Source organism: Streptosporangium pseudovulgare, assembly GCF_014648055.1.
Classification (GTDB): domain Bacteria; phylum Actinomycetota; class Actinomycetes; order Streptosporangiales; family Streptosporangiaceae; genus Streptosporangium; species Streptosporangium pseudovulgare.
In genome coordinates, this window is sequence record NZ_BMQJ01000006.1 from 57672 (window position 1) to 112888 (window position 55217).

General features: G+C 71.3%; 56 protein-coding genes, 2 tRNA genes and 1 other RNA gene (1 of these 59 only partly in view). 33 read left to right on the forward strand and 26 right to left on the reverse strand.

The annotated features are described in order from the left end of the window. Positions 1-763, forward strand: partial view of a glycosyltransferase family 87 protein gene (locus IEZ10_RS13815; protein ID WP_189246904.1) — the 3' portion only. Its footprint begins 581 nt before the window's first position; 763 of the gene's 1344 nt are visible here — the last part of the coding sequence; its start codon lies beyond the left edge, outside the window; the stop codon is at positions 761-763. Next, positions 744-1970, forward strand: a complete 1227-nt coding sequence (locus IEZ10_RS13820; RefSeq protein WP_229811242.1) for a mannosyltransferase family protein — start codon at positions 744-746, stop codon at positions 1968-1970. The genes IEZ10_RS13815 and IEZ10_RS13820 overlap by 20 nt, the downstream gene beginning before the upstream one ends. A gap of 168 nt (positions 1971-2138) precedes the next feature. Here the strand turns inward: IEZ10_RS13820 and IEZ10_RS13825 are convergent, their stop codons facing one another. Beyond that, positions 2139-2897, reverse strand: coding sequence for a deoxyribonuclease IV (locus IEZ10_RS13825; protein WP_189246905.1), 759 nt, complete (start codon positions 2895-2897; stop codon positions 2139-2141). A gap of 118 nt (positions 2898-3015) precedes the next feature. Between IEZ10_RS13825 and IEZ10_RS13830 the strand changes: the two genes are divergently transcribed. Then, a complete protein-coding gene (locus IEZ10_RS13830) occupies positions 3016-3198 on the forward strand; it encodes a hypothetical protein (protein WP_179821683.1) in 183 nt (60 codons plus the stop codon). A 59-nt stretch (positions 3199-3257) separates the two neighbouring features. On the opposite strand, the gene IEZ10_RS13835 is transcribed toward IEZ10_RS13830, so the two are convergent. Next, the gene (locus IEZ10_RS13835) at positions 3258-3569 is read right to left on the reverse strand and encodes a hypothetical protein (protein WP_229811243.1); all 312 of its coding nucleotides are present in this window, start codon (positions 3567-3569) and stop codon (positions 3258-3260) included. 246 nt (positions 3570-3815) lie between these two features. Between IEZ10_RS13835 and rpsF the strand changes: the two genes are divergently transcribed. The 7 genes from rpsF (at position 3816) to IEZ10_RS13870 (ending at position 8432) form a co-directional block, all read left to right on the forward strand. Then, positions 3816-4106 carry a 30S ribosomal protein S6 gene (rpsF, locus tag IEZ10_RS13840; RefSeq protein ID WP_189246906.1) on the forward strand — a complete coding sequence of 97 codons (291 nt, stop codon included), beginning with the start codon at positions 3816-3818 and terminating at the stop codon, positions 4104-4106. A gap of 75 nt (positions 4107-4181) precedes the next feature. Further along, entirely contained in the window at positions 4182-4739 is a 558-nt protein-coding gene (locus IEZ10_RS13845; RefSeq protein WP_189246907.1) for a single-stranded DNA-binding protein, read from the forward strand. A 153-nt stretch (positions 4740-4892) separates the two neighbouring features. Then, positions 4893-5129, forward strand: a complete 237-nt coding sequence (gene rpsR, locus IEZ10_RS13850; protein WP_012895699.1) for a 30S ribosomal protein S18 — start codon at positions 4893-4895, stop codon at positions 5127-5129. Positions 5130-5142: 13 nt separating this feature from the next. Continuing rightward, entirely contained in the window at positions 5143-5589 is a 447-nt protein-coding gene (gene rplI / locus IEZ10_RS13855; RefSeq protein ID WP_189246908.1) for a 50S ribosomal protein L9, read from the forward strand. A 170-nt stretch (positions 5590-5759) separates the two neighbouring features. Beyond that, entirely contained in the window at positions 5760-6635 is an 876-nt protein-coding gene (locus IEZ10_RS13860) for an ABC transporter substrate-binding protein (protein ID WP_189246909.1), read from the forward strand. Then, the gene (locus tag IEZ10_RS13865; RefSeq protein ID WP_229811244.1) at positions 6632-7615 is read left to right on the forward strand and encodes an amino acid ABC transporter permease; all 984 of its coding nucleotides are present in this window, start codon (positions 6632-6634) and stop codon (positions 7613-7615) included. Before IEZ10_RS13860 ends, IEZ10_RS13865 begins: the two co-directional genes overlap by 4 nt. A 73-nt stretch (positions 7616-7688) precedes the next feature. Beyond that, positions 7689-8432, forward strand: a complete 744-nt coding sequence (locus tag IEZ10_RS13870) for an amino acid ABC transporter ATP-binding protein (RefSeq protein ID WP_308426267.1) — start codon at positions 7689-7691, stop codon at positions 8430-8432. Between the two features lie 38 nt (positions 8433-8470). Here the strand turns inward: IEZ10_RS13870 and IEZ10_RS13875 are convergent, their stop codons facing one another. Continuing rightward, complete coding sequence (locus IEZ10_RS13875) at positions 8471-9781, reverse strand: MATE family efflux transporter (protein ID WP_189246910.1); 1311 nt, start codon at positions 9779-9781, stop codon at positions 8471-8473. Positions 9782-10107: 326 nt separating this feature from the next. Here IEZ10_RS13875 and IEZ10_RS13880 point away from each other — a divergent pair, with 326 nt between their 5' ends. The 3 genes from IEZ10_RS13880 (at position 10108) to IEZ10_RS13890 (ending at position 15900) form a co-directional block, all read left to right on the forward strand. Beyond that, positions 10108-14244 (forward strand): replicative DNA helicase, encoded by a 4137-nt coding sequence (locus IEZ10_RS13880; RefSeq protein WP_189246911.1) that lies wholly within the window; start codon positions 10108-10110, stop codon positions 14242-14244. Between the two features lie 219 nt (positions 14245-14463). Then, positions 14464-15042 carry a TetR/AcrR family transcriptional regulator gene (locus IEZ10_RS13885; RefSeq protein ID WP_189246912.1) on the forward strand — a complete coding sequence of 193 codons (579 nt, stop codon included), beginning with the start codon at positions 14464-14466 and terminating at the stop codon, positions 15040-15042. A gap of 75 nt (positions 15043-15117) precedes the next feature. Then, a complete protein-coding gene (locus IEZ10_RS13890; protein ID WP_189246913.1) occupies positions 15118-15900 on the forward strand; it encodes an oxidoreductase in 783 nt (260 codons plus the stop codon). Positions 15901-16060: 160 nt separating this feature from the next. On the opposite strand, the gene IEZ10_RS13895 is transcribed toward IEZ10_RS13890, so the two are convergent. From IEZ10_RS13895 to IEZ10_RS13925, 7 genes are all read right to left on the reverse strand, one after another. Then, positions 16061-16945, reverse strand: coding sequence for a pentapeptide repeat-containing protein (locus IEZ10_RS13895; protein ID WP_229811292.1), 885 nt, complete (start codon positions 16943-16945; stop codon positions 16061-16063). Positions 16946-17194: 249 nt separating this feature from the next. Continuing rightward, positions 17195-18793, reverse strand: a complete 1599-nt coding sequence (locus IEZ10_RS13900; protein ID WP_189246915.1) for an ABC-F family ATP-binding cassette domain-containing protein — start codon at positions 18791-18793, stop codon at positions 17195-17197. A 236-nt stretch (positions 18794-19029) separates the two neighbouring features. Further along, a complete protein-coding gene (locus IEZ10_RS13905) occupies positions 19030-19536 on the reverse strand; it encodes an anthrone oxygenase family protein (RefSeq protein ID WP_189246916.1) in 507 nt (168 codons plus the stop codon). Positions 19537-19684: 148 nt separating this feature from the next. Beyond that, positions 19685-20506 (reverse strand): NAD(P)H-binding protein, encoded by an 822-nt coding sequence (locus IEZ10_RS13910; protein ID WP_229811245.1) that lies wholly within the window; start codon positions 20504-20506, stop codon positions 19685-19687. Between the two features lie 319 nt (positions 20507-20825). Continuing rightward, positions 20826-21668, reverse strand: coding sequence for a hypothetical protein (locus IEZ10_RS13915; protein WP_189246918.1), 843 nt, complete (start codon positions 21666-21668; stop codon positions 20826-20828). A 72-nt stretch (positions 21669-21740) separates the two neighbouring features. After that, on the reverse strand, positions 21741-22775 hold the full coding sequence (locus IEZ10_RS13920; protein WP_189246919.1) for a CU044_5270 family protein: 1035 nt from the start codon (positions 22773-22775) through the stop codon (positions 21741-21743). Continuing rightward, a complete protein-coding gene (locus IEZ10_RS13925; protein WP_189246920.1) occupies positions 22768-23334 on the reverse strand; it encodes an RNA polymerase sigma factor in 567 nt (188 codons plus the stop codon). The genes IEZ10_RS13920 and IEZ10_RS13925 overlap by 8 nt, the downstream gene beginning before the upstream one ends. A 361-nt stretch (positions 23335-23695) precedes the next feature. On the opposite strand from IEZ10_RS13925, the gene IEZ10_RS13930 reads away from it, so the two are divergent. Then, positions 23696-24688: an AraC family transcriptional regulator gene (locus IEZ10_RS13930; protein ID WP_189246921.1), complete on the forward strand. Its 993-nt coding sequence runs from the start codon at positions 23696-23698 to the stop codon at positions 24686-24688. Here IEZ10_RS13930 and IEZ10_RS13935 read toward each other — a convergent pair. Further along, on the reverse strand, positions 24669-25427 hold the full coding sequence (locus IEZ10_RS13935; protein WP_189246922.1) for a phosphodiesterase: 759 nt from the start codon (positions 25425-25427) through the stop codon (positions 24669-24671). The genes IEZ10_RS13930 and IEZ10_RS13935 overlap by 20 nt on opposite strands. 193 nt (positions 25428-25620) lie before the next feature. Further along, on the reverse strand, positions 25621-26076 hold the full coding sequence (locus IEZ10_RS13940) for an Lrp/AsnC family transcriptional regulator (protein ID WP_229811246.1): 456 nt from the start codon (positions 26074-26076) through the stop codon (positions 25621-25623). A 101-nt stretch (positions 26077-26177) separates the two neighbouring features. Here IEZ10_RS13940 and IEZ10_RS13945 point away from each other — a divergent pair, with 101 nt between their 5' ends. After that, positions 26178-27119 (forward strand): SMP-30/gluconolactonase/LRE family protein, encoded by a 942-nt coding sequence (locus IEZ10_RS13945; RefSeq protein ID WP_189246923.1) that lies wholly within the window; start codon positions 26178-26180, stop codon positions 27117-27119. A 92-nt stretch (positions 27120-27211) separates the two neighbouring features. On the opposite strand, the gene IEZ10_RS13950 is transcribed toward IEZ10_RS13945, so the two are convergent. Further along, complete coding sequence (locus tag IEZ10_RS13950; RefSeq protein WP_189246924.1) at positions 27212-27946, reverse strand: ABC transporter permease; 735 nt, start codon at positions 27944-27946, stop codon at positions 27212-27214. Further along, positions 27943-28842, reverse strand: coding sequence for an ABC transporter ATP-binding protein (locus IEZ10_RS13955; RefSeq protein WP_189246925.1), 900 nt, complete (start codon positions 28840-28842; stop codon positions 27943-27945). The genes IEZ10_RS13950 and IEZ10_RS13955 overlap by 4 nt, the downstream gene beginning before the upstream one ends. 132 nt (positions 28843-28974) lie before the next feature. Between IEZ10_RS13955 and IEZ10_RS13960 the strand changes: the two genes are divergently transcribed. From IEZ10_RS13960 to dnaN, 3 genes are all read left to right on the forward strand, one after another. Beyond that, entirely contained in the window at positions 28975-30498 is a 1524-nt protein-coding gene (locus tag IEZ10_RS13960; RefSeq protein ID WP_189246926.1) for a sensor histidine kinase, read from the forward strand. Next, the gene (locus IEZ10_RS13965) at positions 30495-31157 is read left to right on the forward strand and encodes a response regulator transcription factor (protein ID WP_189246927.1); all 663 of its coding nucleotides are present in this window, start codon (positions 30495-30497) and stop codon (positions 31155-31157) included. Before IEZ10_RS13960 ends, IEZ10_RS13965 begins: the two co-directional genes overlap by 4 nt. Before the next feature lie 194 nt (positions 31158-31351). Beyond that, entirely contained in the window at positions 31352-32449 is a 1098-nt protein-coding gene (dnaN, locus tag IEZ10_RS13970) for a DNA polymerase III subunit beta (protein WP_189246928.1), read from the forward strand. Positions 32450-32572: 123 nt separating this feature from the next. Here the strand turns inward: dnaN and IEZ10_RS13975 are convergent, their stop codons facing one another. The 6 genes from IEZ10_RS13975 to upp form a co-directional block, all read right to left on the reverse strand. Beyond that, positions 32573-33262, reverse strand: a complete 690-nt coding sequence (locus IEZ10_RS13975) for a FadR/GntR family transcriptional regulator (RefSeq protein ID WP_189246929.1) — start codon at positions 33260-33262, stop codon at positions 32573-32575. A 107-nt stretch (positions 33263-33369) separates the two neighbouring features. Next, positions 33370-34728 (reverse strand): helix-turn-helix domain-containing protein, encoded by a 1359-nt coding sequence (locus tag IEZ10_RS13980; protein ID WP_189246930.1) that lies wholly within the window; start codon positions 34726-34728, stop codon positions 33370-33372. A 131-nt stretch (positions 34729-34859) separates the two neighbouring features. Beyond that, the gene (locus IEZ10_RS13985; protein WP_179821735.1) at positions 34860-35387 is read right to left on the reverse strand and encodes a PH domain-containing protein; all 528 of its coding nucleotides are present in this window, start codon (positions 35385-35387) and stop codon (positions 34860-34862) included. Continuing rightward, positions 35384-35542 (reverse strand): hypothetical protein, encoded by a 159-nt coding sequence (locus tag IEZ10_RS13990; protein ID WP_179821737.1) that lies wholly within the window; start codon positions 35540-35542, stop codon positions 35384-35386. The genes IEZ10_RS13985 and IEZ10_RS13990 overlap by 4 nt, the downstream gene beginning before the upstream one ends. 139 nt (positions 35543-35681) lie before the next feature. After that, the gene (locus tag IEZ10_RS13995; protein WP_189246931.1) at positions 35682-35912 is read right to left on the reverse strand and encodes a hypothetical protein; all 231 of its coding nucleotides are present in this window, start codon (positions 35910-35912) and stop codon (positions 35682-35684) included. A 137-nt stretch (positions 35913-36049) separates the two neighbouring features. Then, the gene (gene upp / locus IEZ10_RS14000; RefSeq protein ID WP_189246932.1) at positions 36050-36688 is read right to left on the reverse strand and encodes a uracil phosphoribosyltransferase; all 639 of its coding nucleotides are present in this window, start codon (positions 36686-36688) and stop codon (positions 36050-36052) included. Between the two features lie 170 nt (positions 36689-36858). Between upp and IEZ10_RS14005 the strand changes: the two genes are divergently transcribed. The 4 genes from IEZ10_RS14005 (at position 36859) to IEZ10_RS14020 (ending at position 38502) form a co-directional block, all read left to right on the forward strand. Then, entirely contained in the window at positions 36859-37368 is a 510-nt protein-coding gene (locus IEZ10_RS14005) for a tRNA adenosine deaminase-associated protein (protein ID WP_179821743.1), read from the forward strand. 16 nt (positions 37369-37384) lie between these two features. Further along, positions 37385-37876, forward strand: a complete 492-nt coding sequence (locus IEZ10_RS14010) for a tRNA adenosine deaminase-associated protein (protein WP_189246933.1) — start codon at positions 37385-37387, stop codon at positions 37874-37876. Positions 37877-37944: 68 nt separating this feature from the next. Next, positions 37945-38388 (forward strand): tRNA adenosine(34) deaminase TadA, encoded by a 444-nt coding sequence (gene tadA / locus IEZ10_RS14015; RefSeq protein ID WP_179823329.1) that lies wholly within the window; start codon positions 37945-37947, stop codon positions 38386-38388. A 24-nt stretch (positions 38389-38412) separates the two neighbouring features. Further along, positions 38413-38502, forward strand: a tRNA-Ser gene (locus IEZ10_RS14020). A gap of 81 nt (positions 38503-38583) precedes the next feature. Here IEZ10_RS14020 and IEZ10_RS14025 read toward each other — a convergent pair. From IEZ10_RS14025 to IEZ10_RS14035, 3 genes are all read right to left on the reverse strand, one after another. Beyond that, entirely contained in the window at positions 38584-38883 is a 300-nt protein-coding gene (locus IEZ10_RS14025; protein ID WP_189246935.1) for a type II toxin-antitoxin system VapB family antitoxin, read from the reverse strand. An 80-nt stretch (positions 38884-38963) separates the two neighbouring features. Continuing rightward, positions 38964-39821 carry a KPN_02809 family neutral zinc metallopeptidase gene (ypfJ, locus tag IEZ10_RS14030; RefSeq protein WP_189246936.1) on the reverse strand — a complete coding sequence of 286 codons (858 nt, stop codon included), beginning with the start codon at positions 39819-39821 and terminating at the stop codon, positions 38964-38966. A 285-nt stretch (positions 39822-40106) separates the two neighbouring features. Then, positions 40107-40192 (reverse strand) — tRNA-Ser (locus IEZ10_RS14035). An 82-nt stretch (positions 40193-40274) separates the two neighbouring features. On the opposite strand from IEZ10_RS14035, the gene ffs reads away from it, so the two are divergent. The 7 genes from ffs to IEZ10_RS14070 all read left to right on the forward strand — a co-directional run bounded on the left by ffs (position 40275) and on the right by IEZ10_RS14070 (position 46907). Further along, positions 40275-40370, forward strand: an RNA gene (ffs, locus tag IEZ10_RS14040) — signal recognition particle sRNA small type. Positions 40371-40402: 32 nt separating this feature from the next. Beyond that, on the forward strand, positions 40403-42610 hold the full coding sequence (locus tag IEZ10_RS14045) for a DNA polymerase III subunit gamma and tau (protein WP_189246937.1): 2208 nt from the start codon (positions 40403-40405) through the stop codon (positions 42608-42610). 387 nt (positions 42611-42997) lie between these two features. Further along, entirely contained in the window at positions 42998-43351 is a 354-nt protein-coding gene (locus IEZ10_RS14050; protein WP_179823331.1) for a YbaB/EbfC family nucleoid-associated protein, read from the forward strand. A gap of 3 nt (positions 43352-43354) precedes the next feature. Beyond that, positions 43355-43954 (forward strand): recombination mediator RecR, encoded by a 600-nt coding sequence (recR, locus tag IEZ10_RS14055; RefSeq protein ID WP_179821753.1) that lies wholly within the window; start codon positions 43355-43357, stop codon positions 43952-43954. Then, positions 43947-44477 (forward strand): DUF5063 domain-containing protein, encoded by a 531-nt coding sequence (locus tag IEZ10_RS14060; protein ID WP_189246938.1) that lies wholly within the window; start codon positions 43947-43949, stop codon positions 44475-44477. Before recR ends, IEZ10_RS14060 begins: the two co-directional genes overlap by 8 nt. A gap of 91 nt (positions 44478-44568) precedes the next feature. Then, positions 44569-45843, forward strand: a complete 1275-nt coding sequence (locus IEZ10_RS14065; protein WP_189246939.1) for an aspartate kinase — start codon at positions 44569-44571, stop codon at positions 45841-45843. Beyond that, positions 45840-46907, forward strand: coding sequence for an aspartate-semialdehyde dehydrogenase (locus IEZ10_RS14070; RefSeq protein ID WP_189246940.1), 1068 nt, complete (start codon positions 45840-45842; stop codon positions 46905-46907). The genes IEZ10_RS14065 and IEZ10_RS14070 overlap by 4 nt, the downstream gene beginning before the upstream one ends. A 251-nt stretch (positions 46908-47158) precedes the next feature. On the opposite strand, the gene IEZ10_RS14075 is transcribed toward IEZ10_RS14070, so the two are convergent. After that, positions 47159-47764, reverse strand: coding sequence for a hypothetical protein (locus IEZ10_RS14075; RefSeq protein ID WP_189246941.1), 606 nt, complete (start codon positions 47762-47764; stop codon positions 47159-47161). Between the two features lie 1089 nt (positions 47765-48853). On the opposite strand from IEZ10_RS14075, the gene IEZ10_RS14080 reads away from it, so the two are divergent. Both IEZ10_RS14080 and IEZ10_RS14085 read left to right on the forward strand, forming a co-directional pair. Next, positions 48854-49528: a TetR/AcrR family transcriptional regulator gene (locus IEZ10_RS14080; RefSeq protein ID WP_189246942.1), complete on the forward strand. Its 675-nt coding sequence runs from the start codon at positions 48854-48856 to the stop codon at positions 49526-49528. 247 nt (positions 49529-49775) lie between these two features. Continuing rightward, a complete protein-coding gene (locus IEZ10_RS14085) occupies positions 49776-50549 on the forward strand; it encodes a bestrophin-like domain (RefSeq protein WP_189246943.1) in 774 nt (257 codons plus the stop codon). 80 nt (positions 50550-50629) lie between these two features. Here IEZ10_RS14085 and IEZ10_RS14090 read toward each other — a convergent pair whose 3' ends face one another. After that, positions 50630-51595, reverse strand: a complete 966-nt coding sequence (locus IEZ10_RS14090) for a hypothetical protein (RefSeq protein ID WP_189246944.1) — start codon at positions 51593-51595, stop codon at positions 50630-50632. Between the two features lie 171 nt (positions 51596-51766). Between IEZ10_RS14090 and IEZ10_RS14095 the strand changes: the two genes are divergently transcribed. Continuing rightward, complete coding sequence (locus tag IEZ10_RS14095; protein WP_189247141.1) at positions 51767-52735, forward strand: LLM class F420-dependent oxidoreductase; 969 nt, start codon at positions 51767-51769, stop codon at positions 52733-52735. 201 nt (positions 52736-52936) lie between these two features. Then, complete coding sequence (locus IEZ10_RS14100; protein ID WP_189246945.1) at positions 52937-53311, forward strand: YkvA family protein; 375 nt, start codon at positions 52937-52939, stop codon at positions 53309-53311. Between the two features lie 151 nt (positions 53312-53462). Here the strand turns inward: IEZ10_RS14100 and IEZ10_RS14105 are convergent, their stop codons facing one another. After that, a complete protein-coding gene (locus tag IEZ10_RS14105; RefSeq protein WP_189246946.1) occupies positions 53463-54659 on the reverse strand; it encodes an amidohydrolase family protein in 1197 nt (398 codons plus the stop codon). Positions 54660-55217 lie beyond the last annotated feature (558 nt).

Below are 55217 nucleotides of genomic sequence, written 5' to 3' on the forward strand. Positions count from 1 at the left end.
CCCGCTGATGTTCCTCGGGCCGCTGTTCCTGCTGACCTGGCGCACCGGCCGGTGGAAGGAGTTCGGCCAGGCCGTCGCCGGCGCGGCAGGGAGCTGGCTCGTCGTCAACGTGCCGATCATGCTCCTGGCCTTCGACGGCTGGAAGCGGTTCTACGTCTTCAGCCAGGAGCGCCCCGCCGACTGGGGGTCGGTCTGGTACTTCTTCTCTCAGAAGCAGTGGCCGCTGCTGGGCGACCCCGACCGGGTCGACAGCCTGGGCGTCGTCACGCTGGCCCTGCTCTGCCTGGGCATCGCGCTGCTCGCGCTGGCCGCGCCGACCAGGCCCCGGCTGATGCAGCTCTGCTTCCTGGCGCTGGCCGCGTTCATGCTGACCAACAAGGTGTGGTCGCCGCAGTACGTGCTCTGGCTGATCCCCTTCGCGGTGCTGGCCCGGCCGAACTGGAAGCCGCTCGCACTGTGGATGGCCGCCGAGTGCTGGTACTTCTTCGCGATCTGGCTCTATCTCGTCGCCCTCCAGCCGGGCAACGCCGACCTCGGCATCGCCGGCGACACCTACTTCACCGCGGTGTGGGGCCGGGCGATCGCCATCGTGGTCATGATGGCCTTCGTGGTCCGTGACATCCTGCGGCCGGAGAAGGACGTGATCCGCCGGGGCGGCGTCGACGACCCGTCCGGAGGCGTCTTCGACGAGGCCCCCGACCGGTTCCGCCTCGGCGGCTCCCCCGGCTTCGTGCTCCCCGACCATGACCCCGCGCGCGCCTGAACCCGGGCCGGGGCAGGAGTCCCCCGGCGGCGCCGGCGAGCCCGGTGCGGGCGGGCCGGTCGAGGCCGCCGTCGCGCGGCGGACCGTGACGCCGCCGGCGCCGCCGGTGCCGCACGACACGCGCAAGGAGGCGCTGCTGCTCTGGCTGAGCTCCCGGCTGGGAGTCGTCGTCCTCTCCCTCGCCGCGGGGGCCGGGGCCGTGTCGCAGGTGGCGACCGTGCCGTTCCTGGACCGCTGGCGCCACTGGGACGCGCAACTGCTCATCACCATCGCCGAGCACGGGTACGGCGGCGACCCCGCGGCCAAGCCCGACGCGGGACTGCCCGCGTTCTTCCCGGGGATGCCGCTGGCGCTGCGGCTGGTGCGGCCCCTGGTCGGCGACTGGACGCTCGCGGGGCTGCTGATCTCCCTGGCCGCGGGAGCCGTCGCCGTGGTGGCGCTGGCCCGGCTGGCGGAGTTCGAGGGGCCGCCGGGGACCGGATGGCGCGCCGTACTGGCGCTGCTGCTGTGGCCGATGTCGGTCTTCCTGTTCGTCGGCTACAGCGAGGCGCTGTTCCTGGCCTTCGCGCTCCCGGCCTGGCTGGCGGCGCGCCGGGGCCGATGGCCGCTGGCCGCCGCCCTCGCCGCCGGCGCCTCCTGCGTGCGGATCACCGGCCTGTTCCTGGCGCTCGCGCTGGTGGTGGAGTTCTTCACCCGCCGACACCCGGTACGGCAGGCGGCCTGGCTCGCGGTGCCGTTCGTCCCGCTGGGACTGTACTCGGCCTACCACTACGCCCGCACCGGCGACTGGCTGGCCTGGAAGCACGCCCAGGAGGCCGGCTGGGGCCGCCAGCTGGTGTGGCCCTGGCAGTCGCTGGCCACGACGTGGAACTCCGCGATGGGCGACGGGCAGTTCGCGTGGGCGTTCCGGATGGAGATCGCCGGGGCGGTCGTCGGCGTCGGGCTCGTGCTGTTGCTGCTGTACCTGCGCCGGTGGAGCGAGTTCGTCTACGTGGGACTCCAGGTGGGCGCCCTGGTCTGCTCCGCCTTCTACCTGTCGATCCCGCGGTCCGCGCTGCTGTGGTGGCCGCTCTTCCTGATCGTCGCGAGGGCGAGTGCCACGGGGCCGCCCTGGCGGCGGGGGATCATCGCCGTCTACGCGCTGGTGGCGGGGCCGCTCATGGTGCTCAACACGCTGAGTTTCATGCAGGGCGCCTGGGTGGGGTGACCCCCTTTACCCAATTTCGGCGGTGGGTAATCCAGAAAAGTTATCCACAGGCTGTGGACGGAAGTCGCCCGGGACACTTCGGGGCCGGCCCGGGACCCTTCGCGGAGCCGGGTCCGCGAAGGGTCCGAGCCGCCCCCAGGGACTCCAGGGCCTCCTGGAGCCGCCGTCCTAGAGCCTCTTCCTGAGAAGGGCGATGTCCTCGGCCTGGCCGGCGGCCGGGGTCTCCACGATGATCGGCGCGTTGGCGCTCCGGCACACGTCCAGGATGAGCTCGGTGTCGATCCGGCCCGCGCCGAGGTTGGCGTGGCGGTCGGCGCCCGACCCGGCGGCGTCCCGCGAGTCGTTGCAGTGGATCAGGTCGATCCGGCCGGTGATCGCCCTGATCCGGTCGACCACGTCGGCCAGGTCCTCGCCGGCGGCGTGCGCGTGGCAGGTGTCCAGGCAGAAGCCCACGTCGAAGCCGTCGAGGGCCTCCCACAGCCGGGCGATGCGGTCCAGCCGCCGCGCCATCGCGTTGTCGCCGCCCGCGGTGTTCTCGATGAGCACCGGGACCTCGTGCTCCTCCAGGCGCTCGAACACCTTGCGCCAGTTGTCGAAGCCCTTCTGCGGGTCGTCGCCGGCCGTCACGTGCCCGCCGTGGACGATCAGACCCTTGGCCCCCAGCTCCGCGGCGGCCGCGAGGTGCGCGCTCAGCAGTTTGCGGCTGGGGATGCGGATGCGGTTGTTCACCGTGGCCACATTGATCACATAGGGGGCGTGGACGTAGACGTCGATCCCCGAGTCCCTGATCTCGCGGGTCTTCTCCTCGATGACCGGGCCCTTCCAGCCCTGCGGGTCACCGAGGAAGAACTGCACGGCCTCGGCGTCGCACGCCCTGGCGTGGGCGAGCGGGTCGTCCGAGGCGACATGGGCTCCGATACGCGGCATGTGTTCGAGCCTAACCGTTTCAAGACCCCGCGTACGGGCAGTCGGACGGCGCGCCCCCACGCGCTCCCGGCGTGCCCCCCACACCCGCCTCCCCGGCGGGCCGACGCGAGGAGTCGAGATGGCCTACCGCAGCAGAGGGATCGGCCTGATCGGGCTGATCTACATCCTCATCGGCCTCTACGTGGCCTGGGTCCACGACTACATCACCCCGGCGCTGCTGAAGGACGTCGCCAAGGCGCTGCTGGCGGTCCTCCTGTGGTTCCTCGTCCTGCTGGGCGTGGACCTGCGGCTCGGCGGCTGACTCCTCCCGGCGGACCCACGGCCTTCGGGATCACGCCTTCGGGATCACGGTCTTCGGGATCACGGGTAGAAGCCGCCGTGGTAGACGCCGAAGGCCAGGCCGACGAACGAGGCGACGATGCCGACGATGTTCAGCGAGCGCTCCGCCGTGGTCGCCGAGACGTACTGGGAGTAGAACCCGCCGACGAACCCCAGCGCGCCCAGCCACGCCGCGAACGCGTGGGCCCCGGGGTTGAACCCGCAGGCGAAGGCCACCAGGCCGAAGATCAGCGTGACGACGCTCAGGACGTTCTCCAGCGGGTGCCGCCGTCCGTCGCTGTTCAGCCTCAGCCGGAACCTCTGGCTGCGCACGGGGCGAGACATCTGCGACATGACCCACCACTTTCCTCGTGTTTCCCCTGGTGGGAGGCTTGCGGTTCCTCCTGCTAGGGGGTGCCCGGCGTGGTGGCGGCCCAACCCTTGACATCCTGGTAGGCTTGCACGGCTGCGTCGCACGGGCGTGTTTCCGCCCTCCTCCGCCTCCGCCGCCGAAATGGGCGCCGGGGCGAAGACGTCAGCGTCCTCCTGTCACGGCACGGTGTCGTGACCGCGAAAGTCCAGAGGAGGTTGGAAGCCAGCATGCGTCGTTACGAAGTGATGGTCATTCTCGACCCGTCGCTCGATGAGCGCACGGTGGCCCCTTCCCTCGACCAGTTCCTCACGGTCGTCCGCAATGACGGCGGCACGGTGGAGAAGGTCGACGTGTGGGGTCGTCGGCGGCTGTCCTACGACATCGCCAAGAAGCCCGAGGGCATCTACGCCGTGATCGACCTGACCGCGACTCCCGCCACGGTCAAGGAGCTCGACCGGCAGATGAACCTCAACGAGGGCATCCTCCGCACGAAGGTCCTGCGCCCGGACGTGCACTAACCCCCGGCTTTTGTCGGGCGTCAGCCGTACTCTGAGCCGATAACAGCTAAGGCCGCAGGAAAGGCATCGCTAGCCATGGCAGCAGGCGACACTCAGATCACCATCGTCGGCAACCTCGTCGACGACCCGGAGCTGCGCTTCACCCCCACGGGGCAAGCCGTGGCCCGGTTCCGCATCGCATCCACCCCGCGGTTCCTCGACAGGCAGACCAACGAGTGGAAGGACGGCGAAGGGCTGTTCCTGACCTGCAATGTCTGGCGGCAGGCGGCGGAGAACGTCGCCGAGAGCCTGCAGCGCGGCATGCGGGTCATCGTCCAGGGACGGCTGCGCCAGCGGTCTTACGAGACCAAGGAAGGCGAGAAGCGCACGGTCTACGAGGTCGAGGTCGACGAGGTCGGCCCCTCCCTCCGCAACGCGACCGCCAAGGTCAACAAGACCACCCGGCAGGGTGGTGGCGGTGGCGGCGGCGGTTTCGGCGGCGGCCCGGCCAACGACCCGTGGGCCTCCGCCACGCCGACCGCGCCTCAGGGAGGCGGCGGTTACGGCGGTGGCGGTGGCGGCGGCTTCGGTGGCGGCCAGCAGGGTGGCGGCGGCTTCGGCGGCAACGACTTCAGCGACGAACCGCCTTTCTAGGACCTGCTCCGCGGCTCCCCGCCGTGGCGGGGGTCCACCGGACAGTTCCACGGCGCCGCCCTCCGGGGCGGCCGGGGACCGCGTCCCACAACCCAGTCCATATCCGCAGCGACCATTCCCGCCTCGCGGCGGGGCTCTGAAAGGAGCACCACGATGGCCAAGCCGGCACTGCGCAAGCCCAAGAAGAAGGTTTGCCTGTTCTGCCACGACAAGATCTCCTACGTCGACTACAAGGACACGGCGCTGCTTCGGAAGTTCATCTCCGACCGCGGCAAGATCCGTGCTCGCCGGGTGACGGGCAACTGCACCCAGCACCAGCGTGACGTGGCGACCGCTATCAAGAACGCTCGTGAGATGGCGCTCCTGCCGTACATGAGCACCGCGCGCTAAGGAGGTCCGACAGATGAAGCTCATTCTCACCAGTGAGGTCTCCGGCCTCGGCGCCCCCGGCGACATCGTCGAGGTCAAGGGCGGCTACGGCCGTAACTTCCTGCTCCCCCGCGGCTACGCGATCCTGTGGACGCGCGGCGGCGAGAAGCAGATCGCCTCGATCAAGAAGGCTCGCGACGCCCGCGAGATCCGCGACCTGGGCACCGCCCAGGAGGTCGCCGCCCAGCTCAAGGCCCTGCGCGTGGTCCTGACCACGAAGGCCGGCGAGTCGGGCCGCCTGTTCGGCTCGATCACCACCGCCGACGTGGCCGCGGCCGTCAAGACCGCCGGTGGCCCCGAGCTCGACCGCCGCCGCATCGAGATCACCCCGGCGATCAAGAGCCTCGGCTCGCACCGGGTCACCGTCAAGCTGCACCCGGAGGTCACCGCCGCCCTCGACGTCGAAGTCGTCGCGGCCTGACCGGTCACGCCTGACCAGGGCCTCTTCCCGTCTCCTCGGGAGGGGGCCGCGAAGGGGTCCTTCCCGTCTCCTCGGGAGGGACCCCTATCCGTATGCCGAGACGGGGGACATCGGACGTGCGGAAAATTCGTACAATTTCGGGGCTGTTGCTTCGTTCATGGAGGTTTGTCGTGGTCCGTCCCTCGATTCTGCTCGCGCTCGGCGCCCTCGCGGTGGCCGTGACCGCCTGCGCCCCGGCATCGGACACGACCCAGGCGGCACCGTCCGGTACGGCGGGCACCCCGGCGGCGGACGCATGCGCCAAGGACAACCTCGCCCTGAAGACCCCGGGCACCCTGACCATCGGCACCGACAAGCCCGCCTACGAGCCGTGGTTCAAGGACGACGACCCGGCCAACGGCAAGGGCTTCGAGAGCGCCGTGGCCCACGCCGTCGCCAAGCGGCTCGGCTTCGAGAGCGGCCAGGTGACGTGGAAGACGGTGAAGTTCGACGCCGCCTTCGCGCCCGGCGCCAAGCAGTTCGACTTCGACGTCAACCAGGTCTCCGCGACCCCCGAACGGGCCAAGGTCGTCGATTTCAGCAAGGGCTACTACACCGTCAAGCAGGCCGTGGTCGCGCTGGAGGGCTCCCCCGTCGCCTCCGCGACGGACCTCGCCGGCCTGCGGGACGCCAAGATCGGTGTTCAGGTCGGCACCACCTCGCTGCAGGCGGTCAAGGACGTCATCCGGCCCTCGAAGGAGCCGAACGTCTACAACGAGCAGATCGACGCGGTGAACGCGCTGAAGAACAAGCAGGTCGACGCCGTGGTGGTGGACCTGCCCACCGCGTTCTACGTGACCGCCGCCCAGGTCGAGAACTCCAAGATCGTCGGACAGTTCGGCTCCGTCTCCGGCACACCCGAGGTCTTCGGCGCGGTCTTCGAGAAGGGCAGCCCGCTGGTGAGCTGCGTCAACAAGGCCATCGACGAGCTCACCGCCTCCGGTGAGCTGGCGAAGATCGAGAGCGAGTGGCTCGGGTCGGCCGCGGGCGCGCCGGAGCTGAAGTGACCGGAAGCGGCGACCGGGACGGCGCGACCCCGTCCGGCGGCGGCGCGCGGACTCCGGGTGACGGCGTGGCGTCCCCGGCCGGCGGCGCCGCGGTCCCGTCCGGCGGCGGCGCTCACGCTCCGGCGGACGGCGCGGCGATCACGCCGGACTGGGTGAAGAGCGCGCGGCAGGAGGAGCGGGAGCGCCTGCGCAGACGGCGGACGGTCCGCTCGGGCTCGATCGCGACGGCCTCGACGGTGCTGGTGATCGTCCTGCTGCTGTGGGTCTTCACCGCCTCGCCGGGCTGGCCCATGGTCCGGGAGACGTTCTTCGACCCCGGGCAGTTCGTCTCGGCGCTGCCGGACGTCCTGAGCGGATTCCTGCTCAACATCAAGATCTTCCTGATCGCCGAGCCGCTGATCCTGGTGCTGGGACTGCTGGTCGCGCTGGCCCGCAACCTCAGGGCGCCGGTCTTCTTCCCGCTGCGGGCCCTGGCGGTCGCCTACACCGACGTGTTCCGCGGCGTGCCCACGATCCTGGTCATCTACCTCGTCGGGTTCGGGTTGCCCGCCCTCGGCCTGCAGGGCACCCCGACGGACCTGGCGACGCTGGGCGTCATCGCGCTGACCCTGTCCTACGGCGCCTACGTCGCCGAGGTGTTCCGGGCGGGCATCGACTCGGTGCACCCCAGCCAGGTGGCCGCCGCCCGGTCCCTGGGCCTGAGCCACGGCAAGGCGATGCGGTACGTGGTGGTGCCGCAGGCCGTACGGCGTGTGGTGCCGCCGCTGCTCAACGACTTCGTCTCGCTGCAGAAGGACACCGCGCTGGTGGCCACGATCGGCCCGCTGGAGGCGCTGCGCCAGGCGCAGATCCACGTCGCCAGCACGTTCAACTACACGCCCTACCTGGCCGCCGCGCTGCTGTTCATCGTGCTGACCATCCCCATGGCCCGCTTCACCGACTACCTCGCGGCCCGCTCGCAGCGGCGGCGGGGCCAGTGAGCGGACGGCGCGCGGCTCCCGGCCGCTCGCTGGACCGTCCGCGGCCCGCCCGGCGGCCGGGGAAGGAGACCTCATGAGCCTGCTGACCATCGACGGCGTCTGGAAGAACTACCACGGCCACAGCGTGCTGCGCGGAATCGACCTGTCGGTCGAGGCGCACGAGGTGGTCTGCCTGATCGGCGCCTCCGGGTCGGGCAAGTCCACGCTGCTGCGCTGCGTGAACCTCCTGGAGACCGTGGACGACGGCACGATCCACCTGGACGGCCAGGAGATCACCGACGTCCGGGTCGACGCCGACGACGTGCGCAGGAGGATCGGCATCGTCTTCCAGGCGTTCAACCTCTTCCCGCACATGACCGTGCTGGACAACATCACCCTGGCCCCGCGCAAGGTGCACGGGACCGGCCGGGAGCGGGCCGAGGAGGAGGCCCGCGAGCTGCTGGGCAGGTTCGGGCTGGCGGACAAGGCCCTGGCCTACCCCGACCGGCTCTCCGGCGGTCAGCAGCAGCGCGTCGCCATCATCCGGGCCCTGGCCACCCGGCCCCGGCTGATGCTGCTGGACGAGGTGACCTCGGCGCTCGACCCGGAGCTGGTCACGGAGGTGCTCGGGATCATCCGGGAGCTCAAGGACACCGGGATGACCATGATCCTGACCACCCACGAGATGGGCTTCTGCCGGGAGATCGCCGACACCGTCTGCTTCCTCGACGGCGGTGTGCTCCTGGAGCGCGGCACCCCCGAGCAGGTCTTCACCGACCCCCGGCAGCCCCGCACCCGGGAGTTCCTGCGGAGCGTGCTCGACGCCCGGCGGCTCTGAACCCGGTACGGCTCGCCGGGCTCACCGGGCCCGGCGGCTCACGCGCCGGTCACCAGCCAGCGGGAGCCGTACGCCCGCGCCCCCAGGGTGACGAGCCGGGCCGCCATCCACACCCCCAGCGCCAGCCACAGCGCCACCAGGCCGCCGCCGGACGCCGCCACCAGCACGGCGGCCGGGAGGTAGGCGAGCGTCGTCAGCACCCCCGCCCAGGCGAGGTAGCGCTGGTCGCCGGCGCCGATCAGCACCCCGTCCAGCACGAACACCACCCCGGCGATGGGCTGCAGGGCCGCCACCACCCACAGCACGGCGAGCAGTTCCCGGGTCGCCTCCGGCGACGCGTCGAACAGCGCGGGCGTGAACGGCCGCAGCGCGACCACGACGAGGAGGAGGACGACCCCGGAGCCGATCCCCCACACCACCATCCGCCAGGTGGCCGCGCGGGTCCCGGCCACATCCCCGGCGCCCAGCGTGCGGCCGGTGATGGCCTGCCCGGCGATGGCGATCGCGTCCAGGGCGAACGCCAGCAGCGTCCAGATCCTGGAGGCGACCGTGTGGGCGTCGATCTGCGCCTCTCCCATCCGGGTGGCCAGCGCGGTGGCCACGGCCAGCACCGCCTGCAGGCACACCGTACGGACGACCAGGGCGACCCCGGCGGAGCCCGCCGACCTGATGCCCGCCAGGTCGGGGCGGAACGGCGCCCGGTGCCGTCCGAACAGCATGGCGAGGTACACCGCGGCGGCGAGCGACTGCGCCAGCACCGTGCCCCAGGCCGACCCGGCGATCCCCCAGCCCAGGACCAGGACGAAGACGGCGTTGAGCACCGCGTTGAGCGCGAAGGACCCCACCGACACCAGCAGCGGGGTGACGGTGTCCTGCATGCCGCGCAGCACGCCGGTCCCGGCCAGCACCAGCAGCATGGACGGGACGCCCAGCAGGCTGATCCGCAGGTAGGTCAGGGCCAGACGGGCCAGCTCGCCCTCGGCGCCGAGCAGGTGGACGAGCCAGGGGGCCAGCGGCCACACCACCGCGATGATCAGCAGCCCGGTCCCGGCGGCGAGCCACAGGCCGTCCACCCCCTGCCGGAGCGCCCGCCGGGTGTCGCCCGCCCCGATCTGCCGGGCCACCGACGCCGTCGTGCCGTACGCCAGGAACACGCACAGGCCCACGACGGCGCTCAGCACCGTGCTCGCCACCCCCAGCGCGCCCAGCGCCGGTCCCGGCAGGCGGCCGACGATGACGGTGTCGGTCAGCAGGAACAGCGGCTCGGCGACGAGCGCGCCGAACGCCGGTACGGCCAGCCGGAGGATCTGTCGGTCGTGCTCGCGGCTCGCCGGGCGGGTAAGAGGCATCCAATCATTGTGCCTCTTACCCAGGGGTGGTTTCCCGGCCCGCCGGGCGCCGGGTGAGCAGCGTCACGGCGTGTCGCGCCGACTTTCTTTCCTCCACAGGCGGTGGATGAAGTCTTCCCAGGCAGGAGCGGTGTTGTGGATCCGGAGCGAGAGTTATCCACAGCGCTGTCCCCAGGCTGCCCACATGTCTGGGGAAGAAGTGCACACCTTATCCACACCTCTGTCGACAGGTCGCGTTGCGACATGGCGCGGGAAGCGACGAGACTGTCAGACCGGCCGGGTAACAATAGAGGTGTCGTAACTTTGTTCGAAAGAGGGGGTGCTCGGTGAGCATCGCGGAACCGCCGGTCTTCGAGCCCGGATTCGAACGCACCCCTCCCAACAACATCGAGGCCGAGCAGTCCGTCCTGGGCGGCATGCTGCTGTCCAAGGACGCCATCGCCGACGTGGTCGAGGTCGTGCGGGCCGACGACTTCTACCGTCCCGCCCACCAGATCATCTACGACATCATCACCGAGCTCTACGGCCGGGGCGACCCCGCCGACGCGGTCACCGTATTCGGCGAGCTGCAGAAACGCGGCGAGGTGGCCCGCGTCGGCGGCGGCGCCTACCTCCACACCCTGACCGCCGTCGTGCCGACCGCCGCGAACGCCGGCTACTACGCGCGGATCGTCCGCGAGCAGGCCATCCTCCGGCGGCTGATCGAGGCCGGCACCCGCATCGTCTCCTACGGCTACGGCGGACAGGACGAGGAGGTCGACGACATCGTCGACCGCGCCCAGGCCGAGATCTACAAGGTCACCGAGCGGCGCACCTCGGAGGACTACGTCCCGCTGGCCGAGATCATGCCGGGCGCCCTCGACGAGCTGGAGGCCATCGGCGGCCGGAACGGCCAGATGGTCGGCGTGCCCACCGGTTTCCAGGACCTCGACGCCCTCACCAACGGCCTGCACCCCGGACAGATGATCGTGGTCGCGGCCCGACCGGCGATCGGCAAGGCGCTCGCCCTCGACACGCCGCTGCCCACTCCGGACGGCTGGACGACCATGGGTGAGGTCAGGCCGGGTGACCACCTGCTCGGCGCAGACGGCAAACCGACCAGGGTCGTCGCGGCGACGGACACGATGCACGGGAGGCCGTGTTACGAGGTGGAGTTCAGCGACGGCACGGTGATCGTGGCCGACGCGCAGCACCAGTGGCGGACGACCACGCGCGCGAGCCGTCGGCAGAAGTCCGAGGCCAAGAACAGCCATTACTGGCCCGCCGAGTCGATCCGACGGGTCAGGGACGCATACGAGGCGGCGGCGAAGGAACCGGAGAGGCTCATCACCCACCGGGAGGCGTGTTCTCTCGTCGGTGAGGGGTTCCGTCATGTTCTTCACACGGTTCAGAAGAGGATCGGCGCGGCGGGCAGATCCCCTGTCCTCGCCGCCGGACCGGTTCGTCAGTACACGCGCAACGCTCCCTCGTACCGTTGTGGAGAGCTGTTCGAAGGGCTGTACACACGGGTGTCCCAGCCGATCAGCGCCTCCCTCGCCGCGGAGCACAGGAGCGTCGTGACCACCGAGGAGATCGCCCGCACGCTGCGCTGTGCCTCCAGCGATGGGCGGCCCAACCACGCGGTGACCGTCGCGGCCCCGTTCGACCTCCCCGAGCGGGATCTTCCGCTCTCGCCCTACGCGCTCGGGGTGTGGCTGGGTGACGGTCACAGCGACGCCGCCCGATTCACCACGGTCGATCAGGAGATCATCTCCAACCTGGAGGCCGAAGGGCTGCGCGTCACCCGTGCGGGCTCCGGCGTGACCTACTCGATGAGGCTGCCCGATCCGGAGCCGGTGGTGGAGCGATCCTGTGTGGTCTGCGGTGCTTCGTTCGTTCCGCAGACGTCCCAGGTGCGCACCTGCGGTCGCTCGTGCGGCGGGAAAGCCCGCCTGAGCTCCGAGCCGGTCCCGGCGCCCACCTGTCCGGACTGCGGCGGTCCTTCCAGCGGCATGAGGCAGTGCCAGACGTGCCGAAACCACCACGGCACGGTTCAGGCCGTTCTGCGGAGCCTCGGTGTCCTCGGTGACAAGCACATTCCGGAGATCTACCTCCGGGCCTCGGAGGGGCAGCGACGTGCGCTGCTGGCGGGGTTGCTGGACACCGACGGCTATGTCAGCCGCAACGGGCAGATCCAGTTCGCCGTCACGAACCGGAGGCTGGCCGAGGGTGCGCACGAGCTGATACTCAGCCTCGGCTACCGGGCGACCATGCGGACGAGACCGGTCAGAGGGAGGACCGCGGACTCCTCCACCTGTTACATGATCAACTTCACGGCCTCGGAAAAGGTCTTCCGCCTGTCCCGCAAGGCCGTGCGGCAGGTGACCGCGGCACACCCGTCGACGTCGGTCAGATACATCGTCGACGTGCGGCCGGTGCCCTCGGTGCCGGTGAGGTGTGTGCAGGTCGACAACGCCGACCACATGTACCTCGCGGGCAGGTCGTGCGTTCCCACACACAACAGCACTCTCGGCTTGGACTTCGCCAGATCTGCCGCCATCAAGCACCACATGACGACCGTCGTCTTTTCTCTGGAAATGTCCAGAAACGAGATTACGATGCGTCTGCTGTCCGCCGAGGCCCGGGTGGCGCTGCACAACATGCGGTCCGGCACGATGACCGACGACGACTGGGCCAAGCTGGCCCGGCGGATGGGCGAGGTGGCCGAGGCGCCGCTGTTCATCGACGACTCGCCCAACATGTCGATGATGGAGATCCGGGCCAAGTGCCGCCGCCTCAAGCAGCGCAACGACCTGCGCTTCGTCATCATCGACTACCTCCAGCTGATGTCCTCGCCGAAGAAGACCGAGAGCCGCCAGAACGAGGTCTCGGAGATCTCCCGGGCGATCAAGCTCCTGGCCAAGGAACTGGAGGTGCCGGTCATCGCCATCTCCCAGCTCAACCGAGGTCCGGAGCAGAGAACCGACAAGCGGCCGATGGTGAGCGACCTGCGCGAATCGGGATGTCTCACCGCCGACACCCGGATCCTCCGAGCCGACACCGGTGCGGAGGTGTCGTTGGGCGAACTGCTCGAAAACGGGGATCGTGACATCCCGGTATGGTCGCTCGACGAGCGCATGCGGCTGGTTCCCCGGACGATGACCCATGTGTTTCCCAGCGGGACCAAGGAGGTCTTCAAGCTCCGGTTGAGGTCCGGCAGAGAGATCAAGGCCACGGCGAACCACCCGTTCATGACCTATGACGGATGGCAGCCGTTGGAAAAGCTGCAGCCGGGCACCAGGCTGGCCGTACCGCGTCATGTACCCGCTCCTGAGCGCCTGCAGGAGTGGCCCGATGATGAGGTCGTCATGCTGGCCCACATGATCGGTGACGGCTCGTTCGTGAAGAGCCGGCCCATCCGCTACGCCAGCAAGGACGAGGCGTGTCTTCAGGTGATGACCGAGGCGGCGAGGCACTTTGGGATCACCGCGATACGTGACGAATATGAAGCCGCCAGAGTGACGACCCTGAGGCTCCCCGCCCCGTATCGCCTGACGCACGGCAAGCGGAACCCGATCGCGGCCTGGCTCGACTCGATGGGACTCTTCGGGCGGAGGAGCCATGAGAAGTTCGTTCCCGAAGGCGTTTTCTCTCTCTCCAAGCGACAGATAGGGCTTTTCCTCCGCCATCTCTGGGCGACCGACGGCTGTGTCTGGTGGGACGGGAAGACCGGTCAATCGCGGATCTACTATTCCTCCACCAGTCGTCGACTGGTCGACGACGTCGCCAGGCTCCTACTGCGCTTCAACGTGATGACCAGGATCAAGGAGGTCCGCAAGAGCGGCTATCGGCCGGGGTACCACCTGTACATCTACGGTGCGGACAACCAGCTTCGCTTCCTGCGAGAGATCGGCGTGCATGGGGAACGATCGACGCAGGCCGAGCGGTGTGTCACCGCGTTGCAGGGGCTCACATCCAACACGAACCTCGACACCGTTCCCAAGGACGTCTGGGACAAGGTGCGGAGCGTGCTCGCCGAGAAGGGGATGACGCATCGGGAGTTCTCCACCCGGCTCAACACCCAGTTCTGCGGAAGCGCTTTGTGGAAGCGCGCTCCCAGCAGGGAGCGACTGGGGCGGGTGGCAGCCATTCTCGAGGACGCCCAACTCGAGATGCTCGCGACCAATGACGTGTTCTGGGACGAGGTCGCCTCTATCGAGAGCCAGGGAGAGCAGCCCGTCTTTGACGCCACCGTCCTCGGCACCCACAACTTCGTGGCCGACGGCATCAGCGTCCACAACTCGATCGAGCAGGATGCGGACATGGTCATCCTGCTGCACCGGGAGGACGCCTACGAGCGCGAGTCGCCCCGGGCGGGCGAGGCCGACCTGATCGTGGCCAAGCACCGTAACGGCCCCACCGCGACGGTCACCGTGGCGTTCCAGGGCCACTACAGCCGCTTCGTCGACATGGCCCCGCACTGACCTGACCACGCCGCCGTTCCGGCCCCGCGGCGGAGCGGGCACCCCCTGGCGATCCGGATCGGCGGCCTCGGGCGGGACCTCGGACGGCCTCTCCCCGGGCGAGCGAACGCGGCCACGGGACGCGGCCGATCAGGATCGGCCCATCGGTCGTCCCGTCCGGGGGACTGGGAAGCCCCCAATTTTGACTTATAGGTCAAAAACCGTGCTAGTGTTCCGGCCATGGGAAGGCCCAAGCAGTTCGACCCGGATGCCGCCGTCGAGCGGGCCATGGACGTGTTCTGGCGGAAGGGGTACGCGGGGACGACCCCGCAGGACCTCGTCGACGCGCTCGGCATCGGCAAGGGCAGCCTCTACAACACCTTCGGCAGCAAGCACGCCTTGTTCGAGCTGGCGCTCCGCCGCTATCGCGACAGCCAGGCCACCGCCCTGGTCGAGATGCTGGAGGAGCCCGGTCCGGTCAGGGCGCGCCTGCGCAGGACGCTGGGGTTCCTCGCCGAGATGGACCTCGCCGACCCGGACCGCCGGGGCTGTATGGCCGTGAACGCGGCGGCGGAACTCGCCGGAACGGACGAGGCGGCGACCGAGCTCGTCCGGCGCATGTTCGCCCGAACCGAGGACGCCTTCCGCGCGCTGATCGAAGAAGGTCAGCGTTCAGGGGAGATCGCACCCGGCCGTGACCCCGCGGCCCTGGGGAGCCTGCTGCTGAACACGGTCGTGGGTCTGCGGCTCATGGCGCGTGTCGCAGAGGGCCCCGACCGGCTTGCCCGGGTGATCGACGCGATGGTCGACTCCCTCTGACCCGAACCGCGGGGCTCGCCCCCCGGAGTTCGTGCTGCCCAAATTTTGTACCTGAAGTTCAATAAAAGGAGTGCCGTGAACCTCAACCTCGCTTCCAAGACGGCCGTCGTCACCGGCGCCAGCCGCGGCATCGGACTCGCCACCGTCCAGACCCTGACCGCGGAAGGCGTCCGCGTCGTCGGCGCCGCCCGCACCATCACGCCCGAGCTGAAGGAGACCGGCGCGTACACGGTGTCCGCCGACCTGAGCACGGCGGAAGGCGTCGCCACCCTCATGGACGGCGCCCTGGCCGAACTCGGCGGCATCGATCTGCTGGTGAACAACGTCGGGGCCGGAGACGACGTGGAGCTCGCCGGCTTCCTCGACACCGACGACACGCAGTGGACCCGCATCCTCGACCTCAACCTGCTCAGCGCCGTCCGCGCCACCCGCGCCGCCCTGCCCAGCCTGATCGAACGCCGCGGATCGATCGTCAACGTCTCGTCCATCAATTCCCGGATGCCCGCCGCCGGGCCGGTCGCCTACAGCGCGGCCAAGGCGGCCCTCGCCGCGCTGGGGAAGTCACTGGCTGAGGAGTTCGGGCCTCGGGGTGTGCGTGTGAACACCGTCTCGCCCGGGGTGACCCGCACCTCCATCTGGGAGGACCCCGACGGCTTCGGCGGCAAGGTGGCGGCCGGGGCGGGAATGGAACACGCGGCGTTCCTCCGGCAGGTCCCGCAAGCCTTCGGCATCACCACCGGCCGCCTCACCGAACCCCGGGAAGTGGCCGCCCTGATCGCGTTCCTTCTCTCCGACGTCGCCGGCAACATCACCGGCGCCGACCACGTCATCGACGGCGGCACGGTCAAGACGCTCTGAGCCGGGGAGGGCGCCGGCGACACCGGCCCGGGGCCCGCCCTCCCACACCGAGCCGGACGCGTACGGCGGCGCCCGGCCGCCCGTCCGGGAACGGGCCCCGGCGGGTAACGGGCGTCATGGCAGGGCTGGGTGGTGAGGCCGTACGGTGGCCCGCCGTACGTCAGCGGGCCGCGGCGTCCGCGGCGGGTGACCAGTGCGCCGGGTGGGCGAGCACCGACGGCAACTTCGTGGTGGCGTCGCCCCGGGCCGCGTCGAGCTGCGACTGGATGAGGAAGATGCTCCCGGTGAGGTCGGCGCCGCGCAGGTCGGCGCCGCGCAGGTCCGCGCCGATGAGATCGGCCCCGCGCAGGTCGGCCCCGCGCAGGTCCGCGCCGATGAGGTAGGCGCCCCTGAGGCTGGCCCCGCGCAGGTCGGCGCCCCGCAGCCTGGCGCCGATGAGGTCCGCTCCGCGGAGATCCTTGCCGCGGCCCTTCCCCGAGCCTTTCCCCTGACCCCTGCCCCGGCCCTTGCCCCGGGCCTTTCCGGCTTCCCGGCCCTGTTCCGGGGCCTCGGCTCGGGCGAGCTCGCTCGCGCGCAGCAGCAGGGCGTTGACGTCCCGCCGGTGCGCCTCCAGGTCCAGCTCCAGCAGTTCCTCCGGGGCGCTCCGGGTGAGGCGCTCGGTCTCGTCGAGCGCGCGGCCGAGCTCGGCGTGAATCGGCCGGGCCGGGCGCAGGGCGAGCGCCTCGGTGAGGTACCACAGCAGCTCGTGGAGCTGCCGCATGACCGGGAACACCTCGAACATCCGGCCCGCGGTCTCTGGGAACCGCCGCCAGTCGCGCCCGCCGAAGGTGACCTGGGAGATCTTCTGGCCCGCCCCGAAGCAGTCGAAGACGGTGCAGCCGGCGAAGCCCCGGTTCCTCAGGTCGCGGTGGATGCCGCAGCGGAAGTCGTCCCGCAGGTTGGGGCAGGCCTTGCCGGCGGGTTTGTCGATGGCGAAGTCCGAGGAGGCGGCGAAGGCAGGGGCGACGCAGCACAGCGCGAAACACCGCTCGCAGTCGGCGCGCAGGTCCCGGCGGCCGGGACGGCCCCCGCCCGCGGGCGCCGGAGCACCCGGGTCATCCGGGGCGTCCGGGGTGCCGGGGCGGGGTTCGGTGTGGTCGTGTCGCTCGGACAATGTGCGTGATCTCCTGTCGGGCCGGGTGGGGCCTCACCGCCGAGGGGGTCGATGAAGGTTACCCCCGGAAGCCGTACACCTGTTCATCCGGATCCCGGCCCGCCGGTTCCGGAAAGGGGGGGCCGGGAACGGGACGCGGTGTCAGTCGAGCGACACCAGGTCGGTGTAGCCGGACGACCAGAGGTCCTCGACGCCATCGGGCAGCAGCAGGACCCGGTCGGGTTCGAGCGCCTCCACCGCGCCCTCGTCATGGGTGACGAGCACGATGGCCCCCCGGTAGCCGCGGATCGCGCCGAGGATCTCCTGCCGCGAGGCGGGGTCGAGGTTGTTGGTGGGCTCGTCGAGCAACAGCACGTTGGCGCTGGAGCAGACCAGCGTGGCCAGGGCGAGCCGGGTCTTCTCGCCGCCGGACAGCACCTCCGCCGGTTTGCCGGTGTCGTCACCGGAGAACAGGAACGAGCCGAGGATCCGCCGGGCCTCGCCGTCGGTGAGATGCGGCGCGGCGGCCGCCAGGTTCTCCCGGACCGAACGCGCGAGGTCCAGCGTGTCGTGCTCCTGGGCGTAGTAGCCCAGGCGGAGCCCGTGCCCGTGGACGACCGCGCCGGTGTCGGGCCGCTCGCGGCCCGCCAGGATCCGCAGCAGGGTCGTCTTGCCCGCGCCGTTCAGGCCCAGGACGACCACCCGGCTGCCGCGGTCCACGGCCAGGTCGACGCCGGTGAAGACCTCCAGCGAGCCGTAGGACTTGGACAGTCCGGTCGCGGTGAGCGGCGTCCTGCCGCAGGGGGCCGGTTCGGGCAGCCGGATCCGGGCGACCTTGGCGGCGCGCCGTTCGGGTTCGAGTTCGGCGAGCATGCGGTGGGCGCGGCGGGCCATGTTCTTCGCCGCGCTCGCCGTGCCGACGCTGGCGCGCATCCTGTCCGCCTGGGCGAGGAGGGAGCCGGCCTTGCGCTCGGCGTTCACCCGCTCGCGCCTGCGCCGCCGCTCGTCGGTCTCGCGCTGGGCGAGGTACGCGCGCCAGCCGACGTTGTGGACGTCGATGACCGCGCGGTCGGCGTCCAGGTGGATGACCCGGTTGACGGTCGCCTCCAGCAGGCCGGTGTCGTGGCTGATCATGACCAGCCCGCCCCGGTAGGAGACGAGGAAGTCGCGCAGCCACCCGATCGAGTCGGCGTCGAGGTGGTTGGTGGGCTCGTCGAGCAGCAGCGTGTCGTGGCCGGCGAACAGGACGCGGGCCAGCTCGACCCGCCTGCGCTGCCCGCCGGACAGGGTGCCCAGCGGCTGGGCGAGCACCCGGCCGGGCAGTCCGAGGCCGGCCGCCGCCTGGGCGGCCTCGGCCTCGGCGGCGTACCCGCCGCGGGCGAGGAACTCCTCCTCGGCGCGGGCGTAGGCCCGCATCGCCCTCTCACGGGCCGTCCGGTCGTCCGAGGCCATCGCGAGCTCGGCGGCGCGCAGCGAGCGGACGACCTCGTCGAGGCCGCGGGCGGACAGGACGCGGTCCCGCGCGGTGACACCGAGGTCACCGGTCCGGGGGTCCTGGGGAAGGTGCCCGACGGAACCCACGACGGTCACGGTGCCGGCGGCGGGCTGTTCCTCACCGGCGAGGATCCTCGTCAGCGTGGTCTTGCCGGCGCCGTTCCGGCCGACCAGGCCGATCCTGTCACCGGGGGAGACACGGAAGGAGGCGTCGGAGAGCAGGGTACGGGCGCCGACACGGACATGGACATCGCTTACGGTAAGCATGGAGATACGCTCCGGATTCGCTCAAGGACACAGGAAGGACGCGGAACCTGTGTCCGAGCTAGGAGATCCGGGGCAGAGCCATACCGGGCATCTTATGAGGGGGCCCGTCGCGGCGTCGAAGGGTTTTCCGCCACCGTGCGTCCTCTTCGACGCCGCCTCCGGATGCGGCACCCGTGGAACCTCCGGCCATCCCGCCGACCGGCCCCTTACCGCGCCATCCGGGCGGTCCGCGCGTCCTACGCCCCGCCGCCCGGGGCGGCCGATGCCCCGTGGACCACCAGGGCCCAGGCGAGGCAGCCGAAGGCCGCCGTCGACGCCGCCGCGCGGACGACGTTCCAGCGCACCCACGCCGCCTCGAAGTGCTCTCGCGCCGCCGCGAGATCACCGGTCCCGGCCGCGGCGAGCCGGTCGTTGAGCGGCACGTTGACCGCGAAGGTCACGGCCAGGACGAGGCCGTACAGCACGAGGGCGGCCACGATCCAGGGCAGCACCGGCCGGGCGTCCCCGCGCAGGTGGAGCGCCGCCGCCAGCAGGGTCAGCACCAGTGCGCCGCCGAAGGCGAGGGCGAACCAGCCGTTGAGGATGGCCACGTTGATCTGCCGCATCGCCTCCACGAAGGTGCGGTCGCCGCCGCGGCCCAGACCGGGCATGACCGCGTAGGCGAAGGCGGCGAACAGGCCGGCCGTGAGGCCCATGGCGAGGGTGGACGCGACCAGGGCGGCGCTTCTGAACAACTCGAACATCGCTTTCTCCATGAACAGGGGGCGGGTGTCCGCACGGGGAGGCGGACCCTTCGGGAGTGGGCGCGAGCCCGCCCCGCACGGGCGGGTGCGGGCCGCTTCGGCGGCGCGGGTCTCCGGCGCCCGGACGGTCCGGCGAGGTCCGGCGCGGTCAGGCGTTCCAGACGCCGGTCGCGGCGGTCTCGCGGGCGTAGTCGGTGAAGTCACGGGGCTCCCTGCCCAGGACGCGCCGGACGCCGTCGGCGAGGTGGGCGTTGCGTCCGTCCAGGACCCTGGCGAACAGTCCGGCCAGCATAGCCGCCTCCCCGGCCGGCACGCCCTGCCCCACGAGTCCGGCGGTGTACTCCTGCGGAGAGACCGGTACGTACCGGACGTCCCTGCCCGCCGCCTCGGCGATCTCCCGAGCCGCGTCGGCGAAGGTGAGCAGGCGGGGGCCGGTCAGTTCGTGGATCCGGCCCGCGTGGCCGTCCCGTGTCAGCGCCGCGACGGCGACGTCCGCGATGTCCTCGACGTCGACGAACGGCTCCGCCACCGTCCCGGCCGGCAAGGTGATCACTCCGTCGAGCACCGGTCCCAGCAGGTGGTGCTCACTGAAGTTCTGGCAGAACCAGCTCGCCCGCAGGATCGTCCAGTCGGTGCCGCAGGACTCCACCTCCCGTTCGCAGGCGCGGGCCTCCTCCTCGCCCCGGCCCGACAGCAGCACCAGCCGCCGGACCCCGCCTCCCGCCGCCAGGCGGGCGAACGCGCCGATCGCCTCCACCGATCCGGGGGCGGCCAGGTCAGGCTGGTACGTCACGTACACCGCCTCCGCGTCCCGCAGCGCGGGGCCCCAGGTGGCCGGCTCCTCCCAGTCGAACGGGAGCGCGGTCGAGCGAGAGACGGCCCGCACCGGCAGGCCCCGGGCCGCGAGCCGCGCGGCCACCCTGCGGCCGGTCTTGCCCGTGCCGCCCACAATCACCGTTGTCTTCTGCATGTCTCCAGTCAAGTACCGCTCGATGAGACTTTCCATGGTGTAAAAGCTCATCCCCATATTCGAGCGTCTATCGCGGAGAGGGCGGGCGTACTCGTCACCCTGTGGACCATGCGCCCAACCCTGCGGACCATGCGTCACGAGCGGCGCAGACCATGCGCCATGAGCGGCGCCACCTCCATCACGGGGGCGCCGCTCGCGCGCCACGAGCGGCACCCCTTCACCACAGCGGGTGCCGCTCGCGCGCCACGAGCGGCACCCCTCCATCACAGCGGGTGCCGTTCACTCTCCTCGAACGGCACCGCCCCCGTTCGCACCCGGATCAGAGCGCGAAGTCCACGGCGAACTCCCGGTACACCTGCTCCCTGGCCGCCTGGGCCTTGGGCGAGTACGCGGCGTAGAAGGACTTCCCGCACTCCAGGTCCTTCAGGGCATCCTTGATCTCCCTGTCCAGGTACGGCTTGGCCTCCTCCGGCTTCAGCACCGGCTTCATGGTCAGGACGCGGCCCTTGGGCACCTTCGGCAGCGGACCCTTGTGCTGCCTCTTGGCGACCTCCGTGGCCTGCTTCATGTACCGTGACCGGCCGAGCTCGGCCAGGGCCGAGGGCTTGGTCCGGCCGACGCCCAGGCATGTGGCGAACCGCCCGCCGAGTCGCGCGATCTCCTTGTCCTTGTCGAGCGCGGCCAGGGACCTGTCCGTCGCCGCGTCGAGCTTGGTGAGGTAGTCGTCGAACGAGGTGACGGTCTTGCCCAAGTGCTGCTCGACGGCCTTGGCGAAGCAGCCGTCGTCGGCGGCGCGCCACTTCTTCAGCTCGTCCGCCGACATCGCCATCAGGTTCTCGTTGTTCGGGTTCTCCCCCGACACGGGGTTGACCACCGGGTCGTGCGGATAGACGAGCCTGGACCAGACGCCGTAGCCGTACTTGGCCCGGTACGCGCGCAGCGCCGCGTAGTCACCCGCGAGCCGCTCCCGCTCCCCGTCCTGCCACTCGCGCCTGATCACCGGTTCGGCCAGGTAGGTGAAGCCTCGCTCCTGCATGCAGGCGACACGCGTCTCCTCCATGGCGGCCTTCTTCTCGTACACGGCCTCCGCCCCCGGTGAGGTGAGACCGCCGAACGAACCGATGAGCAGGGTGGCCGCGACGGCCTTCGCTGCGACGAACATGGCAATGCTCCTTCATCTGTGTGGACATGCGAAACAGAACTCCCGGCCGAGAAGGCCGGATCGGGGAAGGTCTCAGCAGGGGATCTTCATGCGGGACGCCTTCGGCGACACCTCGGGCAGCCCGGGGACGAGATCGACGGCGAGTACGGCGGTGCCGTTCACGTCGCCCTTCCTGACCGCGAACTCGCGGGTGGGCAGCCTCACCTCTCCGTCCCTGGTCTTCACCGTGCGCTCACCCAGGTAGCGGTAGGTTCGCCGGTCGAAGACCAGCTCGGACCGGGTGCCGTTGCCCTCGTCCATGGCGACGGCCAGGCCGGGGCGGCCCGCGACGTCAACGGCGTCGGGGATGAGCACGATGCCGTCCAGCCCGGCGGCCACCTGGTACAGCGCGGCGCCCAGGCTTGGGCGTACCACGGACTCGGCGACCAGCTCCCGGAGGGAGGACCAGATGCGCGACGGCTCCTCGCCCGTGTCAGCCACGATCTTCGCGCGCACCCGGACGGGGTCCGTCGGCCAGGCGCTCAGCCGGGCGTAGGCGGGCCGGCCGGGGCAGGCCGCCGGCTCGTACACGGTGTCCTCGAGGCCGTGGTCCCAGCGGTTCCGGGGCGCCGGTCCCGTGGCCGACAGGCCCTGCTCGCGGCTCAGCCAGGGCTTTCCCACATCGGCGGCCTCCCAGCGCTCCTCGCTGACCAGCACCTTGGTGTGCTGCGTCCCGCCCGACTCGTCCTCGGTGTACAGGCTGCGCTGGGTCAGTCTCCTGGTGTGGACGTACTGGCCGCGGGCCGGCACCGTGTCGGGCCGGCCGGACGCGGCCCGCGCGGCCAGGGTGAGCAGCGTCTTGGCGTCGGCCGGCGGCGCGGCGATCAGATACCCGGGGGTGTGCGGGCCGGAACCGCCCAGACCCACCTCGGTGACGAGGATGCCGGCGGTGAGCGTCACCGCCATCGCGCCGACCAGGGCGACGCGCCGGACCGGCAACGCGGTACGCCACCTGCGGCGCGGACGGTCGAACCGGGACACCAGGGCGGTACGGGAACCCGCCAGGTCGCGCTCGGTCGCCTTGGGGACCTCGGCCCACAACCGGGCGAGCTCCTCCATCTCATCCATGCTCTGCCCCTTCCAGTGCCTGGCGGACCTTCTTGCGCGCTCGGTTGAGCCGGGATCGCACGGTCCCGACCGGGACGTTCAGCGCCTCGGCCACCTCCTCGTACGTCAGCTCCGCCCACGCCACCAACAGCAACACGTCCCTGTCCCCGGTGCGTAACCCGGCCAGTGCCGCCACCAACGGCCCGTTGACCGCCAGCGTGCCCACCTCGTCCTCCACCGGCCCGCCGGTGATCTCCACCGGATCCACGCCGCCGCGCACGTAGGCGCGATAGCGGGCCATCTCGCGCCGCCGCCGCTTGCCGATCACGTTCGAGGCGATGCCGTACAGCCAGGGCCGGGCATCGGCCTGACCGAGCCGGTAGCGGTGCCGGTGTTCGAACGCCGTCAGGAACGTCTCCGACACCACGTCCTCGGCGGAGTCCCGACCGAGCCTGCGGGCCGCGTAACGGTGCAGGGCGGGCGCGTGCCGGTCGAACACCATGGCGAATGCCTCCGGATTCCGCAGTGAGCGGTGGATCAGGTCGGCGTCGGCGGCCTCGGCTGTCGCCGGTTGGGCCATGGACTGGTCAGCTCCTTCACGCGGTGCCTGGGTCCGGCAAACGGGCAGATTCGCTGGTATTTACCGTTGCTCCGCCGAAGAGTTCACGCCGGGCCGATCTTTCTCCGCGGGCCGTTCGGGCTCATTCAGGCGAGGGCCCGCGGGCGAAGCGATCGATCCGGCGGCGCGTCGCGTGCTGGTCCGGTGGCGCGTCGAGTGCTGATCCGGCGGCCGTTCCTCGCCGCGGGCCGGTCCGCCGCCCGGCGTCCGTCTCGTCTGGGCCCCGGATCCCACGACATCTCCATCCCCGGTCAAGCGTTCCGGATGAGACCCCAAATGCTCGAAAGGCGATATTTCATATTTGAACGTCTAGGATGGAGCCATGGACGCACTCGCCGGTCTGCTGGACGGGCCGCGGGCCCACCGGGCCTTCCTGCTGCGCTCGATCCTGGATTCCCCGTGGTCCCTGCGGATCCAGGACGAGGCGCCGCTCACCCTGGTCACCGTGACGCGGGGCCGGGCGTGGATGATCCCCGACGACGGCGAGGCCGTACGGCTGGACACGGGGGACGTCGCGATAGCGCGCGGCCCCGACCCCTACACGGTCGCCGACGACCCGGCCACCCCCTGGCAGGTGGTGATCCACCCCGGCCAGCGCTGCACCACGCTGGGCGGCGAGCCGCTGGAGGAGGAGATGGGCCTCGGCGTGCGCACCTGGGGAAACAGCTCCACCGGATCGACGGTGCTGCTCACCGGCACCTACCAGATGCGCGGGGAGGTCAGCGGGCGGCTGCTCACGGCGCTGCCGCCGCTGCTGGTCCTCCCCGGGGAGGACCGCGAGCGCCCCCTGGCCGCGCTGCTCGACCAGGAGATCGTCAGGGACGACCCGGGCCAGGAGGCCGTCCTCGACCGGCTGCTCGACCTCCTGCTCATCACCGTGCTGCGGAGGTGGTTCTCCCGGCCCGAGGCGGAGGCCCCGGCCTGGTACCGGGCGCACGCCGACCCGGTGGTCGGCCGCGCGCTGCGGATGATCCACAATGACCCGGCCCACCCCTGGACCGTGGCCGGGCTGGCCGCCGGGGCAGGCGTGTCCCGGGCGTCGCTGGCGCGCCGCTTCACCGAGCTGGTCGGCGAGCCGCCCATGGCGTTCCTCACCGGCTGGCGGCTGGCCCTGGCCGCCGACCTGCTGCGCGAGACCGACGCCACCGTCGGCGCGGTGGCCCGGCAGGTCGGCTACGGCGGCCCGTTCGCCCTCAGCGCCGCCTTCAAGCGCGCGTTCGGCGTCAGCCCGCAGCGGTACCGCGAGGCGGGGATACCCGGAGCCGGAGCCGGAGCCGGAGCGGCCGGGGCCGCGGTCAGCCGGCCGGGTGCGTGACGACCGGGCGCGTGTGGGTGGTGAGACGGCCGTCCGCGAGGACGTGGATGGAGATCTGCGGCGGGAAGCCGTAGTCGACCGGCTCGGCGGCGGGAGACTCCTGCGGCAGCAGCAGGGTCGAGACGACGCCGGGGGCGACGAGCAGGGGCAGTCCGGCGAAGGTGGTGCTCGCCGCGGTGTGGGCGTGGCCGGTGAGCACCGCCGTCACCCGCGGATGCCGCCGCAGGACCTCCGCCAGCCGCTCCGGCGCGCGCAGGCGGATCTCGTCGACGTACGGGATGCCCAGCGACACGGGCGGATGGTGCATGCCCACCAGCGCGGGCGTATCGGGGTCCTCGGCGAGGACGGCGTCCAGCCAGGCGAGCGTCCCGTCCGAAAGGAAGCCCTCCGGCCGGCCCGGGACGCTGGAGTCGCACAGCGCCACGGTGAGGCCGTCGAGCCGCAGGACCTGGTCGACCGGGTCGTCGCCGCCGCCGTCCTGGCCGAGGAGGACCTTGCGGAACGCCGCCCGGGTGTCGTGGTTGCCCGGGCACATGACCGTGGGGTGGCGGGAGGCGAGCAGTTCGCGCGCGGTCTCGTACTCCTCGACCGTGCCGTGGTCGGCGACGTCCCCGGTCACGATCACGGCGTCCAGTGGGCCGGGCAGGCCGTCCAGGTGCCGCATGACGGCCCGGGTCCTCTCGACGCTGTCGGGGGAACCGCCGATGTGGGTGTCGCTCACGTGCGCCAGTGTCAGCATGCCGCCAAGCGTCGCACAGACGTCTCCGCCCTCCCACCCGTGATCCCGCGGGGGACCCGGGCGGACCGGACGCGTCCGGGCGGGACCTCCGGCCGGTCATGCGGGCCATCAAGCCGCGGGCCGGGAGCCACATCGAGGAGATGCGCGACGCCTGCGCGTCTTACGACCGCCGGTCCCGGGCGTCCCGGGAGGGTCAGGGCCGGTCGCCGCGGGGGTCGAGGGGACGCTCGAAGAAGGTCTCCAGCACCACCACGGTCCGGGTGCCGGTGACACCGGGCACACCGTGCAGGTGTCTCAGTACGGCCTGCAGATCCTCGGTGCTGGAGGTGCGCACCTTCACGAGCAGCGAGGCGGACCCGGCGACGACGTGGGCCTCCTCGATCCAGGGGAGCGCGGCCAGTGCCTCCGCCGTCTCCGCACCGCCCATCCACGCGTTGGCGTCGACCATCACGAACGCGGCCACGCCCTTGCCCACCGCAGCCGGGTCGACCTCCACCGAGGTCCGCCTGATCACCCCGCGTCGGCGGAGTTTGCGCACGCGCTCGTGGGTGGCGCCGCTGGACAGTCCGACTGCCTCGCCGAGCGCCGCGTACGACTGGGTGGCGTCGGCCTGGAGCAGGGCGAGGAGTTCACGGTCGATGTCGTCCACGATGACATCGTAGCGCCGAACCACAATCTGTATTTCGCCGCTTGACCGAATGGTGTCTTGTGAGATTAGGTTTACGCAGGATGAGATTCGGAAGGTGCAGTATGGAAGTGATCGAGGCACGTTTTGAGGTCCTGGACGACCGGTTCCGGGCATGCCGGGGCGACGACCGCATCGAGCGGCTCGCCACGGGCTGCCGCTGGGCCGAGGGCCCGGTCTACTTCCCCGCGGGCCGGTACCTGCTCTGGAGCGACATCCCCAATGACCGGATGCTCCGCTGGGACGAGACGACCGGCGTGGTCGGCACGTTCCGGCAGCCCGCCGGACACGCCAACGGCCACACCATCGACCGTGAGGGCCGGCTGGTCTCCTGCGAGCAGGGGAACCGCCGGGTCACCAGAACCGAGCACGACGGCTCCATCACGGTCATCGCCGACCGGTGGCGGGGGCGGAGGCTGAACAGCCCCAACGACGTGGTGGTGCGGTCGGACGGCTCGATCTGGTTCACCGATCCGTCCTACGGCATCGACAGCGACTACGAGGGGCACCGGGCGGAGAGCGAGATCGGAGCCTGCCACGTCTATCGGGTGGACCCGGTCACCGGGGAGGCCGCGATCGTGGCCGACGACTTCGTCCGCCCCAACGGCCTGGCCTTCTCCCCCGACGAGTCGACGCTCTACATCGTCGACACCCGGGCCGGTCACATCCGGGCGTTCGGGGTGGGCGAGGACGGCGCGCTCACGGGCGGCGCGGCGCTCGCCACCTGCTCCTCCGGGATCTTCGACGGCCTCCGCGTGGACACCGACGGGCGGATCTGGGCCGCGGCCGGAGACGGCGTGCACTGCTTCGACCCGGACGGCACGCTGATCGGAAAGATCCGTTTCCCCGAGGCGGCGTCCAACCTGTGCTTCGGCGGCGCCAAGCGCAACGTGCTGTTCGTCACCGCCACCACCTCGCTCTACTCGATCATGCTCACCGTCAACGGCGCCACCCGGCCTGCGGCGCCCGGCCGCCGCGGCCCGGTCGACGCCGTCCCGGTGCCGTGACCGGTGCGGCGGTGTGATCCGGGCGGTGCCGTGACCGGTGCGGCGGCGTCGGTCGCCATGATCGGGTCGGTGCCGCCGGGACCCGCCCCGGATCACTCCCACCGGAACAGCCGCGCCGCCAGCGCGCCGGTGGCCAGCACCGTCACCGCCATCACCGCCAGGTGCAGCGGCTGCGGCGCGTGGCCCGCCCAGGTGTCGCGGATCGCCTGGCCGAACGGCGCCAGCGGCAGGAAGTCGCCGATCCGGCGCATCACGTCCGGCATCAGCTCGCGGGGGATCCACATGCCCGCCACGAACAGCAGCGGGAACATCAGCAGCGAGCCGATCCCGGACGCGACCTTCGAGCTGGGCGCGACGGCGGCGACCAGCAGGCCGAGACCGAGCACCGAGGCGGTGCCGAGCGCGAACACGCCGGTGAACGCCAGGAGGTTCCGGGGTACGGCCACGCCGAGGAACAGGTGACCCAGCACGATCAGCAGGACGGTGGCGACGATCGCCACCGCGAGGTTGTTCACCACCTGGGCGACCAGCAGCCGGACCGGGCTGACCGGGGTGGTGGACATCCGGCGCAGCACGCCGTTCTCCCGGTAGGCGACCAGCGTGGCCGGCAGCGCCGTCAGCGCCATCGTCACCACCGACAGGATCACCATCATGCCGGGGAGCTGGGTGTCGATGACCCGCTGCCCGCCCATCGCCGGGTCCGGCTCGCCGAAGCCGGGGATGCTGCCCAGCCCCAGCAGGAGGGCCAGCGGGAGCAGGATGGCGAAGATCGGCCCGGCCGGATCGCGGAGGAAGAGTTTGGCCTCGGTGATGATCATCTTGTTCATGCGGAGATCTTCTTTCCGGTCAGGGCGAGGAAGGCGTCGTCGAGGGTGGCCTGCTCGATCCGCAGGTCGGCCGGTGTGACACCGGCCGCGGCCAGGGCGGAGACGACCGGCGGGAGGAGGTCGCCGGTGCCCGAGACCTCGACCCGGCCGTCCTCGTGCCGCACCCCGGTCACCTCCGGCAGGGCGCGCAGGATCGCGTCGTCGAACGGGCGGGAGGGCCGGAACCGTACGCGCTGCGGGCTGCCGATCCGCGACACCAGCCCCTCCGGGCTGTCGAGGGCCACCACCCGGCCGGAGTCGATCAGCGCGAGCCGGTCGCAGAGCCGTTCGGCCTCCTCCATGAAGTGGGTGACCAGCACGATCGTCACCCCGTCGGCGCGGACCTGCTCGATGAGCTCCCAGGTGTCGCGGCGGGCCTGCGGGTCCAGGCCGGTGGTCAGCTCGTCGAGGATCGCCACGCGGGGCCGGCCGACCAGCGCCAGGGCGATGGACAGCCGCTGCTGCTGGCCGCCGGAGAGCTTGCCGTAGTAGGCGTCCCGCCTGGCGGTGAGCCCGACCCGCTCCAGCAGCGCGCCGGTGTCTGCGGGCGCCGGGTAGAAGGAGGCGTACAGGTCGAGCGCCTCCCAGACCTTGATCTTCGCCGGCAGCGCGGAGCTCTGCAGCTGCACGCCGAGGTGCCTCCTGACCTCGGCGGGGCCCATGCCTCCGAGCACCCGGACGGTGCCGGAGTCGGGGACGCGCAGGCCCGCCACGCACTCGACGGTGGTGGTCTTGCCCGCGCCGTTGGGACCGAGGACGCCGAAGATCTCGCCCTCCTCGACGGTGAACGAGACGCCGTCCACCACGTTCCTGCCGCGGTATTCCTTGCGGAGATCGCTGACTTCGATGACCTTCATGACGACGACGTTAGAAATCCGGCGGATCACGCGGAATCCACCTGGGCACCCGGCGGGGGTGGGGCTACCTCCACCCCCGCCGGGTGCCTGAGGTCATTGGAAGGCGGGCACCGAACCCGGACACTGGTGGGCATGAGACGACACGCGGTGACGATCGGCCGGGCGCTGGCGTTGGGAGCCCTGGCCCTGACGGACGTCCTCCTGCTCACGACATCCCTGGTCGCCGCCGTCCTCGCCGCACTGGGCCTGGTCTTCTTCTTCATGCCCATGATCGGTCTCGTCAGGCGCCGCACCATGCTCGCCAGGCGGCTGACCGGCGCGTGGCTGGGCGTCGCGACGGAGCCGCCCTACCTGCCGCCCCCGCCCCCTCCCCGGCCCCAGCCGGACGGCTGGTACCGCCACGAGCGCCAGCTCTACAGGACACCGCGGTGGCCCGCGTGGCACGACCGCTGGAAGTGGATGTTCACCGACCCGGCCACCTGGCGGGACCTGGCCTGGCTCTGGCTGAACCCGCTCGTCGGCGGAAGCCTGCTTCTCCTGCCCCTCGCCGCGGTCTGGTGCGGCCTGGACCTGCTGTGGCGCCAGACCCCCTTGACCGTGCCGTCGGGGGTCGCCGTCATCGTGGCCGGGGTGGCCGCGGTGCCCTGGCTGCTGCGGCTCTACGGCTGGTGGACCCACCTGTGCCTCGCGCCCACCGCCAGGTCCGTGCTGGCCGGGCGGGTCCGCCGGCTCGACCAGCTCAGGACGGAGACGGCCGACTCCCAGGCGGCCGAGCTGCGGCGGATCGAGCGCGACCTGCACGACGGCGCCCAGGCGCGGCTGGTGGCCATGGGCATGACGCTGGGCGCGGTCGAGGAGCTGATGGACAAAGATCCCGGGGCGGCCAAGGTCCTGCTCGCCAAGGCGCGCGAGGCGTCGTCGGTGGCGCTCACCGAACTGCGCGACCTGGTCAGGGGCATCCACCCGCCGGTGCTGGCCGAACGCGGCCTCGGCGACGCCGTACGGGCCATGGCGCTGGACAGCCCCCTGAAGGTCACGGTCACCGCGGACCTGGGGAAGCGGCCCGCGGCGCCCGTCGAGTCGGCGGTCTACTTCTCGATCAGCGAGCTGCTCACCAACGCGGCCCGGCACGGCGGCGCGGACCGCGTGTGGATCGACATCGGCGTCCGGGACGGGGCCCTGCGGGTGACCGTCACCGACGACGGCTCGGGAGGCGCCGACCCCGCCCGGGGCAGCGGCCTGCGCGGGGTCGAGCGGCGGCTGGCGGCCTTCGACGGGGTGCTGGCGCTGAACAGCCCACCCGGCGGGCCGACCACGGCCACCATCGACCTTCCACTCGCAGGGGGCGGAGACGCGTCCGAGGACAAGGTGCCGCTGAGGGGGTGGCGGCGCGTCGCGGTGGCCCTGGGCTGGGGGCTCGGCTGGCTCCCCCTGTTCCCGCAGGGCCTGGTCGCGATGAGCTTCAAGATCTTCGGATCCGACGAGAGGAGCTGGTTCCTCGCCCTCTACCTGCCCGGACCGTTGCAGTGGCCGATGATCGTCTTCAATGTCCTCCTCGGCCTGGCCATGTACGGCGCGGCCATGGCGATCACCTCCGCGCACTCGCACCGGCGGCTGATCGAACGGGCCGGACCGGCCCTAGGGTTGGACGGGTGAGCCCGCGAATCGTCATCGCCGAAGACCTCCACCTGCTGAGGGAGGGCCTGGTCCACCTGCTCCAGGCCCACGGGTTCGAGGTCGTCGCGGCGGTCGAGACCGGGCCCGAGCTGCTGCGGGCGCTGGTCGGCGAGCGCCCCGACGTCGCCGTGGTGGACGTGCGGCTGCCGCCCACGTTCACCGACGAGGGCCTCCAGGCCGCGCTGGCCGCCCGCAGGGAGGTCCCCGGCCTGCCGGTGCTCGTGCTGTCCCAGCACGTCGAGCAGCTGTACGCGCGTGAGCTGCTCGCCGACGGCTCCGGCGGGATCGGCTACCTCCTCAAGGACCGGGTGTTCAACTCCGGGCAGTTCGTCGACGCGGTCCGCCGGGTCGCCGACGGGGGCACCGCGATGGACCCCGAGGTGATCGCCAAGCTGCTGGCCAGCAACGCCCGGCACGAGCCGCTGGGCGCGCTGACCCCGCGGGAGCGGGAGGTGCTGTCCCTGATGGCCGAGGGGCGTTCCAACGCCGCCATCTCCCAGCGCCTGTACCTCAGCGAGAGCGCCGTCGGCAAGCACACGGCGAGCATCTTCGGCAAGCTCGGCCTCTCCCCGTCGGACGACGACAACCGCAGGGTCCTCGCCGTCCTGGCCTACCTCGACGCGGCCCGGGAGAGCTGAGACCTTCACGAGGTCCCCGGCCGGTTCCGCCCGTACCCCTGGGCGGCCGGCCTCGCGTCGGCCGGAAACGGCCCCGCTTTCGGGAAACGCCGGAGCATATGGGCTTTGCATGGGTTCTGTCGGTCACACCGGCTACCTTCTGATGGGTACGGCCCGCGATTCCGCCGTGCCGTTCAGGACGAAGGGATGATCAGGTGAAGTTCCGGGTTAACCGTGATGTCCTGGCCGACGCCGTGGCCTGGTCGGCCCGGGCGTTGCCGAGCCGCCCGGCCATCCCCGTGCTCTCCGGCCTTCTCCTGGAGGCCGGAGACGACATCGTGCTCTCGGCCTTCGACTACGAGGTCTCCGCCCGAGTCTCGGCCGAGGCCGACGTGGCCGAGCCCGGCCGGGCGCTCGTCCCCGGCAGGGTCCTCGCGGAGATCACCCGCAGCCTGCCCGCCCAGCCGGTGGAGATCGTCACCAGCGGGGCCGAGGCGGTGCTGACCTGCGGGAGCATCGAGTTCGGCCTGCCCACCATGCCGGTGGAGGACTTCCCCGCCCTGCCCGCGACGCCGGCGAGGCTCGGCGCGATCGGCGGCGGCGTCTTCGCGACCGCGGTCGGGCAGGTCGCCCCCGCCACCAGCCGCGACGAGGCGCTGCCCATGCTGACCGGCGTCCGGATCGACATCGCCGGCGAGACCGTGACCATGGCGGCCACCGACCGCTACCGCATCGCGGCCCGGGAGTTCGACTGGCGGCCGGAGCGGCCCGATGCCACCGCCGCCGCCGTGGTGCCCGCACGGGCACTCGTCGAGGTGGCCAAGTCGCTGCGCGGGGGCGAGGTGTCGATCGGGCTGGGCGACGGCGTCGCCGGGTTCGAGAGCGTCGACCGCAGCACCACGGTCCGCCTGCTCGATGAGCAGTTCATCGACTACCGCTCCCGGCTGACCGAGGACTGGCCGATCCGGGCCGACGTGCGGGTGGCCCCGTTCATCGAGGCGATCAGGCGGGTCGGGCTGGTCGCCGAGCGCAACACCGCGATCCGGCTGTCGTTCGACCACGGTCAGGTGTTCATCCAGGCGGGTGGTGGCGAGATCGGCCGCGGCGCCGAGTCCATGGACGTCGAGCTGTCCGGCGATCCCATCCAGATCGCCTTCCAGTCGCATTTCCTGCTCGACGGCCTGAGCGGGGTCGAGACCGAGTTCGCCCGGATTCACATGCAGTCCTCCAGCCGCCCGGCGCTCATCACCGAGGTCCCCGGCGACGCCGACCCCGCCTTCCGCTACCTCACGATGTCCCTGCGCGCGGTGTGACGCCGCCCCGACCGCCCCGGAAGGCGCGGGAACACCGGCCCTGAGACGCGAGAACGCCCCGCCTCCCAGCGACCCCGAAGGGAAGGAGACGGGGCGTTCCCATGTGCCGATCGGGCCCGCGGATCAGTTGGACAGTTCCTGGGCCTCGGTCAGGGAGATCAGGATGTGCTCCATGCACGCGTGACCGGCGCGCTCCGCGGCGGCCACGTCACCGTCCGCGATGGCGCGGGCGATGGCGTCGTGCGGGATGTAGGTGCTGTTGATGGAGGTGCCCGCGGCGGTGATGCTGGCCCGCAGGGCGGCCGAGAAGTCCTCGTAGAGGTCGCTCAGCACCCGGTTATGGGTCGCCTCGACGACCGCGATGTGGAAGGCGAGGTCGGCCTCGACGAACGCCTCGGGCCCGCCGGACTCCCAGGCCCGCTCGCGCTCGGCCAGGGCGCTCCGGATGCGGGCGATGTCGGCGTCGGTGCGCCGGGTCGCCGCCAGGCGGGCGGCCTCGACCTCCAGGGCGCGCCGCACCTCCAGGATCTCCAGCTGCTCGGCGGTGCGCAACCTCCGCTGCATGGCTCCTGAAAGCTCACTCGTCGCGCGGACGTAGGTGCCGTCACCCTGGCGGCACTCCAGCAGCCCGGCATGGGTGAGCGCTCGTACGGCCTCGCGCACGGTGTTGCGTCCGACCCCGAGCTGCTCGGCGAGCACGGTCTCGGTAGGGATTTTCGCGTGCATCTGCCAGGAGTTCGATGTGATCTGCTCCTTGAGCTGATCGATCACCTGGTCGACGAGGGACGCGCGCTGCGCCGTACGCAGACTCACAGTCCGCCTCCTCCGGGGAAACCAATCATCCTATGAGTCAATGACTGGTAGACCCTAATTATTCCGGAGGCTTGAAAACAAATCCAGGTCTGGCGGAGCGCCGATCTCTACCGGGCCAGAGCGGAGTCGACCGTCACCCCCACCATCGCGCTGCGCACTCCGGCGGCTTCCAGGGCCTTACGATACGCGCCCGCCTGTTCCTCGCCCGCTCCGGCTCGTCCGTACAGGTCACCCAGCTCACGCCAGGCCCGTGCCGCCTCGCGGTCGGGCGCGGAGCCCGCCGGGCGCGGCCTGTCGAGCAGCTGCCCGGCCCGGTGCAGGATGACCGGCACGTCGCGGTCGCCGTGGGCGAGCGCGATCTCGGCGAGCAGGAGCTGTGCGGTCGCCGCGACGGGGGAGGCCCGCCCGTCCAGCATGGCGAGGGCGGACCCGGCCAGCCGGGCGGCGTTCTCGGGGTCGTCGCCGGCGAACCGCACCCGGGCGAGGGCGACGAGACTCCGGGCGTGCTCGTGGACGGCCCCGGGGAACGCGGCGAAGACGCGGCCCGCGGCGGTCACCAGCTCGCCGGCCTGCTCCAGCGGCTCCTCGCCCGTGGAGGCGGCCAGCCGTGCCCAGCTCGTCGCGACGCCGGCGAGCCGGAACGCCATCCGGGCCGGGCGGCCGGTCGCGATGGCGTCGTCGGCCAGATGCACGGCCAGGGCGGAGTCCTCGCCCTCTGCCGCGGCGAGGCTCGCCCGCCACAGCGCGTGGATCTCGGCGGTGCGGTTGACCACGGCGGGCATGCCGTTGTCGGCCAGAATCCGGCGGATGTAGGCCATGCCCGGCGAGTGCGGCTGCCGGGGGTTCTCGGTCTCCATGAGGGAGGCGGCGAGATCGACGGCGACCTCGCCCTGCGTCAGCGCGAGTCTCTCCACCTGGACGAGCGCCTGGGCGGCCAGGTCGCGGGCGCGCAGGATGTCTCCGGCGCGCTGGTAGCAGCGGCTCAGCGCCACGGTGAGGGGCAGGTCGGCCAGACGCTCGGGGTGGGCGGCCGCCTCGCGGCGGAGCCACTCGAACGCCTCCACGGCCGGCCCGATCCTCCCCTGGGCCTCCAGTGCCCGCGCGCGGCCGAACCGCGCGTGCGCGCCCAGCAGGACGTTCTCCTCGCCGGCCACCTTGACGATCTCGCCGAACCGCTCCGCGGCCACGGCCGGGTCGCCGTGGAGGAGCTCCAGCTCGGCATGGCGCAGCCCGAGTTCGGTGTCGATGCGCTGGCGCGGTTCGATGCCGTGCAGCAGGAACTCGGTGGTGCAGCCCAGGCGTTCGGCGAGGAGGCGCGCGACCACGGGAGTCGGCGTGCGCTTGCCGGACTCGATGAGAGAGACGTAACTGTCGGAGAGGTCAGGCCCGGCCAGCTGGGCCTGAGACATGCGCCTACTGAGCCGCAGTCCGCGGACGCGGTCACCGATGGTTCCCTGACTCGGCATCTGATCTCTCAGGGCGGGGGATGGTCAATGTTCCCGCCATGATTGCACGAAGCAGTCGAATAAGGTAACCCCGCGTGAAAAATATCGGGTGGACTCTCCGCTAAGGCACCGCCGTAAAGGACGAAGAGGCACTAATCATCGTCACTTCCCCCGGGGAAGATCATCTGACACACCTCAAGGTAGAGCGTCTCGGGGTAGGGAATGTAGGGAATCCTCGACAGGGCCTGGTCCTGGCCGGCCGACTCCAGGACGAACTCGCCGTACCCCATCATGCGGCCGAGCAGCGACCGCTGGAAGCTCATGTCGGTGACCTTGCCCAGCGGCATCATGTCGACCTTGCGGGTGATCAGGCCCGTGGTGAGCAGCATCCGCTTGGACGTGACGACGAAGTAGTCGACCGACCACTCCGCCACCTTCCAGACGAAGCGGATCAGCAGCAGGAGCCAGGCCCACCAGACGACGACGAGCGCGCCGCCGCCGCCCTGGTCGCCGAGCCACTTGCTCAGCAGCCCGGCGATGATCAGGCCGCCGAAGACCTCGGCGACCGGGCGGAGCAGTACGGCCGGGTGACGCCGCACCATGATGACCTGGTGTTCGTGGGGGAGCAGGTAGCGGTTGACCGACGAGGGAGCTGAGTCCCCGTGGGTCACAAGCCTCATGACAGATGGGAGACGAACTGGGCCAGAGAGTCGGCCGCGTTGTACACAGTGTCCATGGCGCTCCTCACCGTGCTGGCGGCGTCACCTGGTCGGGTGAACAGGAAGAACGCCACAAAAGCAATACCGCCGTACGTAAGAACCTTCTTGACCTGCACTTCGGCCTCCTGCAACCGCTAACCCACTGCACCCGCCGTATACATTACCCATGCCATTCGCCGGGTAAAGCGCTTCGGTCCATTACGTCTGGCCCCGTTCGGTAGACCTGACGAATCGGACAGAATGGCTTTTTCCCGGTCACCCGCGCTCGCTCGCGACGAGCGCGAGAACCTCGAGATGCTTGCGGGCGATCCGCTCCACCAGTCCGGGATGGACGTGGCCGGTCACCTCCAGCGCGCCGTAGTGCGCCGCCTCCACGCAGCGGGTCACCGTGGCGGCCGGATGGATCCCGGAGAACTCGGCCCGCAGCGCGGCGCTGACGGCCTCGTACGGGTCGGGCTCCTTGCCCGGCGTGATTCGCTCGCTCATGGTTCTCCCTGGTATGCGCCCGCGGCCCTCGCGAACCGGGGCACGCAAGAGCCGCTTTCGCTACTCTGAGTACCCAGAGAGTAACATTACGGAGTCGAAAGTTGCAGAACGTCCCTTCTATCGGAAGGGAAGTTTTCTCAGACGACCCCGTAAAGACGGTCACCGGCGTCACCGAGGCCGGGGACGATGTAGCCGTTCTCGTCCAGCCGCTCGTCCACCGCCGCGGTGACCAGGCGGATCGGCCGTCCGCTGCCCGCGAACACCCGGTCCATGTGGGCGATGCCCTCCGGGGCGGCCAGCAGGCACAGCGCGGTCACGTCGTACGCGCCGCGCTCGAAGAGGAACTCGACGGCCGCGGCCAGGGTGCCGCCGGTGGCGAGCATCGGGTCGACCACGTAGACCTGGCGGCCCGACAGGTCGTCGGGCAGGCGGGTGGCGTAGGTCTCGGCCTTGAGCGTCGACTCGTTGCGGATCATCCCGAGGAAACCCACCTCGGCCGTCGGCAACAGCCTCGTCATGCCGTCCAGCATGCCCAGGCCCGCCCGCAGGATCGGCACCACCAGCGGGTACGGCTGCGCCAGCCGTACACCCTTGGCCGGCGCGACCGGGGTCTCCACGGTCACGTCGGTCACACGGACGTGCCGGGTGGCCTCGTAGGCGAGCAGGGTCACGAGCTCGTCGGCGAGGCGACGGAATGTGGGTGAATCCGTCTCCGCGTTCCGCAGCACGGTCAGTTTGTGTGCCACCAGCGGGTGGTCGACGACCAGGGTCTCCATGGAGGCCAACGGTATCCCGTATGCCGAGGTGAGGGATAACGGTGGAGTCCGTACGTGATGTGCCCCACTTTCACTTTGAGTTTGATCACGATTTGGTAGGAGAGACGTACGCTCGCAGGCTGGTTCTGAAAGCATTGACGCCCGGAGAGAACGCATCGGTGGGGATGGCCATGTCAGATCAAGAGGCACTCGACTTCGCCATCGTCGTCTACCGCGAGGACGACGTATGGGAGGCGGAGGTGCTCCCCACGGCCCTCACCTCCGACCTGGACGGCCTGATCTACGCCCTGCGCCAGCAGCCGAGCATGAGCGGCACGATTGGTCTGGTCGCCGTTGGGGATGAGTTCTTCGTGGCGCTACGGGTGTTCGGCGAACGGGTGGACGTCTTCCTGTCCGACATCGCCGCGTCCTGGGACTTCCCGCTCGCCGAGCAGGTGCTGGAGTACCTCGACGTGCCGGTGCCCGACGAGGAGGAGCTCGACGCGATCCTCCAGGACGAGGACACCGCCCTTCCCGCCGGCGATCTCTCGATCTTCGCGGACCTGGGTCTCGACGAGATGGAGCTCGGCATCCTCTCCGGCGACGTCGACCTGCTTCCCGAGGACGTGCTGTCCAGCATCGCCGCGCGGCTGGGATTCTCCGAGCCGTTCGAACGCGCCATCGACTCGATGTTCGGCTGACCTTGGGAGATCGGCCATGTCCTCCAGCCCATCAGCAAGCAGCGTGTTCTCGGCGGCCTTCGTCCGCACCCCCGACGGGTGGAAGGGCGCGGAGGTCGATCTCGGCTCCGCCGAGATGGCGGACGACCTCGGTGACGCCGTCACCGAGCACCTCGGACTCGACGGCGACGAACTGGTCCTGCTGTGCGTGGAGGTGGAGGACGAATGGTTCGGGATCGTCCGCTACGACGGTGACGAGGAGCCCCGTGCCTTCCTCTCCGACGCGCAGGCGGGGCTCTCGGAGGGGATCGGGGAGATCTTCAGCGATCTGGCCGGGGTCGCGCCGGCCAAGGAGACGCCCGAGATCGGCGTACGGCCCGCCGGCGACTTCGAGCTGCTGGACGACCTCGGCGTCACCTCCGAGGAGCTGATCGAGCTCAGCATGGAGGAGGGCGTCCTCCCCGCGGACACGCTCTCGGTCATCGCCGAGCGGCTCTCGTTCGCCGACGAACTCGACCGGCTGCGATGACCGTGGCGGGGTCCGGCGGGCCCGCCCGACCCGGCGGATCCGGGGTGGAGGCCGGCTACATCCCCGTGATGCGGCTCGCCCTCGACCAGGCGGCGCGGGCCGGCGCCCGCGGCGAGGTGCCGGTCGGCGCGGTCGTCGTGGACGCCGAGGGCGCCGTGCTGGCCCGGGCCGGCAACGACCGCGAGTCCCTGGCCGATCCCACCGCCCACGCCGAGGTCCTCGCCCTGAGGGGGGCCGCGCGGGCGCGCGGGGAGTGGCGGCTGGACGGCTGCACGCTGGTGGTGACCCTGGAGCCCTGCACGATGTGCGCCGGCGCCGCCGTACTGGCGCGGGTCGACCGTGTCGTGTACGGCGCCGCCGACGCCAAGGGCGGCGCCGTGGGCTCGCTCTGGGACGTCGTCAGGGACCGTCGTCTCAACCACCGGCCCGAGGTGGTGAGGGGCGTGCTGGCCGACGAGTGCGCCGGGATCCTCACCGATTTCTTCTCCGTCCGGCGGATGCGCGAGCAATAGCGGTTATCCGGTAAGCTGCTCCGCGGTGGAGTCGCCTAGTGGCCGAGGGCGCACGCCTCGAAAGCGTGTGATGGGGCAACTCATCCGTGGGTTCAAATCCCACCTCCACCGCCACAGCGAAAGGCTCCCGGCATCGTCAGCCGGGAGCCTTTTCCGTTTTCCGCCCTCCCCGCCCCTCCGGCGGGCCGCGCCGGCTCAGTCGCCCGGCAGATCCAGCACCCTGGCGTGCAGGATCGAGCGCTGGTGCAGCGCCGCCCGCAGCGCGCGGTGCAGGCCGTCCTCCAGGTACAGCTCGCCGCGCCACTGCACCACGTGCGGGAACAGGTCGCCGTAGAAGGTGGAGTCCTTGGCGAGCAGGGAGTGCAGGTCCAGCACCGCCTTCGTGGTGATCAGGGTGTCGAGCCGGATCTGCCGTGGCGGTATCTGCGCCCACTCGCGGTGCGAGAGGCCGTGGTCCGGGTAGGGCCGTCCGTCGCCGATCATCTTGAAGATCACACTATGTAGTTTATGAGAGTATCGGGCGTCATGCCCGCCGGATGTCCGCCGGGCGGCTCATTCCGCAGGTCGCGGGCCTCTCAGACGTCGCCCGCGAAGGTGTCGCACTTGTTGGGGTCGCCGCTCTCGTAGCCGGTGGTGAACCACTTGACACGCTGCGCCGACGTTCCGTGGGTGAACCCCTCGGGGTCGACCCGGCCCTGGGTGCGCTTCTGGATGCTGTCGTCGCCCACGGCCGAGGCCGCGCTGATCGCCTCTTCGATGTCGGTCTGGCTGAACGGCTTGGCGAACAGGCCGGTCTTGTAGGCGTTCTTGGCCCAGGCGCCGGAGTAGCAGTCGGCCTGCAGCTCCAGCCGGACCGAACCGCTCTCCGGCCCCTGCCGGTCCCCCTCCGCCTTGGCGTTGGTGCCGAGGAGGTTCTGCACGTGGTGACCGTACTCGTGGCCGACGACGTAGGCCTGGGCGAACGGGCCGCCCTTGGCGCCGAACCGGCTCTGGAGCTCGTCGAAGAAGCTGAGATCGAGGTAGACCCGCTGGTCGGCGGGGCAGTAGAACGGGCCGACCGAGGCGTCGGCGGCGCCGCAGCCGGTGTTGACCTGGCCGGAGAACATGACCGTCTTGGCCGGCGTGTAGTTCCGCACGACCTCGGGCCAGTAGTCCTGGATGCTGTTGACCACGCCGACGATCCGGCACTGCTCGTTCTGGTCGGCGTCCTGGCCGGTCTTGCACTCGGAGGCCAGGTTGGAGCTGGGGTTCACCGGGGCGGGGCCGTCGCCGCCGGTGATGTTCCCGGGGTTGACGCCGAATATCAGAGCCACGATGAGCGCGATGATCCCGGCCGCGCCGCCGCCGACGGCGATGCCACCGCCGGGGAAGCCGCCCCTGCCGCCGCTCTCCACCTGTGAGGTGTCGAGCCGGGCGTCATCTTTGAAGTCCATCGCCGATGTCCCTTCGATCCGCTTGGGACCTTCCACTGCCCCGGGGAGGCCGGGACATTCCGGCGGAACCGGATGACGGACGGGAGGTCACGGCTCCTCCGCGGCCCGGCGCTCCGCGTGGGAGAGCCGGTCCGGACACCCCTCGCCGAACGTCGCGCGCCCGCCGTGCTCATCGGGCATCCCCCGCGCGTGGTCCGGACGAATCGCGCGGGCCGGCGCGGGGTGAAGACGGGCGGATACGGCGAAGGGGCCGGGGCGCGTGTGCGCTCCGGCCCCTTCGGGCGGCGGAGGATAGGAGATTCGAACTCCTGAGGGGTTGCCCCCAACACGCTTTCCAAGCGTGCGCCCTAGGCCAACTAGGCGAATCCTCCGTGGAGAAGCTTACCGAACTTTCGGAGTGCGGTGACCGCATATTCGGTGCCCCGAACACTCCGGTCAGACGTTAGACTGTCCTCGGACCCCTCGCGCGGCGTCATCCTGTGAACCTCCCCAGGGCCGGAAGGCAGCAAGGATAAGCAGGCTCTGGCGGGTGTGCGAGGGGTTCTCTTCGTTTCAGGACCCCTCGCAGGCGGGATGGTCGCATGAGTCTTGCGCTTTACCGCAAGTACCGGCCCGGGACCTTCGCCGAGGTCAAGGGCCAGGAGCACGTCACAGAGCCGCTGCGGCAGGCGCTGCGGAGCGGCCGGATCAGCCACGCCTACCTGTTCAGCGGGCCCCGGGGCTGCGGTAAGACCTCCAGCGCCCGGATCCTGGCCCGTTCGCTGAACTGCGAGCAGGGGCCGACGCCCGATCCCTGCGGAAAATGCGAGTCCTGCGTCGCGCTGGCCCCCACCGGCCCCGGCCACCTCGACGTCATCGAGATCGACGCCGCCTCGCACGGTGGTGTGGACGACGCCCGCGACCTGCGCGAGCGGGCCTTCTTCGCGCCCGTGTCGGCGCGCTACAAGATCTACATCATCGACGAGGCGCACATGGTGACCCGCGAGGGTTTCAACGCGCTGCTCAAGCTCGTCGAGGAGCCCCCGCCGCACCTGAAGTTCGTCTTCGCGACCACCGAGCCCGAGAAGGTCATCGGGACGATCAAGTCCCGGACCCACCACTACCCCTTCCGGCTGATCCCGCCCGCCGCGCTGCGCGCGCTCATGGAGGAGATCCTCACCGCGGAGAAGGTCCCGTTCGAGCCCGCCGCGCTGCCGCTGGTGATCCGGGCGGGCGCCGGCTCGGCCCGTGACTCGCTGTCCATCCTCGACCAGCTCTTCGCCGGGTCCGACGAGTCGGGCATCACCTACGCGCGCGCCGTCTCCCTGCTGGGCTACACCGACGGCGGCCTGCTCGACGACGTGGTCGCCGCCTTCGCCGCCCGTGACGGCGCCCGGGTCTTCCAGACGGTCGGCCGGGTGATCGAGGGAGGTCACGACCCCCGCAGGTTCGCGATGGACCTGCTGGAGCGCTTCCGTGACCTGGTGATCCTGGCCAACGTGCCCGAGGCGGCCGAGAGCGGGCTGCTCGACCGGCCCGCCGACGAGCTCGACCGGCTCCGCGAGCAGGCCGCCTCGATGGGCCCGGCCGAGCTGACCCGCGCCGCCGAGATCTTCAACGCCGGCCTGACCGAGATGCGCGGCGCGGCCTCGCCCCGGCTGATGCTGGAGCTGATGTGCGCCCGGACGCTCCTGCCCGGGACCGGCCGGGACGAGGCGGCGCTGCTGAGCCGTCTGGAACGGCTGGAGCGCGGCGGCCTCGCGGCGGCTCCCGCCGTCCCCGCCGTCGCCGCCCCGCCGGTGCAGGTGGCTCCGGCCGTGGCGGCCCCCTCCCCGGCGGCCCAGGCCACGCCGCCCGCGCAGGTCCCGGTCGCGCCGCCCGTGCAGGCCCCGGCCGCCCCCGCGGGTACGGCTCCGGCCCCGGTGGAGCGGACCCGCGCGGACGACGACTGGCCCGCCGTGACCAGACCGGGCGCCCCCGCGGCCGAACCCCAGGCCCCCGCGGCCCCGGTGACCCCGGCGGCCCCGGTCGCCGGCGCGATGACCGGGACGGGGGCCGCGGCGGTGCAGCAGGCGTGGCCGCAGGTGCTCGCCGCCCTCAAACGGCGCAGCATCGTGGTCTGGGCGAACGTCAACACCAACGCCCAGGTCGTGGGGGTCGAAGGAAAGCTCGTCACGCTGGGGTTCGCCCAGGTCGGCGCGATGCGCAACTTCACCGGCGGCGGCAAGGACGTCGTCGTCGCGGCGGCCCTGCAGGACGTGCTGGGCGGCTCCTGGAAGGTCGAGGCCGTCGTGGCGGGCGGCGGCCCGTCCGGCGGCGCCCGCCCCCCGGCGGGCCCGCCTCCCCAGCCGGTCCAGCCGGCCCCGCAGCCGGCCCAGCCGCGCCAGGACCCCGCGCAGGGGCACGCCCCGGGGGCCGCTTCGGGTCCCGCCTCGGGATCGGCTCCGGGGCCCGCCTCGGCGCAGGCTCCGGCGGCCCGGCAGGCCCCTCCCGCGCGTCAGTCCTCCCCGCCCACCGACGATTCGTGGCCGGACGCGCCGCTTCCCGACGACCCCGGCTCGCCGCCCTCCCCGGCCCCCGGCCTCGCCGCCGCCCGCTCGGCCGCGAGGGCGGCGGCGCAGACGGGCCCGAAGGCCGGCGGCGCCAGGCCCGCCTGGCCGGACAAGGTGCCGGGACGCGTGCCCGCGCCGGACGGCGACGAGGTCGATCCGCTGAACGACGCGGACGCCGACGTCGACGCGCTGACCGGCATGGCGCTCATCCAACGGGAACTGGGCGGTCAGATCATCGAGGAGATCGACCACGCCTGACGCGCGGCGCCGGGCCGTACGGGGCCGCTCTCCGCGCGGTGGGCTCCCGCGGCGGTCTTCCGTGCCGGGCGCGGCCGGTCCCTCGCCCGGCGCTCCGGGGCGGCTCGTCACGTCCGGGTCCCCGGCACCGGGAAGAAGCGCACCGGGTTATTGAACAAATGCAATGTGTGACGGGCCCGGGTCCGGTTAAATTTCCGTCAACACGTTGCCGTACGCGGCCGCTCCGGTGCGTGTCACGTCGGGTCCCGGACGTCTTGGAGGGGGGCCGGGACCCGACAGGGGGTTTAGCGTCCCCCTCTGGGGAACACGTGCCCGGGCCAGTGCAACAGCCGGTCCGGACCCCGTAGGCTCGTGACGACTGACGTCACGGACGAGGAGCACACGACGGTGAACCCAGGGGATGTAAACCTGCAGCAACTGCTGGAGCAGGCGCAGCTCATGCAGCAGCAACTCGTCAGCGCCCAGCAGGAGCTGAACGACGCCCAGGTGCAGGGCTCGGCGGGCGGCGGGCTCGTCGTGGCCACGGTCAACGGCAGCGGCGAACTGCTCGAACTGAAGATCAAGGCGGAGGCCGTCGACACCGGTGACCGCCAGGAGACGGCCGACACGATCGCCGACCTGGTCATCGCCGCCATCCGGGACGCCGTGCGCTCGGCGGCCGACCTCCAGCAGGAGAAGCTCGGTCCGCTCGCGCAGGGCCTCGGCGGCGGGGGCGGCCTCGGCCAGCTTCCCGGATTCTGAGCCATGTACGAGGGGGTCCTCCAGAACCTGATCGACGAGCTCGGCATGCTGCCGGGCGTCGGTCCCAAGAGCGCGCAGCGGATCGCGTTCCACCTGCTGGCAGCGGAGCCCGCCGACGTCAAGCGGCTCGCCCACGCCCTGCTGGAGGTCAAGGACAAGGTCCGCTTCTGCCGCGTCTGCGGCAACGTCGCCGCCGAGGAGGAGTGCCGGATCTGCCGTGACACCCGGCGCGACACCCACGTCATCTGCGTCGTGGAGGAGTCCAAGGACGTGGTGGCCATCGAGAAGACCCGTGAGTTCCGGGGCCGCTACCACGTGCTCGGCGGAGCGATCAGCCCGATCGACGGAGTCGGCCCCGACGACCTGCGCATCCGGGAACTGATGACGCGCCTGGCCGACGGCCGGGTGACGGAGCTGATCATCGCCACCGACCCCAACCTGGAGGGGGAGGCGACGGCGACGTACCTCGCCCGTCTGGTGAAGCCGATGGGCCTGAAAGTCACACGACTCGCCAGCGGCCTGCCCGTGGGCGGTGACCTCGAGTACGCCGACGAGGTCACCCTGGGCCGCGCGTTCGAAGGAAGAAGGCTGCTGGATGTCTGACGCATGGGCCGACCTGGCCGACCGGATCGCCGTCCACGCGCGCGACTACATCGACGGGTTGACCCGGCTGGCGGGCGGAGAGGGCGGCGACGCCATCCTGCCGCTGCTGCTGGTGGAGGTGGCGCAGGTCAGCTCCGCCGGTGCCCAGCTCGGCGCCTGCCAGGACGTGATCCTCTCCGGCAACTGGGAGCCGCACCTGAGCGAGGACCCGGACGTCGACGGCGTCCGGACCACCCTCGCCGAGCGCCTGGGCCCGGTCGACGACTACGCCGAGGTCTTCGACCCCTACAAGGACACCTCGGTGACGCCCTACCGGCTGTCGGACGACCTGACCGCGGTGGCAGCCGACCTCATCCACGGGCTCCGGCACTACCAGGCGGGCCGGCCGCTGGAGGCCCTGTGGTGGTGGCAGTACTCCTACTTCAACACGTGGGGCAACCACGCGGGTGCCGCCCTGCGGGCGCTCCAGGCGCTCGTCGCGCACACGCGCCTCGACGTGGCGGAGGAGCGTACCACGGTCTGACCTGTCCACATCGTGGTCAGGCCCGAAAAAGCTCGACGGGGCGCAAGTAGACTGAGGGCTCCACAGCCCCAGATTGCTTCGGAGAGATCTCGTGGCGCTCGTTGTACAGAAGTACGGTGGTTCGTCCGTCGCCGACGCGTCCTGCATCAAGCGGGTCGCGCAGCGGATCGTCGCGACGAAAAAAGCCGGCAACGACGTCGTGGTGATCGTCTCGGCGATGGGTGACACCACCGACGAACTGCTGGACCTCGCCCAGCAGGTCTCGCCGCTGCCCCCGGGCCGCGAGCTCGACATGCTCCTCACCTCCGGCGAGCGCATCTCGATGGCGCTGCTGGCGATGGCGATCGCCAACCTCGGCCACGAGGCCCGGTCGTTCACCGGCTCCCAGGCCGGTGTCATCACCGACTCCTCCCACGGCCGCGCGCGCATCATCGACGTGACGCCCGGCCGGATCCAGGAGGCCCTCGGCAACGGCCAGATCGCGATCGTGGCGGGGTTCCAGGGTGTCTCCCAGGACACCAAGGACATCACCACGCTCGGCCGGGGCGGATCCGACACGACCGCCGTCGCCCTCGCCGCCGCCCTGGAAGCCGACGTCTGCGAGATCTACACCGACGTGGACGGCATCTTCACCGCCGACCCGCGCATCGTCCCGACCGCCCGTAAGATCCCCAGGATCTCCTACGACGAGATGATGGAGATGGCGGCCTGCGGGGCGAAGATCCTGCACCTCCGCTGCGTGGAGTACGCGCGCCGGTTCAACCTGCCGATCCACGTCAGAAGCTCGTTCAGCACCAAGGAAGGCACGTGGGTCGTCTCCGACCCCGACAGCGAAGGAACAGAGATGGAGCAGCCGATAATCTCCGGCGTCGCGCACGACCGGAGCGAGGCCAAGATCACCGTTGTCGGGGTGCCCGACAAGGTCGGCGAGGCTGCCACGATCTTCAAAACGCTGGCGGACGCTGAGATCAACATCGACATGATCGTGCAGAACGTGTCGGCGGCGGCGACCGGCCGTACGGACATCTCCTTCACGCTGCCCACGACCGACAGCTCCACGGCGCTGACCGCGCTGAAGAAGATCCAGGACCGCATCGGGTTCGAGTCGCTGCTCTTCGACGACCAGATCGGCAAGGTGTCGCTGATCGGCGCGGGCATGCGCTCGCACCCCGGCGTCACCGCGACGTTCTTCGCGGCCATCGCCAACGCGGGAGTGAACATCGAGATGATCTCCACCTCGGAGATCCGCATCTCGGTGATCGTCGGACAGGACGAGGTCGACGCGGCGGTCACCGCCGCGCACCACGCGTTCAACCTCGACGCCGACCAGGTCGAGGCAGTGGTCTACGGAGGTACCGGACGATGAGCCGCAAGCCGACCCTCGCCCTGATCGGCGCGACCGGTGCCGTGGGCACCGTCATGCGCGACATCATCTCCCACCGGGAGGACGTCTACGGCGAGATCAAGCTCGTCGCGTCCGCCCGGTCGGCCGGGAAGGTCCTTCAGGTCCGCGGTGAGGACGTGGTCGTCCAGGAGCTGACCCCCGAGGTCTTCGACGGCGTCGACATCGCGATCTTCGACGTGCCGGACGAGGTCTCCGCGGTGTGGGTGCCGGTCGCGGCCGAGCGTGGCGCGACCGTCATCGACAAGTCAGGCACCTTCCGGATGAACCCCCAGGTGCCGCTGGTCGTGCCGGAGGTGAATCCCGAGGCCGCGCGGGAGCGGCCGCTGGGCATCATCTCCACCCCCAACTGCACCACGTTGTCGATGATGGCCGCGATGGGCGCGCTGCACGCCGAGTACGGCCTGCGCGAGCTGGTGGTCGCCTCCTACCAGGCGGTCTCCGGCGCGGGCGTGGCGGGCTCGGCACGCCTCTACGACGAGATCGAGGCCCTGGCCGGCGACCGGACGGTCGGGCAGACCGCCGGTGACGTGCGCAAGGCCCTGCAGAACGCGCTGGGCGAGGCCGAGTCGCCGTTCCCGGCTCCGGTGGCGTTCAACGTCGTGCCGTGGGCGGGTTCGCTCAAGGACGGCGGCTGGGCCTCCGAGGAGATCAAGCTCCGCAACGAGTCCCGGAAGATCCTCGGGATCGACGACCTGAAGGTCTCGGCGACCTGCGTGCGGGTCCCGGTGATCACGACCCACTCGCTGGCCGTGCACGCGACCTTCGAGCGTGAGATCACCGTCGCCGACGCCCACCGGATCCTGGAGGCCGCGCCCACCGTGGTCGTCATGGACGACCCGGCCAACGGTGTCTTCCCGACCCCGGCCGACGTCGTCGGCACCGACCCGACCTACGTCGGCCGGATCCGCCAGGCGCTCGACTTCCCCAACACCCTCGACCTGTTCGTCTGCGGGGACAACCTCCGCAAGGGTGCGGCCCTGAACGCCGCGGAGATCGCCGAGCTGGTCGCGGCCGAGTTCGCCTGACCCGTCCGCCCCGTCTGACCGGCCCGGCCCGTTCGGGCCCGGCCGGTCCGGCCGTCACCGTCACACGCCGTACGGCGGGCCGCCCGCCGTACGGCGTGTGACGGCCCGCCGATGGTCACAGCGTCAGGACTCGCGGTGCCGGGGTGTCACGGCGATCGCCGCCCGGTGGCGTCCGGGGACCGTGGTGATCGCGGCGGGGACCGGGGCTCACGCTTTCGCGGCGTCCGGGCGTCCGGGCGTCGAAGAAGGTGTCACGACGTCCGGGTGTCGAAGAACAGGATGTCCCAGTGGTCCAGTTCGCGGGCGTAGAGGGCGTTCGGCGCCCGGTAGAGCGGGGCGCCGTCGTCGCGGATGCCGTCGAACGGATAATGCCGGATGATGTGGTCGTTGACGCATGAGTTCGGCTGGATATCCAGTTTGTAGCCCTTGGCGTGGCTGTAGCGGCCGGGAGCGTGGCCGACCTCGGTGCCGCCGGTGATGACGATCGGGCAGCCGCTCGCGCGTTTCAGCGCGATCACGGAGGCGACGGTGGTCCTCCGCACGGTGTCCAGAGAGGTGCACTGTCCTATCGTGCGGTCCACGCATCCCCCCGTGGATTTCCAGGACAGGCCCGAGCGTTTCAGCCGGTGCGCGGCCTGGGCCTGGGTGAGCCGTACGGGCAGCGCGCGGGCGGCCTTCGCGCTCGCCGTGCTGACGCTCGCCGCCTCCGTGCCCGCGGCCGGCTTCACCTCGGCCGCGGGTTTCGCCGCCGGAACGCGCCCGGAACCCGTGACCGGTTTCGCCGCCGCCGCGGGCTTGGCCACCGGGGCGGCCTCGGCGCCGGTGGCCGGTTTCGCCTCCGTCGCGGGTTTCGCCACCGGAGCGCGCCCGGAACCTGCGACCGGTTTCGCCGCCGGAGCATTCCTGGTGCCCGCGACCGGTTTCGCCTCGGTCGCGGTCTTCGCTCCGGCCGCGGACTTTGCCGCCGGGGCGCCCTTCGTACCCGGGGCCGTCCTCCTCACGGGGGCGGCCTTCCTCACGGAGGCGGTCCCCGTGATCTCGGTGCTCTCCTTCACGGTGACGGCTTTCGCTTCCTCGGCGGCCTTCCGCGCCGAGACCGCCTTCGCGCTCGTGGTGGCTTTCGCGCGTCCGGTGGCCCTCGTCGTCCTCGCGGCCTTCGCGGCCCTCACCGACGCCGCCCTGGCGCTCGCGGTCCTGGCGCCCCTCGCCCTCGGGGACCTCGGGTCGGCCGCCCGAGTGTCCGCCGCCGACCCCGTGTCCGCGGCTGATCCTGTTTCCGCGGTCGATTCGTTGTCCGCCGTCCACGTGCCCGCCGCCGTCCCGGCACTCGCCGCCGCGTCCGAGCTCACCGGTGTTCCGGTGCTCGCCATCGGCCGGTCGGCGGTCAGCGGTCCCACGAAGGCCGGCGGCCCCGCGGCGGTCAGCGGCCTCGCAACCGTGAGCGAACCCGCCGTGAGTGGACCTGCCACGAGCGGACCCGCCACGAGCGGACCCGCCACGAGCGGACCCGCCACGAGCGGACCCGCCACGAGCGGACCCGCCGCGAGTGGACGCGCCGTCATGAGCGGCCCCGTCGCGGTGAGCGGGTACGCCGCCGTGAGAGGGCCCGCGTCCACCAGCGGGTTCATGGCCGCGAGGCCGGCCGGGCGTGTGACGGCACCGGCGCCTCCCGCGGTCACCGTGGTGAGCGCCGCGGGCAGAACCAGAAATGCTCCGGACGCGAGCCAGGAGGCGCCACGTCTACGGGGAGGTGCTCCCATTCTTCATCCCTTGTCGCGGGAGCCCTTCCGCCAAGGGGTTCAATCCCACGATCGAACTGGTACGACTCCTCAGAAAGCCTCGAATTTGCTCTTTAATGGTGATCAACGTGCGGCTCAATGACCTGACCCGTTCACCCGCCGGGTCGTGGATCACCAACGGGGTCACAGGGTCGTACAGTGACGAACGTGGCTGAGCCGACCCAGAGAAGCCGAGGATCAGACAAGACTCGTGAAGTCATCGTCGAGACGGCCCTGCGGCTGTTCCGCGAGCGGGGATACGAGGCCACGACGATGCGGGCCATCGCCGCCGAGGCCGGTGTCTCGGTGGGGAACGCCTACTACTACTTCGCCTCCAAGGAGGCTCTCGTCCAGGCGTACTACGACCGGGCGCAGGCCGAGCACGAGACGGCGTGCGAGGAGATGTTGTGCCGGGAGAGCGCCTTCGCCGCGCGGCTGAGCGGTGTGCTGCGGGAGTGGGTACGGGTCTCCGAGCCGTATCACGAGTTCGCGGTGAAGTTCTTCAAGCACGCGGCCGAGCCGAACAATCCCCTCAACCCCTTCAGCGCCGAGACCTCGCCCGCCCGGGACTCCTCGATCGCCATCTATCGCAAGGTGGTGGAGGGTTCGGCCGAGCGCATGGACGCCGAGTTGCGGGCCGAGCTGCCCGAGCTGCTGTGGCTGCTGTCGATGGGAGTCGTGCTGTTCTGGGTGCATGACACGTCGGAGGGGTGCCGACGGACGTACCGGCTCATCGAGCTGGTCGTCCCGCTGGTGGACCGGCTGGTCGGGCTCTCCCACCTGCCGGGTCTGCGCGGCGTCGCGCGGGACTTCATCGCGGGGGTCCACGAACTCCGGACGTGACGCACCGCGGGGTCCACGGCCTTCGCGCGTGACCTCACCGCGGGGGTCCACGAACTCCGGACGCGACCTCCCCGCGGGATCCATGACCTTCGCCCGGGACTCAGTCGCGGGGTCCATGACCTTCGCGCGTGACCTCACCGCGGGGATTCGCGAACTCCGTGCGCGACGGCGGGCCCGAACCCGAGAATTTCGGTAATCAATTCATTACCCTCGGTAGTTATTCTCATGACTACTCCGAGGGGGTCCCATGGCCTGGGTAATCGTCCTGGTGGTCTCGACCACCGCCGTCACGCTCCTCACGCTCCTCACGCTTCGCCGGAGGGGCAGGCCGGACGAGGAGCGGGGGGCGACGTCGGTCGACTTCTCCGCCAACCTCGCCCTCGCCGTCTACCTTCTCGTGCTGGCCTACGCGGCGGTGCTCTGCCGCGACGCGATCTCCACCTCGCAGGCCGACGTCCAGGCGGAGGCGGAGACCCTGACCGAGATGTACTGGTCGGTGGCTCCGATCCCCGAGGCGGCGCAGATTCGGACCCAGATCCGCGAGTACTCGGCGCAGAGCGCCAACCTCGACTGGCCGCTGATGGCCGAGGGTGAGATGTCACCCGTCCCGGCGAGGATCCTCGAGGACATGCGCGCCGCGACCCTCCGGCTCCGGCCGGTCGGGAAGGAGGCCGAGGACCTCCGCCAGGACGCGCTCCTCCGGGCCTCCGAGGTCGCCCACGCGCGCGCCGTGCGCGCCGACGACGCCGAGGGCGGCCTGGAGAGCATCTTCGTGATCTCAATGATCATCTCTGGGGCGCTGGTCATCGCGCTGCCCTGGACGCTCGGGATGAAGCCCACGCGCCAGTCCGTGATCAGCGACGCCGTGCGGGTGGGCGTGGTGGTCATCGGCATCGGCTTCATCATGCTGATCAGTCATCCCTTCACCGGGATCGGCGCGGTCGGGCCCGACGCCCTGCGGGCCGCCCAGCATCAGTACGACCGGATCGACGGACAGTTCCCGCAGCCCTCCCAGGGCTGAGCGGGAGGCGGCGTCCGGGCCCGCCACCGGGGTCACGGCCCCGGCGGCGGGCTGTTCCGCCGGTCGTCCCCGGTGCCCGCTCAGCGGCGGGCCCGGCTCTTCAGCGCGGCGGCGGCGCTCACCGAGATCACGGCGGTGAAGACGACCAGGATGACCAGTTTGCGGTCGGTGCCCCGGCGCCGGTCGGCGAAGCGGTCCAGCACCATCGGCCTGCGCGCGGCGAGGGGCGCGAAGGAGGGTACGGCCGGCCGGGGCGTGGCGGACGGCGACGGGGTGGGCTCGGGAGCCTTCGGCGGGACGGCCGCCTGGCGGAAGCGCGCGGACGGCTCGGACGGCGCGGACGGCTCGGCCGGCCGGTGTTCGGGTCGCCGCGGCGGATGGGAGGGGGGCGGAGCGGGGGGCGGCGTCTCAGGGGGCTCTGGAGGCTCCGGAACGGCGGGCACCACCGGTGCCGTCGGGGCCGGGGCGGTTGGCGCCGGGGGCGCGGGCTCCGGAGCCGGGGAGGGCGCCTCGGAGGGGCGTGCCGGGCTCGGAGCGGGTTGCTCCGGGACGACGGCCGGGGGGCAGTGCTGCGGACACACCTCGCACGTCCCCAGGCGCACGCCCAGGATCACCTCCACGAGGCCCGGCCCCGCACCGGTCCACGACGGACCGCCCGGACCGTTCACCCCGCCCGGCCCGTCCACGGAGCCCCGATCGACCGTGCCGTTCCGGCCGTCCACGTCCTCCCCGCCGTGCGGGCCGCCCGGATCGTGCGAACGGCCCGAGCCGTCCGAGCCGCCCAGACCGCTCAGGCCGTTCCCGCCGTTCGCTTCGCGCGTGCCGTCCAGGCCGTCCGGAGCGCCCCGCCCCGGAACGCCCAGTCGCACGGCGGCGGCCACGCAGTGCGGCCGTACGCCGGCACCGGGCAGGCCGCCCGACCGCACGCCGGTGGTGGCCGCGTCACCGGCCCCGGCCGGCGCGAGGGCCGCCAGGCAGGCCGCCGCGGCCACCGAGACCGCCGCCCGCGGCCCGCGTCCTTGTCTTCCGTGCCGCTTCATCGTCACCAGAACGTTCTAACATCTCACTCAGTGTCACGGAGGGGTAAACGGCCACCCCGGGAAGATCTTCTCGGGGTGCCGGCCGTACGGCTGTGGCGGGCGGGTGGTTGACGGGGTCCGGGGCCGATGCGGCAAGCTGTTTCAGAACATCATTCTAGTAATCGCGGAGGCGGCATGATGGCCACGGGCGCACGCTGGGGAATGACGCTCCCCTTCTCGGACCGCACACTCGCCGGATCGCGGGAGCTGGTGGCCGAGCTGCCCGAGCTCGGCTACACCGACGTCTGGTCCGCCGAGGTGAACGGCGCCGACGGCTTCGTGCCGCTGGCGCTGACCGCCGAGTGGGCCCCCGGCGTACGGCTCGGCAGCGCGATCGTCCCCGCCTCCACGCGCGGGCCCGGCCTGCTGGCCATGTCGGCCGCCACGCTCGCCGACCTCGCCCCGGGGCGGTTCGTCCTGGGCATCGGGGCCTCCTCCCCCGTCATCGTCGAGGGCTGGAACGCCAGGGAGTTCGTGAAGCCGTTCGCCAGGACGAGAGACACGCTCCGCTTCCTGAAGGCGGCGCTGTCCGGCGAGAAGGTCACCGAGCGGTACGAGACGTTCGCGGTCCGGGGCTTCCGGCTGGAGCGCGCCCCCGAGACGCCGCCGAAGATCGTTCTCGCCGCGCTGCGGCCCCGCATGCTTCATCTGGCCGCCACCGAGGCCGACGGCGCGATCACGAACTGGCTCTCGCCCCAGGACGTCCGGAAGGTCAGGGCGGAGATCGGCCCGGACGTCGAGTTGATCGCCCGGTTGTTCGTATGCGTCAGCGAGGACGCCGCCCGGGTGCGCGAGCTCGCCCGCCGCATGCTCGCCGGATACCTGACCGTCCCGGCCTACGCGGCGTTCCACGAATGGCTGGGGCGTGGCGAGACGCTGCGCCCGATGCGCGAGGCGTGGGCGGCCGGCGACCGGAAGGCGGCGTTGCGCGCCATCCCGGACGAGCTCGTGGACGCGCTCGTGGTGCACGGTGACGCGGCGACGTGCCGGGCGAGGATCCGCGAGTACGTGGAGAACGGGCTCACCACCCCGGTGCTCGCGCCGATCCCGGTGGGCGAGGTCCCGCTGGAGCGGGCCGTACGGGATCTCGCGCCGGTCGAGGACTGACGGGACGGCGTGGGGTCTCCGCCATGGAAGCGGAGGCGGAAGCGAGGGCCGGGACACCGGAGCCGGGGAGCCGGAGAGCCGGGGATCCGCGTGCGGGACGGTGCCCGCGTGGGAACCGGCCGGAGCGATTACGCGTTATATCGTGTGGCGGCCGGGTAGGGGACCCCCGCCAGACGAGCGTGCTTCCGAGGAGGTTCCCCCATGGCGAAGGCAGCGCGTGCGGCACAGGCGTGGCGGGTCTACAGGCAGGTGTCCGGGCCGGGTTCCCCCGGCTTCGCCACCCGCCTGCGCGCCGTGCCGAAGATGGTCGGCGCGGTCATGCGCGGTCAGTACCCCGGCATGACCAAGGGCAAGCTGGCGATGCTGGGCCTCGGCGTCGTCTACATCATCTCCCCCATAGACGTCATCCCGGACTTCCTGGCGCTCATCGGGGTCGCCGACGACTTCGGTGTCTTCCTGTGGCTGATGGGCTCCCTGCTCGGCGAGAGCGGCCGCTACGTCGACTGGGAGCGGCACGGCGGGGTCAGGGCCTTCCCGTCCGCGGCGGGCCCGTTCCCGCACGGGCGGCGCGGCTGAGCCGCGCCGCGGCGGGAAACCGGCCGGGCGACCGCGGCGGGCGGGCCTGGGCGACCCCGGTGAGCGGGAGGATCCACGAAGCGGATCCCGGGTCCTGCTTCGTGGATCTCCGTCTGGGCGACCGCGGCGGGCGGGGCGACCCGCGGAGCGGCTAGAGCTGCTCCATCCTGAGCCAGGCCCGCGAGGGCAGCGGGTGGCCGAACAGGCGGGCGGCGTTGCCGTAAGCCACCCGGGCGATGTCGGCGGGCGGTAGCCTGCCCAGACTCGTCGCGACGGCCTGCTGGGTGTCGGGCCAGGTGGAGTCGGAGTGCGGGTAACCGCTCTCCAGCAGCACGTGCTCCAGGCCCACGGCGAGGCGCACGCCCGACAGGGCGTGGTCGTTGAGCGTGCCGAAGTAGAAGTTGCGGCGCAGCACCTCGCTGGGCTTCAGGCCGCCCTCCCACTGCGCCTCGCCCGCCACCGGGTGGTCCAGCGCGTAGTCGGCCCGCTCGGCGAGCATGGGCAGCCAGCCCACGCCGCCCTCCACGATCAGGATGCGCAGGGCCGGGAATCGCAGCGGGACGCCCGACCAGAGCCAGTCGGCGCAGGCGAACATGGCGCTGGCCGGCATCAGCGTGGTGATCGCCTCGATGGGGGTGTCCGGGGACGGCACCGGGGTCCACGAGCCGGCCCCGGCGTGCAGGCAGACGACGGTGCCGGTCTCCTCGCACGCCTGGAAGAACGGGTCCCAGTGGTCGCTGTGGATGGACGGCAGGCGCAGCCGGGTGGGGAACTCGGGGAAGAGCACCGCCTTGAAACCGCGGGCCGCGTTGTCGCGGACCTCCTTGGCGGCGATCTCGGGATCGGCCAGCCAGGGAAGCTGCAGGGCGATGATCCGCTCGGGGTAGGTGCCCGCCCAGACCTCCACGTGCCAGTCGTTCCAGGCCCGCGTGACGGCCAGGCCCAGCTCCTGGTCGCGGGTCTTGGCGAAGAGCATCCCGGACTGCAGGGCCAGCATGCCGGGGAAGCACAGCGACGCCCAGACCCCGGCGCGGTCCATGTCGTCGATCCTGGCCTCGATGTCGTGGCAACCCGGTCGCATGTGCTCGAAGCGCACCGGGTCGAGCGTCCACTGCTCCCGGGGCAGGCCGGCGCCCACGTCGAGACCCGCGCACGGGTAGGTCGCGCCGCCGTACCTCCAGACCTGGTGTCCCGCCTCGGTCTCCACGACCTTGGGGGCGAGGTCGGCGTATTTACCGGGGAGCCGGCCCTCGAACATGTCCGGCGGCTCGATCAGATGGTCGTCGACCGAAATGATCACATAGTCCCGCCGCCTGGGCTCGGGGTCGGGGAGCAGCGGCGTCGTCACGCGGTAAACCGTACGTCCCCGTCATAACACTGGACAAGCCAGAGGGTCACGGTTTGACGCGCGTAGTCCGGAAGCCCGCGCCGGGGCCATGACCTCGCGACTTCGGCGGGCGGCATGTGAGGTCACCGGCCGGCGCGGCGGGGCTTTCGGCCGGTGCCGCCCCCCGGGCCCGAGGCCGCCGTCAGGGGGATGGCGACGGCCCCGGGAGGGCGGGCCCGCCGATGAGGGTGCCACTCGTGGCGGGCCCTTGAGAAATGCCCCTACCCGTAGATCGCCGGGATAACGGTATTTCCTGAAAAAGATCCATTCTGGAGTTAAAGGCGGAAAAGACCAGTGGGGTCAAGGGAAACGGCGACCGTCCGGGGGTCCGGCCGGAGCGGGGTGAGCCGCCGGGCCGGACGGAGGGAACGGCGACCGGCCGACGCAGGGAACGGCGACCGTCCGGGGGTCCGGCCGGAGCGGGGTGAGCCACCGGGCCGGACAGAGGGAACGGCGACCGGCCGACGCAGGGAACGGCGACCGTCCGGGGGTCCGGCCGGAGCGGGGTGAGCCGCCGGA

Coding starts and splice junctions, on each gene's coding strand:
- rplI (WP_189246908.1), top strand. CDS start 5,143: ATGAAGCTCATTCTCACCAGTGAGGTCTCCGGCCTCGGCGCCCCCGGC.
- IEZ10_RS13955 (WP_189246925.1), bottom strand. CDS start 28,842: ATGAAGGTCATCGAAGTCAGCGATCTCCGCAAGGAATACCGCGGCAGG.
- IEZ10_RS13905 (WP_189246916.1), bottom strand. CDS start 19,536: ATGTTCGAGTTGTTCAGAAGCGCCGCCCTGGTCGCGTCCACCCTCGCC.
- IEZ10_RS13835 (WP_229811243.1), bottom strand. CDS start 3,569: ATGTCGCAGATGTCTCGCCCCGTGCGCAGCCAGAGGTTCCGGCTGAGG.
- IEZ10_RS13950 (WP_189246924.1), bottom strand. CDS start 27,946: ATGAACAAGATGATCATCACCGAGGCCAAACTCTTCCTCCGCGATCCG.
- IEZ10_RS13820 (WP_229811242.1), top strand. CDS start 744: ATGACCCCGCGCGCGCCTGAACCCGGGCCGGGGCAGGAGTCCCCCGGC.
- IEZ10_RS14045 (WP_189246937.1), top strand. CDS start 40,403: ATGAGTCTTGCGCTTTACCGCAAGTACCGGCCCGGGACCTTCGCCGAG.
- tadA (WP_179823329.1), top strand. CDS start 37,945: ATGCGGCTCGCCCTCGACCAGGCGGCGCGGGCCGGCGCCCGCGGCGAG.
- IEZ10_RS14060 (WP_189246938.1), top strand. CDS start 43,947: ATGTCTGACGCATGGGCCGACCTGGCCGACCGGATCGCCGTCCACGCG.
- IEZ10_RS13980 (WP_189246930.1), bottom strand. CDS start 34,728: ATGCCGAGTCAGGGAACCATCGGTGACCGCGTCCGCGGACTGCGGCTC.
- IEZ10_RS13920 (WP_189246919.1), bottom strand. CDS start 22,775: ATGGATGAGATGGAGGAGCTCGCCCGGTTGTGGGCCGAGGTCCCCAAG.
- IEZ10_RS13900 (WP_189246915.1), bottom strand. CDS start 18,793: ATGCTTACCGTAAGCGATGTCCATGTCCGTGTCGGCGCCCGTACCCTG.
- recR (WP_179821753.1), top strand. CDS start 43,355: ATGTACGAGGGGGTCCTCCAGAACCTGATCGACGAGCTCGGCATGCTG.
- IEZ10_RS13825 (WP_189246905.1), bottom strand. CDS start 2,897: ATGCCGCGTATCGGAGCCCATGTCGCCTCGGACGACCCGCTCGCCCAC.
- IEZ10_RS14100 (WP_189246945.1), top strand. CDS start 52,937: ATGGCGAAGGCAGCGCGTGCGGCACAGGCGTGGCGGGTCTACAGGCAG.
- IEZ10_RS14005 (WP_179821743.1), top strand. CDS start 36,859: ATGTCAGATCAAGAGGCACTCGACTTCGCCATCGTCGTCTACCGCGAG.
- IEZ10_RS13830 (WP_179821683.1), top strand. CDS start 3,016: ATGGCCTACCGCAGCAGAGGGATCGGCCTGATCGGGCTGATCTACATC.
- IEZ10_RS13985 (WP_179821735.1), bottom strand. CDS start 35,387: ATGAGGCTTGTGACCCACGGGGACTCAGCTCCCTCGTCGGTCAACCGC.
- rpsF (WP_189246906.1), top strand. CDS start 3,816: ATGCGTCGTTACGAAGTGATGGTCATTCTCGACCCGTCGCTCGATGAG.
- IEZ10_RS13960 (WP_189246926.1), top strand. CDS start 28,975: ATGAGACGACACGCGGTGACGATCGGCCGGGCGCTGGCGTTGGGAGCC.
- IEZ10_RS13930 (WP_189246921.1), top strand. CDS start 23,696: ATGGACGCACTCGCCGGTCTGCTGGACGGGCCGCGGGCCCACCGGGCC.
- IEZ10_RS13925 (WP_189246920.1), bottom strand. CDS start 23,334: ATGGCCCAACCGGCGACAGCCGAGGCCGCCGACGCCGACCTGATCCAC.
- IEZ10_RS13915 (WP_189246918.1), bottom strand. CDS start 21,668: ATGTTCGTCGCAGCGAAGGCCGTCGCGGCCACCCTGCTCATCGGTTCG.
- ypfJ (WP_189246936.1), bottom strand. CDS start 39,821: ATGGACTTCAAAGATGACGCCCGGCTCGACACCTCACAGGTGGAGAGC.
- IEZ10_RS14085 (WP_189246943.1), top strand. CDS start 49,776: ATGGCCTGGGTAATCGTCCTGGTGGTCTCGACCACCGCCGTCACGCTC.
- upp (WP_189246932.1), bottom strand. CDS start 36,688: ATGGAGACCCTGGTCGTCGACCACCCGCTGGTGGCACACAAACTGACC.
- IEZ10_RS13935 (WP_189246922.1), bottom strand. CDS start 25,427: ATGCTGACACTGGCGCACGTGAGCGACACCCACATCGGCGGTTCCCCC.
- rpsR (WP_012895699.1), top strand. CDS start 4,893: ATGGCCAAGCCGGCACTGCGCAAGCCCAAGAAGAAGGTTTGCCTGTTC.
- IEZ10_RS13885 (WP_189246912.1), top strand. CDS start 14,464: ATGGGAAGGCCCAAGCAGTTCGACCCGGATGCCGCCGTCGAGCGGGCC.
- IEZ10_RS14070 (WP_189246940.1), top strand. CDS start 45,840: ATGAGCCGCAAGCCGACCCTCGCCCTGATCGGCGCGACCGGTGCCGTG.
- IEZ10_RS13845 (WP_189246907.1), top strand. CDS start 4,182: ATGGCAGCAGGCGACACTCAGATCACCATCGTCGGCAACCTCGTCGAC.
- IEZ10_RS13870 (WP_308426267.1), top strand. CDS start 7,689: ATGAGCCTGCTGACCATCGACGGCGTCTGGAAGAACTACCACGGCCAC.
- IEZ10_RS13995 (WP_189246931.1), bottom strand. CDS start 35,912: ATGAGCGAGCGAATCACGCCGGGCAAGGAGCCCGACCCGTACGAGGCC.
- IEZ10_RS13910 (WP_229811245.1), bottom strand. CDS start 20,506: ATGCAGAAGACAACGGTGATTGTGGGCGGCACGGGCAAGACCGGCCGC.
- IEZ10_RS14010 (WP_189246933.1), top strand. CDS start 37,385: ATGTCCTCCAGCCCATCAGCAAGCAGCGTGTTCTCGGCGGCCTTCGTC.
- IEZ10_RS14095 (WP_189247141.1), top strand. CDS start 51,767: ATGGCCACGGGCGCACGCTGGGGAATGACGCTCCCCTTCTCGGACCGC.
- IEZ10_RS13945 (WP_189246923.1), top strand. CDS start 26,178: ATGGAAGTGATCGAGGCACGTTTTGAGGTCCTGGACGACCGGTTCCGG.
- IEZ10_RS13875 (WP_189246910.1), bottom strand. CDS start 9,781: ATGCCTCTTACCCGCCCGGCGAGCCGCGAGCACGACCGACAGATCCTC.